The 41,444-nt window shown below is 66.8% G+C and carries 34 protein-coding genes (1 of these 34 running past the window's edge); 20 read left to right on the top strand and 14 right to left on the bottom strand.

Going from position 1 to position 41,444, the window contains the following annotated elements; translation table 11 throughout:
- Positions 1-231: 231 nt before the first annotated feature.
- From AC1DS6_RS24720 to AC1DS6_RS24710, 3 genes are all read right to left on the bottom strand, one after another.
- Positions 232-1,206: a Bug family tripartite tricarboxylate transporter substrate binding protein gene (locus AC1DS6_RS24720; RefSeq protein WP_441633382.1), complete on the bottom strand. Its 975-nt coding sequence runs from the start codon at positions 1,204-1,206 to the stop codon at positions 232-234.
- Positions 1,207-1,349: 143 nt separating this feature from the next.
- Positions 1,350-2,162: an SDR family oxidoreductase gene (locus AC1DS6_RS24715; RefSeq protein ID WP_477103354.1), complete on the bottom strand. Its 813-nt coding sequence runs from the start codon at positions 2,160-2,162 to the stop codon at positions 1,350-1,352.
- A gap of 91 nt (positions 2,163-2,253) precedes the next feature.
- Entirely contained in the window at positions 2,254-3,126 is an 873-nt protein-coding gene (locus tag AC1DS6_RS24710) for an IclR family transcriptional regulator (protein ID WP_477103353.1), read from the bottom strand.
- 438 nt (positions 3,127-3,564) lie between these two features.
- On the opposite strand from AC1DS6_RS24710, the gene AC1DS6_RS24705 reads away from it, so the two are divergent.
- The 5 genes from AC1DS6_RS24705 to AC1DS6_RS24685 all read left to right on the top strand — a co-directional run bounded on the left by AC1DS6_RS24705 (position 3,565) and on the right by AC1DS6_RS24685 (position 8,359).
- Positions 3,565-4,428: a branched-chain amino acid ABC transporter permease gene (locus AC1DS6_RS24705; RefSeq protein ID WP_035864592.1), complete on the top strand. Its 864-nt coding sequence runs from the start codon at positions 3,565-3,567 to the stop codon at positions 4,426-4,428.
- Positions 4,429-4,438: 10 nt separating this feature from the next.
- Positions 4,439-5,494, top strand: a complete 1,056-nt coding sequence (locus AC1DS6_RS24700; RefSeq protein WP_477103352.1) for a branched-chain amino acid ABC transporter permease — start codon at positions 4,439-4,441, stop codon at positions 5,492-5,494.
- On the top strand, positions 5,487-6,251 hold the full coding sequence (locus AC1DS6_RS24695; protein ID WP_477103351.1) for an ABC transporter ATP-binding protein: 765 nt from the start codon (positions 5,487-5,489) through the stop codon (positions 6,249-6,251). The genes AC1DS6_RS24700 and AC1DS6_RS24695 overlap by 8 nt, the downstream gene beginning before the upstream one ends.
- Positions 6,238-6,945 carry an ABC transporter ATP-binding protein gene (locus AC1DS6_RS24690; RefSeq protein ID WP_441637550.1) on the top strand — a complete coding sequence of 236 codons (708 nt, stop codon included), beginning with the start codon at positions 6,238-6,240 and terminating at the stop codon, positions 6,943-6,945. The genes AC1DS6_RS24695 and AC1DS6_RS24690 overlap by 14 nt, the downstream gene beginning before the upstream one ends.
- A gap of 241 nt (positions 6,946-7,186) precedes the next feature.
- A complete protein-coding gene (locus AC1DS6_RS24685) occupies positions 7,187-8,359 on the top strand; it encodes an ABC transporter substrate-binding protein (RefSeq protein WP_441637548.1) in 1,173 nt (390 codons plus the stop codon).
- A 106-nt stretch (positions 8,360-8,465) separates the two neighbouring features.
- On the opposite strand, the gene AC1DS6_RS24680 is transcribed toward AC1DS6_RS24685, so the two are convergent.
- Both AC1DS6_RS24680 and AC1DS6_RS24675 read right to left on the bottom strand, forming a co-directional pair.
- Positions 8,466-11,417: a DUF6600 domain-containing protein gene (locus AC1DS6_RS24680; RefSeq protein WP_477103350.1), complete on the bottom strand. Its 2,952-nt coding sequence runs from the start codon at positions 11,415-11,417 to the stop codon at positions 8,466-8,468.
- Positions 11,418-11,758: 341 nt separating this feature from the next.
- On the bottom strand, positions 11,759-13,081 hold the full coding sequence (locus AC1DS6_RS24675) for a putative bifunctional diguanylate cyclase/phosphodiesterase (protein ID WP_045236297.1): 1,323 nt from the start codon (positions 13,079-13,081) through the stop codon (positions 11,759-11,761).
- 293 nt (positions 13,082-13,374) lie between these two features.
- Between AC1DS6_RS24675 and AC1DS6_RS24670 the strand changes: the two genes are divergently transcribed.
- From AC1DS6_RS24670 to AC1DS6_RS24630, 9 genes are all read left to right on the top strand, one after another.
- Complete coding sequence (locus tag AC1DS6_RS24670; protein WP_477103349.1) at positions 13,375-15,006, top strand: methyl-accepting chemotaxis protein; 1,632 nt, start codon at positions 13,375-13,377, stop codon at positions 15,004-15,006.
- Between the two features lie 25 nt (positions 15,007-15,031).
- Complete coding sequence (locus tag AC1DS6_RS24665) at positions 15,032-15,520, top strand: chemotaxis protein CheW (RefSeq protein WP_441637395.1); 489 nt, start codon at positions 15,032-15,034, stop codon at positions 15,518-15,520.
- Positions 15,517-16,863 (top strand): CheR family methyltransferase, encoded by a 1,347-nt coding sequence (locus AC1DS6_RS24660; RefSeq protein ID WP_477103348.1) that lies wholly within the window; start codon positions 15,517-15,519, stop codon positions 16,861-16,863. Before AC1DS6_RS24665 ends, AC1DS6_RS24660 begins: the two co-directional genes overlap by 4 nt.
- Positions 16,856-17,590 carry a chemotaxis protein CheW gene (locus tag AC1DS6_RS24655; RefSeq protein WP_441637146.1) on the top strand — a complete coding sequence of 245 codons (735 nt, stop codon included), beginning with the start codon at positions 16,856-16,858 and terminating at the stop codon, positions 17,588-17,590. The genes AC1DS6_RS24660 and AC1DS6_RS24655 overlap by 8 nt, the downstream gene beginning before the upstream one ends.
- Positions 17,587-19,953: a response regulator gene (locus tag AC1DS6_RS24650; RefSeq protein WP_477103347.1), complete on the top strand. Its 2,367-nt coding sequence runs from the start codon at positions 17,587-17,589 to the stop codon at positions 19,951-19,953. Before AC1DS6_RS24655 ends, AC1DS6_RS24650 begins: the two co-directional genes overlap by 4 nt.
- Positions 19,950-20,969, top strand: a complete 1,020-nt coding sequence (gene cheB / locus AC1DS6_RS24645; RefSeq protein ID WP_441637142.1) for a chemotaxis response regulator protein-glutamate methylesterase — start codon at positions 19,950-19,952, stop codon at positions 20,967-20,969. The genes AC1DS6_RS24650 and cheB overlap by 4 nt, the downstream gene beginning before the upstream one ends.
- Before the next feature lie 120 nt (positions 20,970-21,089).
- Positions 21,090-22,100, top strand: coding sequence for a diguanylate cyclase (locus tag AC1DS6_RS24640; protein WP_441637140.1), 1,011 nt, complete (start codon positions 21,090-21,092; stop codon positions 22,098-22,100).
- 176 nt (positions 22,101-22,276) lie between these two features.
- Positions 22,277-22,984, top strand: coding sequence for a response regulator transcription factor (locus tag AC1DS6_RS24635; protein WP_477103346.1), 708 nt, complete (start codon positions 22,277-22,279; stop codon positions 22,982-22,984).
- Complete coding sequence (locus tag AC1DS6_RS24630; protein ID WP_477103345.1) at positions 22,981-24,906, top strand: sensor histidine kinase; 1,926 nt, start codon at positions 22,981-22,983, stop codon at positions 24,904-24,906. Before AC1DS6_RS24635 ends, AC1DS6_RS24630 begins: the two co-directional genes overlap by 4 nt.
- A gap of 14 nt (positions 24,907-24,920) precedes the next feature.
- Here AC1DS6_RS24630 and AC1DS6_RS24625 read toward each other — a convergent pair whose 3' ends face one another.
- From AC1DS6_RS24625 to AC1DS6_RS24615, 3 genes are all read right to left on the bottom strand, one after another.
- Entirely contained in the window at positions 24,921-25,217 is a 297-nt protein-coding gene (locus AC1DS6_RS24625) for a helix-turn-helix transcriptional regulator (protein WP_045236288.1), read from the bottom strand.
- 205 nt (positions 25,218-25,422) lie between these two features.
- A complete protein-coding gene (locus AC1DS6_RS24620) occupies positions 25,423-26,925 on the bottom strand; it encodes a tripartite tricarboxylate transporter permease (RefSeq protein WP_045236287.1) in 1,503 nt (500 codons plus the stop codon).
- A gap of 12 nt (positions 26,926-26,937) precedes the next feature.
- The gene (locus tag AC1DS6_RS24615; protein WP_045236286.1) at positions 26,938-27,399 is read right to left on the bottom strand and encodes a tripartite tricarboxylate transporter TctB family protein; all 462 of its coding nucleotides are present in this window, start codon (positions 27,397-27,399) and stop codon (positions 26,938-26,940) included.
- Between the two features lie 611 nt (positions 27,400-28,010).
- Between AC1DS6_RS24615 and AC1DS6_RS24610 the strand changes: the two genes are divergently transcribed.
- On the top strand, positions 28,011-28,514 hold the full coding sequence (locus AC1DS6_RS24610) for a MarR family winged helix-turn-helix transcriptional regulator (protein WP_441629463.1): 504 nt from the start codon (positions 28,011-28,013) through the stop codon (positions 28,512-28,514).
- Between the two features lie 37 nt (positions 28,515-28,551).
- On the opposite strand, the gene AC1DS6_RS24605 is transcribed toward AC1DS6_RS24610, so the two are convergent.
- Positions 28,552-30,084 (bottom strand): MATE family efflux transporter, encoded by a 1,533-nt coding sequence (locus AC1DS6_RS24605; RefSeq protein ID WP_441629458.1) that lies wholly within the window; start codon positions 30,082-30,084, stop codon positions 28,552-28,554.
- 320 nt (positions 30,085-30,404) lie between these two features.
- Here AC1DS6_RS24605 and AC1DS6_RS24600 point away from each other — a divergent pair, with 320 nt between their 5' ends.
- The 3 genes from AC1DS6_RS24600 to AC1DS6_RS24590 all read left to right on the top strand — a co-directional run bounded on the left by AC1DS6_RS24600 (position 30,405) and on the right by AC1DS6_RS24590 (position 34,646).
- A complete protein-coding gene (locus AC1DS6_RS24600) occupies positions 30,405-32,744 on the top strand; it encodes a hypothetical protein (protein ID WP_477103344.1) in 2,340 nt (779 codons plus the stop codon).
- On the top strand, positions 32,741-33,976 hold the full coding sequence (locus tag AC1DS6_RS24595) for a hypothetical protein (RefSeq protein ID WP_477103343.1): 1,236 nt from the start codon (positions 32,741-32,743) through the stop codon (positions 33,974-33,976). The genes AC1DS6_RS24600 and AC1DS6_RS24595 overlap by 4 nt, the downstream gene beginning before the upstream one ends.
- A gap of 136 nt (positions 33,977-34,112) precedes the next feature.
- Positions 34,113-34,646: a DUF1266 domain-containing protein gene (locus tag AC1DS6_RS24590; RefSeq protein WP_477103342.1), complete on the top strand. Its 534-nt coding sequence runs from the start codon at positions 34,113-34,115 to the stop codon at positions 34,644-34,646.
- Between the two features lie 68 nt (positions 34,647-34,714).
- Here AC1DS6_RS24590 and AC1DS6_RS24585 read toward each other — a convergent pair whose 3' ends face one another.
- From AC1DS6_RS24585 to AC1DS6_RS24575, 3 genes are read right to left on the bottom strand one after another with little or no spacing between them, the layout of a single operon-like run.
- A complete protein-coding gene (locus AC1DS6_RS24585) occupies positions 34,715-35,464 on the bottom strand; it encodes an enoyl-CoA hydratase/isomerase family protein (RefSeq protein WP_441629454.1) in 750 nt (249 codons plus the stop codon).
- A 10-nt stretch (positions 35,465-35,474) separates the two neighbouring features.
- Entirely contained in the window at positions 35,475-36,077 is a 603-nt protein-coding gene (locus tag AC1DS6_RS24580; protein ID WP_441629462.1) for a cysteine dioxygenase family protein, read from the bottom strand.
- Positions 36,077-37,267, bottom strand: coding sequence for a CaiB/BaiF CoA transferase family protein (locus AC1DS6_RS24575; RefSeq protein ID WP_477103341.1), 1,191 nt, complete (start codon positions 37,265-37,267; stop codon positions 36,077-36,079). The genes AC1DS6_RS24580 and AC1DS6_RS24575 overlap by 1 nt, the downstream gene beginning before the upstream one ends.
- A 145-nt stretch (positions 37,268-37,412) precedes the next feature.
- Here AC1DS6_RS24575 and AC1DS6_RS24570 point away from each other — a divergent pair, with 145 nt between their 5' ends.
- Positions 37,413-38,213 carry an IclR family transcriptional regulator gene (locus tag AC1DS6_RS24570; RefSeq protein ID WP_441629452.1) on the top strand — a complete coding sequence of 267 codons (801 nt, stop codon included), beginning with the start codon at positions 37,413-37,415 and terminating at the stop codon, positions 38,211-38,213.
- 266 nt (positions 38,214-38,479) lie between these two features.
- Positions 38,480-39,907, top strand: a complete 1,428-nt coding sequence (locus AC1DS6_RS24565) for an NAD-dependent succinate-semialdehyde dehydrogenase (RefSeq protein ID WP_441629451.1) — start codon at positions 38,480-38,482, stop codon at positions 39,905-39,907.
- Between the two features lie 91 nt (positions 39,908-39,998).
- Here AC1DS6_RS24565 and AC1DS6_RS24560 read toward each other — a convergent pair whose 3' ends face one another.
- The gene (locus AC1DS6_RS24560) at positions 39,999-41,216 is read right to left on the bottom strand and encodes a DUF2252 domain-containing protein (protein ID WP_441629450.1); all 1,218 of its coding nucleotides are present in this window, start codon (positions 41,214-41,216) and stop codon (positions 39,999-40,001) included.
- 88 nt (positions 41,217-41,304) lie between these two features.
- Positions 41,305-41,444, bottom strand: the 3' portion of a protein-coding gene (locus AC1DS6_RS24555) for a cytochrome C oxidase subunit IV family protein (protein WP_441629449.1). 253 nt of this gene lie beyond the right edge of the window; the window shows 140 of its 393 coding nt (coding positions 254-393); its start codon lies off the right edge, out of view; it ends in the stop codon at positions 41,305-41,307.

The following is a 41,444-nucleotide window of genomic DNA, read 5'->3' as shown; positions in this document are numbered from 1 at the left end:
GCAGGGGAGCAGCCGTTGAAGCCGGTAGGACATGCCAGCCGAAGCCACCACCCGCACGACGCAATCAACGCAGTTGAAGAGCCTGATGGCTCTGCTCCCGGCAGGGTCGGCTTTCTTCTCGTTAGTCTTCTTTGCCGAAGCAAAGAAGAGTGACCGGCGTCCCCCGCAGGGGGATGTCGTACGCTGTTGGGTCCAAAAACCAACGCCGAAAACACTCCCCCCAAGAAGAACTCAATCCGCCTTAGCCCCCGAATCCCTCACCACCTTCGCCCACTTAGCAATCTCCGCCCGCTGAAAACCAGCCAATTTCTCCGGAGTCCCAAGAATAGGATCCAACCCAAGCGTCTTCAACTTGGCCTGCACATCCGGCAACTGATAAATCCGATTCAACTCGGCATTCAGCTTGGCAACCACATCCTTAGGCGTATTCGCCGGCGCGAAAATCGCAAACCACGAATCCGCGTCAAACCCCTGCAACCCCTGCTCCGCCAGCGTAGGAATATCCGGTGCCGACGGCGAGCGCTTGGCACTGGTCACCCCTAACGCCCGCACCTTGCCTTCCTTGATCACCGGCAGCGCCGAAGGCAGGTTGTCGAACATCATGGAGATATGGCCGCCGAGCAGATCAGGAATCGCCATGGCACGGCCTTTATAGGGAACATGGGTGAGCTTCACCCCGGCCAGCGAGTTGAACATTTCGCCCGCCACGTGCGGCGAGGTGCCGACACCCGGCGTGCCGAAGGTGAGGCTGCCCGGCTTGGCCTTCGCCAGCGCGATCAGCTCGGCCACGTTCTTGGCCGGCACGGAGGGGTTGACCACCAGCACGTTCGGCGTCGACGCGACCAGGATCACCGGCGCGAAATCCTTGACCATGTCATATGGCATCTTGCTGTAGAGCGCACCGTTGATGGAGTGCGTGCCCACGGTGCCGAGCGCCAGCGTGTAGCCATCGGGCGCGGCATGCGCCACGGCTTCGGCGCCGATGTTGCCGCCGGCGCCGGGCTTGTTGTCCACCACCACCGGTTGCCCCCAGGATGGGGAAATCTTCTCCGAGAAGATGCGCGCCAGGATGTCGGGCGCGCCGCCGCTAGGGAAACCCACCACCATCCGGATCGGCTTGGAGGGATAGGTGTCGGCCTGGGCCGATGGCACGGCGAATGCGGCGCAGGTGGCCAGCACGGCCGCTGCGAAAGAGGTGATGCGCATGGTATGTCTCCCGATGACTTGATTTGTTTTTTTGGTACCAGAGATTGTCCCGCAAGCCGCCGCCGGACGGGCGCGACAACTCGTGCCTGTCCGGCGGCGGCGTTGGCTCAGCATGATGCTATGGCGCGGATTTCACGCCACACTCACACCACCGTGCCACCGAACTCCGCCATCACTTTATCGTGCAGGCGGCGCATTCCCTTTAGCCACCGATCGTAATCCTGTCCCTTGCGCTGGTAGTACTCGAGCACTTCCGGATGCGGCAAGATGAGGAAGCGTTCGTCCTTCACCCCTTCCAGCGTGACCTGCGCCACATGCTCGGGCGTGACCGAGCCCGCCTGCAGGAAGCCCTTGCGATCGCCGTCCTCGCCGAACAGCATGCGCGTCTGCACGCCCTGCGGGCAGATGCAGCTGACCTTGATGCCGCGATCGCCATAAGTGATCGACAGCCATTCGGCAAAGCCGATGGCAGCGTGCTTGGTCACGGCATACGGCGCCGAGCCGATCTGCGACAGCAGCCCGGCGGCCGATACGGTGTTGACGAAATAGCCATCGCCACGCGCCAGCATCTGCGGCAGCACCGCGCGCGCGGCGTGGATGTGGGCCATCACGTTGATCTCCCAGATGCGCTGCCACTCCTCGGCGCTGGCCTCGAGACCCTTGCGCAGGATGATGCCGGCGTTGGAGCAGAACACGTCGATCTGGCCGAAGCGCTGCGTGGCTTCGTCGGCCAGCGCCTGCACCGCGGCAGCATCGGCCACGTCGACCTGTTGCGCGAACACCTGGCAATCAGGGCTGGCCTTGGCCAGCTCGGCGGCCACCTCTTGCGCGCCCTTCGCATCCAGGTCGACCACGGCCACGCCACGCGCGCCGCCGGCGGCAAAGGCCAGTGCCAGCGCGCGTCCGATACCGGTCGCCGCGCCGGTCACCACCACGGTCTTGTTGCGAATCTCCATCTTTGTCTCCTTTGTTTGCTATGTCTGCATTGCCAGCTAGATGTGCGGCCCTTGGGCCGCGAGAATGCGATACGCGACGGTGGTGGCGACGCTATCCGCGCCCCTGCCACAAGCGAGCCTGCAGCGCATCCGCCAGTTCGCGGATGCGCGGGCCCAGGTTGCCGTCGAGGATTTCCGGCGTGAGCCGGGTAGCCGCGCCGCCGATATTGATGGCCAGCACTTCCGCGCCGTCTTCGAGCACCACCGGCGCCGCCGCGCCGCTCACGGTGCGGTCCCACTCGGCATGCGCCAGACAGAAACCACGCCTGGCGTAATCTCGCAGCGCGCGCTCAAGCTTGATGCGGATGGCTGGCCAGCGCGCTCCATAGTGGCGCTCCAGGTCAGCCATCACGGCGGCGCGCCGCGCCGGCTCAAGCCCGGCGAGCCAGGCCCGCCCGATGGCGGAAGTGGCGGTGGGCAAGCGCGAGCCCGGCGCCAGCCGCATGACCAGCGCGCCGCGCGGCTGGCATACCTCGAGGTAGACCATCTCGTGGCGGTCCGATGTCGCCAGCGCGACCGTGCAATCGGTGGCAAACGCAAGCGACTGCATCAGCGGCTGCGCGATCTCGCGGATGCCCGAGCCGGCCAGGTAGCGCTGCCCGAGCACCATCGCGCCCTGGCCGAGCCGGTACTTCTCCAGCGAGGCGGAATAGATCAGGTAGCCCAGGCTGGTGAGCGTGTAGGTCAGGCGCGAAACGGTGGGACGTGGAATGCCGGCGCGGCGTGCCAGTTCGGCATTGCCCAGGTAATCGTCGTGCGGGCCGAAGGCGCGCAGCAGGTCAAGCCCGCGCGCCAGCGCGGTGACGAAATTGCGGTCGTCTCGGTCGGTGTCCTGCGCCGCCGCACGGGGCTGCGCATCGACGGCGGCGACGGCAGCAAGCGGCGCGTCGGCGGGCAAATGCGGAATCGACGAGGTGCGTTTCATACGTGGCGAGGACGCTGGGCAACGGCTGGTGAAGAACGTGCCTGTGGCCGCCATGAAAGGCTGTGGACAGAGGCGCGCCGGCTATTTCGCTGTGCGGAAGACAATTCCGTATTTCTTGACTGTGCCTCAGGCCGTATGCAACAGTCAATGAAAACGAACGATCGTGCTGGAACGTGACTACAGCGACATGCGTGGCACGCTTCACGGTACACGACGACACCGGCACCCGGGGCCTGCCTGAGCAGGCCATTCCGCATCGCACAGGAGACAACGCATGCAGCACGCCTTTCAACAAGCCGCACCGCCTCGCGGCTGATTCCCGCCCCAGCTTGATCAAGCGGCCCCGGCTTTAGCGCGCGGCGCCGCCACTTCCACGCAGCCCGCGCCGCGGCTTGCGTGCCTTCGTTCGTGTTTGCAAAAGTCGCATGAGGTAAGCCCGTGACATTGTTTCTTCAACAAGTCCTGAACGGCCTGACGCTGGGCGGCGTGTACAGCCTGGTGGCGCTGGGCCTGACGCTGGTCTACGGCATCCTGCACGTGCCCAATTTCGCGCATGGCGCCTTCTACATGGCAGGCGCCTACGTCTCGTACTACATGATGACGTCGCTTGGCGTGAACTACTGGCTGGCGATGGGCGCTGCCGCCATCGCGGTGGCGGCGCTGTCGATGCTGGCCGACCGGCTGGTGTTCCATCCGCTGCGCAACGCGCCCGAGCTGCACGACATGATCGCCGCCATCGGCATCATGCTGTTCCTGGAGGCCGGCGCGCAGGCACTGTGGGGCGCGGACTTCCATCGCATGCCCACGCCCTACGGCCAGATGGTGGAGGTGCTGGGCCTGACCGCGCCGGCGCAACGGCTGCTGATCATCGCCGCGGCATTCGGGCTGATGGTGCTGCTGCACCTGTTCCTGACGCGTACCGTGACCGGCTCCACCATCGTGGCGATGGCGCAGAACCGCGAAGGCGCGGCGCTGGTCGGCATCGACGCCACCCGCGTCACGCTGCTGGTGTTCGCCATCTCCGGCGCGCTCGCCGCGATTGCCGCCACGCTGTACGCGCCAATCAACCTGGTCTATCCGAGCATGGGCAACCTGGTCATCACCAAGGCCTTCGTCATCATCATCCTCGGCGGCATGGGCAGCATTCCCGGCGCCATCGTCGGCGGGCTGATCATCGGCATGGCCGAGAGCTTCGGCGGCTTCTATGTCTCGACCGACTACAAGGACATCATCGCCTTCGTGCTGCTGGTGGCCATCCTGTCGATCCGGCCCCAAGGCCTGTTTGCAAGCAAGGCCGCATAAGGAGCGCACCATGAGCAAAGCATTGCAAGGCAAGACCGGCTGGGCGCTATTGCTGGCGCTGGCCATCGTGTTCCCGCTGGTTACGCCCAACAGTTACTACCTGACGGTGATGACGCTGGCCTTCATCTACGCCATCGCCACGCTGGGGCTGAACCTGATCACGGGCTATACCGGCCAGCTCAACCTGGCGCACGGCGGCTTCATGGCGATCGGCGCCTATACGCTGGGCATTCTCACCGTGGACCACCAGGTGCCGTTCTGGGGCGCGTTCGTGCTGTCCGGCGTGGTGTGCATGGCGGTGGGCTACCTGGTCGGCGTGGTGTCGCTGCGCCTGAAGGGGCATTACTTCTCGATCTTCACGCTGTGCATCGGCTACATCATCTACCTGCTGATCGAAAAATGGGAAAGCCTCACGCATGGCACCGTTGGCCTGATCGGCATCCCGGTGCCGGCGTCGGTGGGGCCGCTGGTATTCGACAACGTGCAGGCGCAGTACTACCTGGTGCTGTTCTTCCTGGTGGCGGGCACTTTCCTGATGCACCGCATCGTGACCTCGCTGCTGGGCCGCAGCTTCATGGCGGTGCGCAACAGCGACGCGCTGGCCGAGGCGCTCGGCATCAACCTGATGCGCACCAAGGTGCTTTCCTTCGTGCTGTCGGTGGGCTATGCCGGCTTTGCCGGCGCGCTGTACGCGGGCCAGGTGCGCTTTCTCGGACCCGATATCGCGCGCACCGACCTCACCTTCGACATGGTAATGGCGATGCTGGTGGGCGGCACCGGCACGCTGCTGGGGCCGCTGCTGGGCGCGGTGCTGGTACCGTGGGTCACGCAGACGCTGCAGTTCCTGCAGGACTACCGCATGCTGGTGTTCGGGCCGGTGCTGATCCTGCTGATCATCTTCGTGCCGGACGGCATCGTGGGCTCGTGGGCGAAACGCCAGGCGCGCCGCGCCGCCGCCGCGCGGCGCGGCGGCAAGAGCCGCGCGCAACCAGCCGGCGCGCCCGTCGTCGCCAACCCGAATGCCAACGCCGCAAATGCCGCCAACGCAGGGGCCGACCATGCTTGAGATTCGCAACCTGACCAGGAAATTCGGCGGACTGACCGCCGTGCACGATGTTTCGATCACCTTCGAGACCGGCCATATCAACGCCATCATCGGCCCCAACGGCGCCGGCAAGACCACCTTCTTCAACCTGATCGCCGGCACCCACGCGCCCAGCTCCGGGCAAATCCTGCTCAAGGGGCAGGACGTGGCGGGCCTGCGCGCCGACCAGATCGCCCGGCTCGGCGTGGCGCGCACCTTCCAGGCCACGCACCTGTTCGACCGCGCCACCGTGCTGGACAACCTGATCGTGGGCCACCGGCTGCGCACGCACTCGGGCCTTGCCGACGTGATCTTCAACACGCGCCGGCTGCGCGAGGAAGAACGCCTGTGCCGCGCCAAGGCCGAGGAGGCACTGGACTTCGTCGGCCTCACGCACCTCGCGCATGAAGTGGCCGCGGACATCACGCAGGAGGAACGCAAGCGCGTGGCCTTTGCGCTGGCGCTGGCCACCGATGCCGAACTGCTGCTGCTCGACGAGCCCGCCGGCGGCGTCAATCCGGAGGAGACCGTAGGCCTGGCCGAGCTGATCCGAAAGATGGTCCGCCACGGCAAGACGGTCTGCCTGATCGAACACAAGATGGACATGATCATGCGGCTGGCCGACAAGATCATGGTGCTCAATTACGGCGAGAAAATCGCCGAAGGCACGCCGGCGCAGATCCAGCGCGATCCGCAGGTCATCGAAGCCTACCTGGGAGCCGACCATGTTGCAGCTTGAACGCGTTTCGCTTTCCTACGGCAGTTTCCGCGCCCTGGACAACATCACGCTGAACGCCAGTGCCGGCGAGCTGGTGGTGCTGCTGGGCGCCAACGGCGCCGGCAAAAGCTCGATCTTCCTGGCGCTCAGCGGCATTCAGCGCACCCATGGCGGCAGCATGCGCTTCGACGGCCGCGAACTTGCCGGCATGAAGCCCTCGCAGATCGTGCAGGCCGGGCTGGTGCATTGCCCGGAAGGCCGCAAGCTGTTTCCCGCCATGAGCGTGCAGAAGAACCTGACACTGGGCGCCTACGTGCACCGGCGCGACCCGGCAGGCATCAAACGCTCGCTGGAAGAAGTGTTCGAGATGTTCCCCATCCTGCGGCAGAAAAAGGACGACCCGGCCGGCTCCCTCTCAGGCGGCCAGCAGCAGATGGTGGCGCTCGGCCGCGCGCTGATGGGCCGGCCGCGCACGCTGCTGCTCGATGAGCCCTCGCTCGGCCTTGCGCCGCTGGTGGTCAAGCAGATGTTCGAGGTGATCCAGCGCATCAACCGCGCCGGCACCACGGTGCTGCTGGCCGAACAGAACGCCTACGCCGCGCTGGGCATCGCCCACCGCGCCTACGTGATCGAAAGCGGCCGCATTGTGATGGAAGGCGACCGCGACACGCTGCTAAAGGATGAAGGAATCCGGAAGGCGTACATCGGCGGATAGCGCCTGCCGGCTTTCGTGGCCCAACCGGGCCACCCCCCAAGCGATGCGAAGCGAGCCCTCAAGGTGTACCAGGCCGTATGGGGCGCCTTCTTTGCCTACTTTCTTGGCAAGACAAGAAAGTAGGTCGCCCCCCGCAGGGGGGTGAAACCGCCTTTGACTTTAAGCCTTTGAAGTTGAATTTGAAGTCAAGCCGTTCCACGTTCCAGTCAGACCCAATACAAACACATCAGGAGACAGCCAAATGCAGACCAAAATGATCCGCCGCTTCTTCCCCCTCGCCGCCACCGCCGTGGCCACCCTGATGGCATCCGGCACCACCTTCGCCCAGGAAGTCGTCAAACTCGGCTACACCGGCCCACTGTCCGGCGGCGCCGCCCTGTACGGCAAGAACGTCCTGTCCGGCATCCAGATGGCAGTAGACGAAATCAACGCCTCGGGCCTGGAAGTCAAGGGCAAGAAGGTCAAGCTGGAAGTCGTCTCGCTGGACGACAAATACGCCCCCGCCGAAGCCGCCATCAACGCGCGCCGCCTGGTGCAGCAATACAAGACGCCCGCCGTGTTCGTGCCGCACTCCGGCGGCATCTTCGCCCTGCAAGCCTTCAACGAGCAGGAGAAATTCCTGGTGATGGCCTACTCCAGCGTGCCGCGCATCACCGACGCCGGCAACAAGCTGACCATCCGCATCCCGCCGGCATACACCGGCTATATCGACCCCTTCATCAAGGCGCAGATGAAGCGCTACGGCAAGAACGTGGCGCTGGCGCCGGCCGACCACGACTACGCCAAGGCCTGGGTGCAAGCCTTCGTGCCGGCATGGGAAGGCGCCGGCGGCAAGGTGGTGGCCAACAACCCGATGTCCTATACCAAGGCCACCGACTTCTACAGCGGCGTGTCGCGCGTGCTGGCCGACAAACCCGATGTGATGTTTGTCGGCGGCCCGTCCGAGCCGACCGCGCTGGTGGTCAAGCAGGCGCGCGAACTGGGCTTCAAGGGTGGCTTTATCGTGATGGACCAGGCCAAGCTCGACGAGATGGCCAAAGTCACCAACGGCCTGGCCATGCTGGAAGGATCGATCGGCGTGATGCCGCTGGCCAACGACGCCCGCCCGGCGGCGCAGACCTACAACAGCAAATACAAGAAACTGCACGACGGCCGCGACGCCACTACCGAGATGTCGCTCAACTACACCATGGTGTACGCGCTGGCGGGCGCCATGAAGCTGGCGGGCACCACCTCCGACGCAGCCGCGATCCGGGCCAGGATGCCGGAGGCGGTGAAGACGCTGGCCAAGGATGCCAACCCCAACGAGATCGAAAGCCTCGACGCCAAGGGCGGCACCGTCGCCGACACCGTGGTGGGCTGGGTGCAGGGCGGCAAGATTGCCCCGGTGCGCCTGTCGGAACTGGCGAAGTAAGCGCGCGAAGCAAAGGAGAGAACCGGCGCTCGGGCCAGGCGCCGGCAGCGAGCCCGCCGCGGCGTACCGTGGCGGGCTTGTCTTTTTGCGCTACCGGATGCGGGCCTCAGGCCCGGTACTGCGGCAGGTTGCCGGCTCCCCCTTGTGCATCAGGCTGCTGCATCGCCACTTGCCGCACTGGCTGCGGCTGCGCCGCCGCATGCTGCTGCTGACGCTGTAGCTCCTGCTGCCGCCGCTGCTGTTCCTGCTGCTGGCGCTGATGCTCCTGCTGCTGGCGCTGCATCTCCTGCTGCTGGCGCTGCTGGTCTTGCTGCTGCCGCTGCATGACTTGCTGTTGTTGCTGCTGTTGTTGCTGTTGTATTGCCTGCTGCTGGCGTTGTTGTTCCTGTTGCTGCCGCTGCTGCTCCTGCATCTGCCGCTCCTGCTGCTGGCGCTGCATGGCCTGCTGCTGCATTGCCTGCTGCTGGCGCTGCTGTTCCTGCACCTGCCGTTGCTGCTGCTGTTGCATCGCCTGCTGGGCACGCTGCTGGTCGGCCAATTGCCGTTCCTGCTGCTGGCGCTGCATTTCCTGCTGCTGCATCGCTTGCTGGGCGCGCTGCTGCTCGCCGACCTGCCGTTGCTGCTGCTGGCGCTGCATCTCCTGCTGCTGTTGCATTGCCTGCTGGGCGCGCTGCTGCTCACCGATCTGCCGTTGCTGCTGCTGGCGCTGCATCTCCTGCTGCTGTTGCATCGCCTGCTGGGCACGCTGCTGCTCACCCATCTGCCGCTCTTGCTGCTGGCGCTGCATCTCCTGCTGCTGTTGCATCGCCTGCTGCGCCCGCTGCTGGTCTCCCATCTGCCGTTCCTGCTGCTGGCGCTGCCTCTCCTGTTGCTGTTGCACCGCTTGCTGCCCTCGCTGCTGGTCCCCTATCTGCCGTTGCTGCTGCTGGCGCTGCATCTCCTGCTGCTGTTGCATCGCCTGCTGCGCCCGCTGCTGGTCTCCCATCTGCCGCTCTTGCTGCTGGCGCTGCATTTCCTGTTGCTGTTGCACCGCTTGCTGCCCTCGCTGCTGGTCCCCTATCTGCCGTTGCTGCTGCTGGCGCTGCATCTCCTGCTGCTGTTGCATCGCCTGCTGCGCCCGTTGCTGGTCTCCCATCTGCCGCTCTTGCTGCTGGCGGCCCAGCCCCTGCGGATCGGTCTGCAGGGTACGGCCATTCTGCTGCGCGGCGGCCCGTTGCTCGGCCTGGCGTTGCTGGAACTGCTGGGCCTGCTGGGCCTGCTGAGCCTGCTGAAGTTGCGAACCTGGCTGGCCCCCTTGCGGCGGCAAGCCGCGCGCCTGGTCCGGACGCGTGGTCCAGCCGCGCACGCGCGGATCGCCGCCCTGCACGGGTGGCTGGCCGCCATGCTCGGTCCCGATCAGGCCCTGCGGCGCGGGCGGGCGGGCGCCACCGTCGGCACGTTGTGGGCCGAAGGCCGGCATGCCAGGATTCCCGCCGCCGGGAGCGCCCGGCGTTCCGGGCATCTGGCCTGCCCCGTTGCGGCCATGGTAGCCAGGCGCAGCCTGGCTCAACCTGACGGGCGCGGAAGCCGCCGGGTTCCCGCCTGGCGCATTGCCGGCGCCACGCCATGCCGGCCCGGCGCCGGGCACGGTGCCGCCGGCGCGGGCAAAGCGCTGGGCCAGCTCATCGCTGGCCGGGCGGCCCGGCACGCGGGCCGCGATGGCCGGGCGCCCGAAGCTTTGCGCGGCTTCCGGCGGCGCCGGGCGCGCGGGGGCCGCGCCATGCAGGCTGCCCTTGACGGGCGCCAGCGGCGGCGTGCCGTTGGCCTCGCCCTGGGGCAGGTTGCGCCATGCCACGCCGCGCGCGCCGGGCGGCACGCGCTGGCCCTGTACAAAAGCGCGCGACGGCATGTCTGTAATCGCCCCCGGCACATTCCGGTTGATGAAGGCATTCCCGCCATGGCGATTGAACGCCTCGTTGTTGCCAGCGAAGCGGTTGATGCGGCTGAGATACGCCGGGCTGGCGCCATAGACCGGGCGATAAGCCTCGTGCGGTCCCAGCGGGTACCACGCTACGCCCGGGCCACGTCCGTGCCCGTGGCCCTCGCCGATAAAGCCCACCACCGCTGGGGCGTAGACCGGCCGTACCGACCGCGGGCCCGGCATCCAGCCCCAACGGTTGCCGATGCGGGCCCAGCGGCCGTAGTGGGACGGGGCGAAGCCCCAAGGCGCATCGTCGCACCAGCTCCACCCCCACGGTGCCACCCAGGCCCAGTAGCCCGTGCTGTAAGGTGCCCAGCCCGCCGCCACCACGCGGGGGAACCAGACCGCGCCATAGCCGGGGTCTTCCTGCCAGTCGCCATAGTCGTCCAGCGCGGCATAGCCAGTCATTTCAGGCGCGACGTAACGAGCCGACGGCGAACTGTCCTCGCGCGCATCGCGCGCCATGGTCCAGCGGTCGAAGCCGTCCAGGGGAGGATTGGTGGCGCTGCCAGCCTCGGCCAGGTCGGTGCCGGCAAAGCGGATCTGCTCGCCGCGCCGCATTTGCCGCGAGCGGTTGTCGCCGTACACCACGGCGGAGCCGTGGTGCATGGTGACCACCGTGTTGCTGCCGTCAGGCGCCACGTCGAGGCGGTAATCGCCGGGCTCGGCCGGCACGAAAGCCACGTTGGGCGTGTCGATCTCGACCGGCTGGTCGGGCGGCAGCGCGCGTACGCGCAATTGCAGCGTGCCCTGGGTCAGCTTGACCTGCGTGGCGCTGTCGTCGAGGTTGAGCACGGTCACGGCGGTGCCGCTGCCCAGCCGGATCGCCGTGGAACCGGCGTGCAATTCGGCCTGGCCGCCGTTATCGACCCAAAGGCGGTCGCCGGTGGTAATGGGCCGGTTCAGGCCTGCCTGCGCCCAGTCGTCGGAACCCGCCGGGGCAAAGCTCAGGTTGCCGGCGGCATCGGTGATGGTGGCGATGCGCGCGGAAGGATCGGCGGACTGCGCCAGCGCCGGCAGTTGCCAAGTGATGAAAACGAGACTGGCGGCCAGGAGCAGGGCGCGCGTGCGGGCGCCAGGCCTGCGGTCGGAAAACATGGGATACCTCTTGGTAAGAATGGGCGCGCGGGCCAACACCTGCCACCCTGCTATCACCATACTTCGCTTAACGCCAGGCTGCCGGACTAGCCGACTTGACTTTGTAAGCACATATTTCCCTGTCCTGGACAGGCGGGAGAGGCACAACTTGCCTGCGCGCCGCCCGCCACGGGCCCCGCCACGTCGGGCTGCCAGGGCTGGCGGGACGAAACGGGACGAAGCAGGACAAAGCCGGAAACAAATTTCCAGGCGGGAAGCGCGGCCGTGCAGGGCAGCCGGCACATGGTATCAACGGGGAAAAGGCGGAGCAGCGATGGTGGCGCGGGCCCGGCCCGCCCGGCTCAGCGAGCCGACTGCCGCAGGAATTCGGTAAATTTGTCGGGGGACATAGGCCGGCCGTACAGGTAGCCCTGCACCTCATGGCAACCGTTCGCGGCAAGGAAATCCCGCTGCTCGACGGTTTCCACGCCTTCGGCCACCACCCCGATGCCCAGGCTGCCGCCCACGTTCACCATGGCGCGCACGATGGCGGCGTCGACTGGGCTCTCGGTGACATTGCGGATAAACGACTGGTCGATCTTGATGCGGTCGACCGGAAATGACTTGAGGAAACTGAGCGAGGCGTAGCCGGTGCCGAAATCGTCGCAGGTCAGGGTCACGCCATCCCGGCGCAAGGTCTGCAACTGCCCGGAGAACTCGTCGCCCTGCTGCAGGGCGATGGTCTCGGTGATTTCCAGCTCGAGCCGCTCGGGCGCCAGGGCCAGCTCGCGCAGCACGTGGCGGACTTCGGTCAGCAGGCGGCTCTCGCTGAGTTGCGCCGCAAACAGGTTGATGGCGACGCGCGGCGCATCGGGAAACCCCAGCGACCACATGCGCGCCTGGGCGCAGGCGGTGTGCAGCAGCCAGACGCCAACGTCCGCCGCCACGCTGCTGGCCGCCAGCGCATCGATGAAGCTGGCCGGCGTCAGCAGGCCCTGGGTGGGATGGCGCCAGCGCATCAGCGCCTCGGCGCCCACCACGCGGCCATCGCGCAGGTCGATCTGCGGCTGGTACAGGAGTTCGAACTGGCGTTGCGCGTAGGCATCGCGCAAGGCTTGCACCAGCGACAGGCGGGTGGTCACGTCGGTGCGCATCTGCGGCTTGAAGAAGCGGATGGTGCGGCCGCCGTCGCGCTTGGCCCGGCCCAGCGCCAGGCTGGCCGATGCCAGCGCATCCGAGGCGTTGTCCCCGCCGGCCGGCATCACGCACGCGCCCAGGCTGGCCAGCACATGGTGGCGCCGGTTGCCGTATTCGTGGGGCTCCGACTGGAGCGAAAGGATGGCCGCGCTGACATGGCGCACCAGGGTGGGATCCGCGATGGAGGGGAGCAATACGGCGAACTCGTCGCCGCCGATCCGCCCCAGGATGGCGTCGCGCGGCGAGGCGTCGCGCAGGCGGCGTGCCACGCGGCGCAGGATTTCATCGCCCTCGGCATGGCCGTGCATATCGTTGAAAGCACGGAAATCGTCGATGCCGAGCAGCAATAGCGAACAGCGCGGGGTGGCCTCCGAGCGCAGGCGGCCTTCCAGCGTGTTCAAGAATGCCTGGCGCGACGCTACGCCGGTCAACGGATCGAGGTCCGCGTTCGACGGCGCGCCGGCCCTCGCCTCTGACCTGGCCACCATGCCTGCCCTGTTTGTGATTATCGACATCGGTCCGATCTGACTATTTGGCAAGTGTGACGAAAACCAGGAAAAAATCAAGCCGCGTCAAACCATAATATGGCGATATGTTGCGACCGGACAAATACCATTACCCTTGACGTTCCCTTCCGCGGGCGCCATTGAAATGGCAGAAGCCTTACAGTACCCTACCCCGCTATAACGCACCCCTGGTGCTCCGCCCAGCCTTCTAACCCGCGTCCGCGCGCCATTTTCACCGCGCCCGGCCGCCCGCTCCCCCTACTACAAGAAAAGCAATGGGAAAACGCATCGTGACCCTCTGGACCATCCGCACGCGCATCCTGGTAAGTTTCGCCTTTATCCTGGCGGTCATTTTACTCACGGCGGTGATCGCCTACGACCGCCAGTCGGCCATCGAAACCAATGCCACCGCGCTGCGCGACGATGCCCTGCCGGGACTCTACTACAGCACCGCCATGCGTGGTGCCTGGGGCGAAGCCTATGTCCTGGCCTGGCAGAGCATCACCGCGGCCAATGACACGGAGCGGCGCCAGTACGCCGAGAGCAACGTGGCATTGCGCAAGCGGCTGGACGCCCTGGAAGAGAAATACGCCGACTCGATCCGGCGCCCCGAAGACCGCCAGCGCTTCGAGAAGTACAAGGAGATCCGCCGCGGCTATGACGAAGCCAGTTCGGTGATCTTCGCGGCAGGCGGCGCCGAGGCCGGCGCCATGGAAAGCCGGCTGCGCGGCCCGATCCATGCCATCTGGGACGAAGGCCGGACTACCCTGCAAACACTGTTGGACGACAACAACAAGGTAGCCAGCGAAGGCGCCACCAGCATCAACCACGCGGTCGAGACCGCCAAGATCAGCATAGAGGTCTCGCTGATTGCCGCCTTGCTGGAGTCGCTGGTAGCCGGCTACCTGTTGTTCCGTTCCATCACCGTGCCGATGCGCTCGATCGTCGATCTGCTCACCAATATGCGGGGCGGCGACTTGCGCCAGCGCCTGTCGCTCAATCGCAAGGACGAATTCCTCGAGGTGGAGCAGGGCTTCAACCAGATGACCGGCGATCTTACCGGGCTGGTCGGACAGGCCCAGCGCTCGGCCATCCAGGTGACCACTTCCGTCAACGAGATCGCCGCCACCGCACGCCAGCAGCAGGCCACCGCCACGGAGACCGCCGCCACCACCACCGAGATCGGCGCCACCTCGCGGGAGATCTCCGCCACCTCGCGCGACCTGGTACGCACCATGACCGAGGTCTCCGGCGCCGCCGAGCAGACCGCCGGCCTGGCCGGCACGGGCCAGGTCAGCCTGTCGCGCATGGAGGCCACCATGCACCATGTCATGGAAGCCGCCGGCTCCGTCAACGCCAAGCTGGCCACCCTGAACGAGAAGGCGGGCAATATCAACCAGGTGGTCACCACCATCGCCAAGGTGGCGGACCAGACCAACCTGCTGCCGCTCAATGCCGCCATCGAAGCCGAGAAGGCCGGCGACTACGGCCGCGGCTTCTCCGTGGTCGCCACCGAAATCCGCCGCCTGGCCGACCAGACCGCGGTAGCCACCTACGATATCGAGCAGATGGTGCGCGAGATCCAGTCCGCCGTGGCTGCCGGTGTCATGGGCATGGACAAGTTCTCCGAAGAAGTGCGGCGCGGCATGTCCGAGGTGACGCAGGTCGGCGACCAGCTCTCCCAGATCATCGGCCAGGTGCAGTCGCTGGCACCGCGGGTGCAGATGGTCAACGAAGGCATGCAGGCCCAGGCCGGCGGCGCCGAGCAGATCAACCAGGCCCTGATGCAGTTGTCCGAAGCGGCCCAGCAGACCGTGGAATCGCTGCGCCAGTCCAGCCAGGCGATCGACGAGCTGACGCTGGTTGCCAACGACCTGCGTACCGGCGTGTCGCGCTTCAAGGTATGAGCGCGCCGGGCGCCGGCAACACGCCATGAAACTCTTCCTGCTCTTTCGCATCGGGCCGGACCACTACGCACTGGACGCGAACGAGATCGCCGAAGTGCTGCCGCTGACCACCCTCAAGCAGCTGCCCGAGGCGCCGCCCTGGGTCAGCGGGCTGCTGGCGCGCGGTGGCGAGGTGGTGCCGGTGATCGACGTCAACGCGCTGGCCACCGGCACGCCGGTCGCCAGGCGGACCAGCACGCGCACCGTACTGGTGCACTACCGCCGGCAAGCCGATGCGCCGGCGCGCCTGCTCGGGCTGCGTCTGGAGTACGCCACCGAGACGCTGCGCTGCGATCCCGCCGAATTTGTCGACAGCGGCGTGGACCCCGCTCCGGCGCGCTACCTGGGGCCCGTGCGCAACGGCAGCCAGGGGATGGTGCAGTGGATCAAGGTCGATGCCCTGCTGTCCGACCCGGTGCGCGCGCGCCTGTTTCCCGACTTGCCGGCAGCTGAGCCTGCCGCGCCAGGGCCATGACCACCGCCGCCCATATCGAGGCCTTGCTCAAGGAGCGCATCGGCCTGGACGCCGCCACCGTGGGGCCGGGCATGATCGAGCGCGCGGTGCGCGAGCGCCTGGCCGCGGCCGCGGCGCCGGATCACCACGCCTACTGGAACCTGCTGCACGTGCAGCCGGACGAACTGCAGGCGCTGATCGAAGCCGTGGTGGTGCCCGAGACCTGGTTCTTCCGCCATCGGGAGGCGCTGCTGGCGCTCGCCCGCTTTGCCGCCATGCGCGTATTCGGAAGCGCTGGCGAACACGAGGATGCCGGGCCGTTGCGCATTCTCAGCGTGCCCTGTTCGACCGGCGAAGAGCCGTATTCGATCGTCATGGCGCTGCTCGATGCCGGCGTGCCGGAGCAGCGCTTCCAGGTCGATGCCGTGGACATCAGCGCGCGCTCGCTGGAGCGCGCGCGCATCGGGCAATACGGCAGCAACTCCTTCCGGGGCGGCCCGCTGGATTTCCGCGACCGGCATTTCACCGCCAGCGCGGGCGGCTACACCCTCAAGGCCAGCGTGCGCGCCAAGGTGCGCCTGCTGCGCGGCAACCTGCTCGATCCGGTCCTGATGGCCAATGAGGCCCCCTATCACTTTGTGTTCTGCCGCAACCTGCTGATCTATTTCGACCAACCCACGCAGCGGCGTTCGCTCAAGGTGCTGGAACGGCTAAGCCGGCCGGACGCCATGATTTTCGTCGGCCCGGCCGAAGCCAGCCTGCTGACGCGGCACGGCTTTGTCTCGGCGGGCGTGCCGCTCGCCTTTGCCTTTACCCGGCGCAGCGCACATGCACAGGCCCCGGGCAACCTTGCCGTGCCGGATTACCTGGCCCAGCTGTCCGATCCGGTCCGGGCCGCCCCGCCGCCGTTGTCGTGGCCGGCGCGTACGGCCGTGCCCGCCAGGCCTCTGGCCCCGCGCGGGCAGGCACGGCCCACGGCGATACCGCCCCCCTCCGCCGCACCGGCGCCGGCCCCGGCCGCCGGCAAAGCGGCCGCCCCGGCCAATGCCGGCGCCGATGCGCTGGCCAGGATCTCCCGGCTTGCCGATCGCGGCGACCTCGCCGCCGCGGTGGCGGCCTGCCTGGCGCACCAGGAAGCGCAGGGCCCGTCGGCCGCCGCCTATTGCCTGCTGGGCGTGCTCCACGATGCCACCGGCCGGCCGGCCGACGCGCGCGAGGCCTATCGCCGCGCGCTTTACCTCGACCCGGCTCACCAGGAGGCGCTCTACCATATGGCTGCCATCCTGGAAGCGGAAGGCGACGGCGCGGCAGCGGCTCGCCTGCGACATCGCGCACAACGCAAGACCCCGACCCATCATGCCTGAGCCCGCATCGCTTCCCCCGGCCGAGCATGGCCTCCCGCCCGGCGTGACGACTGTCGCCGTGGATGACTGCTGGCGCCGCATCGGCGTGCTCGGAAACGGCAGTTGCCCGCTGCTGGCCACGCACATCCATTGCCGCAATTGCCCGACCTACTCGCGCGCGGCGCTCACGCTGCTCGACAACCTGCCTACCGGCGAAGTGAGCCTGCCCGCCGACAGCGCCGTCCAGGCCGAGACCGCTGCGCGCGGCCCCACCCTGTCCTGCCTGGTGTTCCGCATCGGCGACGAGTGGCTGGCGCTGCCGGCGGCCGCGCTGGCAATGGTCACCGCACCCTGCCCCGTGCATTCGCTGCCGCACCGCCACCACGCCGCGGTGCTGGGACTGGCCAGCGTGCGCGGCAACCTGCTGGCGTGCATCTCGCTGGCGAAACTGCTCGGCCAGGACCCGGCCGCCGGCGCCGCGTCCAACGCCGCCGCCGATGCCAAGGGTGGCGCCGGGCACGGCGCCCGGCTGCTGGTCCTGGGCCAGGGCCGCACCGCCATCGCGCTGCCGGTGGACGAAGTCACCGGCATCGAGCGGATCGCGGAGGCAGCCCTGCAGCCACTGCCAACGACCTTGTCGCGCGCCTCGGCGCATTACACCCGGGCCTTGCTCAAGAGCGGCGGGCGCAGCGTCGGCCTGCTCGACCCGGCCCTGCTGCAACAAGCCCTGAAGCGGAGCCTGGCATGAACCCCGACCAGTTGCGCGACGCCTCCCTGCTGGAGCTGTTCGCGCTGGAGGCGCAATCGCAGGCCGAGGTCCTCAATGCCGGCCTGCTGTCGCTGGAGCGCGACCCCACCGCGGCCGACCAGCTCGAGGCCTGCATGCGCGCGGCCCATTCGCTCAAGGGCGCCGCGCGCATCGTCGGCCTGGATGGCGGCGTGCGCGTGGCCCACGTGATGGAAGACTGCCTGGTGGCGGCCCAGCACGGCGAACTGCGGCTGCGGCCGGTGCATATCGACGCCCTGCTCCACGGTACCGACCTGCTGCTGCGGCTGGGCTGCCCGCCGGGCGGCGATCCCCTATGGGCCGACCAGGCCGGCAAGGCCGAGATCGATGCCCTGGTGCTGCGGATGGGCGCGCTGCTCGCCGGCGAGGAAGTCGACGCCGACGCCTGGGCGGCAGGTCATGCCGCGCAGCGCCTCGCGCCGGGGAGCGAGGCGCTGGCCGAACCACTAGCCGAGTCGCAAGCCGCAAGCACTACGCCCGTGAGCGCGGCGCGGCCCGAGGGCCCGGCGCCCGACGCGGTCGCGGGCACCAAGGCCGCAGGGCCAGCCACGCAGCCCTCCGGCCTGCCGGATGCCCAGGAGCGCATGCTGCGCGTCAGCGCCGATACGCTCGACCAGTTGCTCGCGCTGTCGGGCGCGGCGATGGTGGAAACGCACTGGCTCAAGCCCTTCGGCAACGCGCTGCAGCAGACCCGGCGGCTGCAGATGCGCGCGCTGCAGGCGCTCGATGCGCTGCAGGTGGCGCTCGCGGCCAGTCCGGCGGACGCCCTCGCCCGGGCCTCGCTGGCCGAAGCGCAGCGCTTGCTCGGCGAGGGCCACCAGCAGTTGTCGCAACGGATCACGGAACTGGAGCAGTACGACCACCGCACCGGCCGGCTCGCGCACCAGATCTACGACCGGGCGCTGGCCAGCCGCATGCGGCCCCTGGCCGACGGCCTTACCGGTTACTCGCGCATGGTGCGCGACCTGGGGCGCTCGCTGGGCAAGGCGGTTCACCTCGAACTGGTCGGCGAGAGCACCAAGGTCGACCGCGACATCCTGGAGCAGCTCGAGGCGCCGCTGGCCCACCTGCTGCGCAATGCGGTAGACCACGGCATCGAATCGCCGGAAGCGCGCCTGGCCGCCGGCAAGCCGGCCGAAGGCCGCATCACGCTGAACGCGCGCCACAACGCCGGCCGGCTGGCGATCGTGATCGCCGACGACGGCGCCGGCGTGGACCTCGATGCCCTGCGCCGCGCCATCGTCCGGCGCAACCTGGTGCCCGAGGACACCGTGGCCAGGCTGTCGCAGGCGGAACTGCTCGACTTCCTGCTGCTGCCCGGCTTCAGCATGCGCGAGACCGTCAGCGAAGTGTCGGGGCGCGGCGTCGGGCTCGATGCCGTGCAGGACATGCTCCGCCAGGTGCGCGGCAGCATCCGCCTGACGCAGCAGAGCGGACACGGCATGCAGTTCCACCTGGAGTTGCCGCTCACCTTGTCGGTGGTGCGCGCGTTGCTGGTCGAGGTATCCGGCGAGGCCTACGCCTTCCCGCTGGCTTACGTCATGCAGGCCATCCACCTGGAGCGCGGCGACATCGAGCAACTGGAGAACCGCCAGCACTTCCGCTTCGGCGGCCGCCAGGTGGGGCTGGTAAGCGCGGCCCAGGTCCTGCAGCAAGCGGAAGCCCGCCGCGACGAGGAGACGGTGCCGGTGGTGGTCCTGGGCGACCAGGAGCGCACCTACGGGGTGGCGGTGGACCGGCTGCTGGGCGAGCGCATCCTGGTGGTGCAACCCCTGGTGGCGACCTTGGGCAAGATCAAGGACATCGCCGCCGGCAGCCTCACCGAGGATGGCACGCCGGTGCTGATCTTCGATGTGGAGGACATGGTCCGCTCAGTGGAAAAGCTGCTGTCGGAAGGCAAGATCGACCGCATCCGCCGTGGCAGTACCGAGGCGGCGCCGGTCCGGCGCAAGCGCGTGCTGGTGGTGGACGATTCGCTTACGGTGCGCGAGCTTGAGCGTAAACTGCTCTCCAACCGCGGCTACGAAGTCGCGGTCGCGGTGGACGGCATGGATGCCTGGAACGTGCTGCGCGCCGAATCCTTTGACCTGGTCATTACCGACATCGATATGCCACGCATGGACGGCATCGAACTGGTCAGCCGCATCAAGCGCGACGCCCGCCTGCAGCAAGTGCCGGTGATGGTGGTGTCATACAAGGACCGGGAGCAGGATCGCCAGCGCGGCCTGGAGGCCGGAGCCGACTACTATCTGGCCAAGGGCAGCTTCCAGGACGCCGCGCTGCTCGATGCCGTCCAAGACCTGATTGGAGACGCACGCGCATGAAGATCGGCATCGTCAACGACTCCCGGCTGGCCGTGGCCGCCCTGCTGCGCGTCATCGCGCTCGACCCTTCGCTGGAGGTGGCATGGGTGGCCGAGGATGGCGAAAGCGCCGTGCGCATGGCCGCCGCGCGCACGCCCGACTTGATCCTGATGGACCTGCTGATGCCGGTCATGGACGGCGTCGAGGCAACCCGCCGCATCATGGCCGCCACGCCGTGCGCCATCGTGGTGGTGACCATGGACCTCGGCCGCAACGCCAGCCAGGTGTTCGACGCCATGGGCCACGGTGCGGTCGACGCGGTCGATACGCCCACGCTGGCCGAGCCGGATTCGAAGCTGGCCAGCGGCCCGCTGCTGCGCAAGATCCGCAATATCGGCCGGCTGCTCGATGGCCGCACCGGGCCCTCGCGCGCGGCCGCGCCGCTGATGCGCAAAGCCAGCACCGAGCGACTCGTGGCAGTGGGGGCATCGGCCGGCGGCCCTTCCGCGCTGGCCACTGTGCTGGGCAGCCTGCCGGCCGGATTCAACGCCGCCGTGGTCGCGGTCCAGCATGTGGACGAGGCCTTCGCGGCCGGCATGGCCGACTGGCTGGACGCGCAGTGCCACTTGCCGGTGCGGCTGGCCCGCGAGGGCGAGGGTCCGCAGCCGGGCACCGTGCTGCTCGCCGGCACCAACGACCACCTGCGCCTCATCGGCGCCACTCGCATGATCTACACGGAAGAGCCGCGCGACTACCTGTACCGGCCGTCGATCGATGTATTTTTTGAGTCCGTGGCCCAGCACTGGCGCGGCGACGCGGTGGGCGTGCTGCTCACCGGCATGGGCCGCGACGGTGCGCTGGGGCTCAAGGCCATGCGCGAGCGCGGCTGCCTGACCATTGCCCAGGACCAGGCCACCAGCGCCGTCTATGGAATGCCCAAGGCCGCCGCCGCGCTTGGGGCCGCGAGTGAAATCCTGCCTTTGCCGCAGATCGCCGCCCGCATCGTACGGGCGTGCAACACCAATAACAATCAGTAACCACGGGCTGGACAGAGGTGCCGGACATGCAGCGAAACAATCCAGGCGGTACAGGCAGTAGCACAGCCGCGCCACGATCAGCTTTTCAGCGCCTCCCAGCCAGAGAGCACGAGGAACATAATGTCTAAAGAAACAGCCCCTAGCACCAGGCAGCACCAGGATGAATACAAGGCCATGGTGCTGCTGGTGGACGACCAGGCCATGGTGGGCGAAGCGGTAAGGCGCGAACTCGAACCCGAGCGGGACATCGATTTCCACTATTGCGCCAAGCCCGACGAAGCCGTCGCCGTGGCGGAGCGCACCCGCCCCACGGTGATCCTGCAGGATCTGGTAATGCCCGGCATCGACGGCCTGACGCTGGTGCAGCAATACCGCGCCAACCCGGCGACGCGCGACATTCCCATCATCGTGCTGTCCACCAAGGAAGAGCCGATCATGAAAGGCGCGGCCTTTGCCGCCGGCGCCAACGATTACCTCGTCAAGCTGCCCGACACCATCGAACTGGTGGCGCGCATCCGCTATCACTCGCGCTCCTACCTCAACCTGCAACAACGCGACGAAGCCTACCGCGCGCTGCGCCAGAGCCAGCAGCAACTGCTCGAGACCAACCTGGAACTGCAGCGGCTGACCAACTCGGACGGCCTGACCGGGCTGTCCAACCGGCGCTATTTCGACGAGTACCTCGGGGCGGAATGGAAACGCGCCAACCGCGAGCAAAGCCAGCTGGCGCTGCTGATGATCGACGTGGATTCGTTCAAGGCCTACAACGACACCTACGGTCACGTGGCTGGCGACGAAGTGCTGCGCCGCGTGGCGGGCGTGATCCGCGAGAACTGCGCGCGCCCTGCCGACCTGCCGGCGCGTTTTGGCGGCGAGGAGTTCGCCATGATCCTGCCCTCCACCTCGCCCGGCGGCGCGCGGCTGCTTGCCGAGAAGGTCAGGCGCGCAATCGAATCCCTGCAGGTACCGCACAGCGGCTCCCCGGTAGGTGCGTATGTGACGGTCAGCATCGGCGGCACGGCGATGGTGCCCGGTGCCGATATGCCATTCAGCCGCATCGTCGAAATCGCCGACGCGGGTCTCTACCAGGCCAAGCGCAATGGCCGCAACCAGGTCGTGATGACATCCTGACCGGGCGGGGCGGCACGCATCGCCGCCCCTGCCGCCCGCCGCTTTTCGCCCTCCGCGCCGGTTTGACCACGACCGGCGCCAGCGCTACGATAGCCCGCCAGGCGCCATCCCATGAATATGGAGTAGCGCGCCCTGCCCGCTCCGCGGCATAGTCGAGACCAGCCTCCGCCCACACCATGCGCTCACAGAACCAGTCTCCGGCCCCGGAAGCCGATATCCGTGTCCTGCTAGTGGAAGACGACCCCGCCACCAGCGCGCGCCTGCAAAGTGCCCTCGGCAGCTTGCCCGGCATCCAGGTAGTGGCGGCCTGCGCGCAGCGCGCCAGCGCCTGCGAATGGCTGGACACGCAGGAGCCCGACGTGCTGCTCTGCGATCTCGGGCTGCCGGACGGCTCCGGCATCGATGTCATCCGCCATGCGCGCCGGCTGCACCCGCGCTGCGACTGCATGGTGATCACCATGTTCGGCGACGAGGCCAATGTGCTGGCCAGCATCGCAGCGGGGGCCACCGGCTACCTGCTCAAGGACGAATCGGACGACAACCTGCGCGCCTCTGTGCTGGAGCTGCGCGCGGGCGGCTCGCCAATGAGCCCGGTCATCGCGCGCAAGGTCATCACCCGGCTGCGCAGCGCCAGCGCGCCGGGCCTGCCGGCGCCGGACGCGCCAGGCGCCCAGGGGGCGGAGGTGACGCTTTCGGCCCGCGAAACCGAGGTGCTCGACCTGATCTCCCGCGGCTACACCTATGCGGAAACCTCCGGTCACCTGTCGATCAGCGTGCATACGGTACAGGCGCATATCAAGAACATCTACGGCAAGCTTGCTGTCAACTCCCGCACGGAAGCCGTCTTCGAAGCCCACAAACTCGGCTTGCTGAAAACCTTGTGAGACCGCTGCCCGGAGCGCATCCGGCCGGCATCCTGCTCGCCGCCAAATGGATCGTCTCGTTCGCCCTGCTGCTGGCCGCCTGCGCGGCGGGCGTGGGAGGCGCAAGCCATGCGCAAACCGAACAGCCCGCGCAGGTGCAGGCACTGGAACAGGCGGAAGCGATTGTCCGCCTGACCGGCGGCGGTCCTGGCGCTGTAACGGGGCCGGTCCCGCTGCAGTTGAAGCTGCCGCACTACTGGGACCGCGAATTCCCCGGCAGGGACGGCACGGCCACCTACCGGCTCGCCTTTCAGTACGTTCCCACCGGCCACGACACGCCCGCGTTCTACCTGGCACGAGCCGCCAACAGCTTCGAGATGCGCCTGAACGGCAAGCTGCTGGCAGCCTCCGGCGACTTGTCGGCACCCGCCATCCACGCGGGGCAGCGTCCCCTCTACGTGCCGGTGCCCGAGGTCATGCTGCGGGCCGACAACGAACTGGTCGTCACCATCGCCGCGCTGTCCAATGGACGCGGCGGCCTGTCCAGGATCGAGTTCGGCCCCGGCAACGTGGTGCGTTCCCACTACGATGGCGCCTTGTGGTTCCGCGTGATCGGTCCGCTGGTGATCGCCGCCGTCAGCCTGCTGCTGGCCGCCATCTCGCTGCTGATCTGGTGGCGCCAGCGCGATCCCCTGTTCGGCTTGTACGCGCTCGCGGAGATCGCCTGGGCCATCAGCCTCGCCGAGTTCTTCCTCGCCGATACGCCGTTGCCGCGCGGCGTCTGGCAGGTCATCGTGCTTTCCAGCCGGGCGATCTTCATGGTAGCGACGGCCAAGTTCGCCTTTATCATCATCGACGTGCGCGCGCGCTGGCCGGGGTGGGCGGTCAACGCCTACCTGTGGATCAAGTTTCCGCTGATCGTGCTGATGGCCAGCGTGCTGAGCTTGCCTTACCTGAAAGTGGCGGACTGGGGCATCAATGTGGCGATCGCCTGCTGCGTGGCGGGCGCGCTGGTATGGTCGGCGCTCCGGCGTCCCAATCACGAACGGGTGGTGCTCGCCGTCGCGCTGGGCCTTGCCACCGCGCTCACCGCCGCCGACTTCGTGCGCATCTGGCTCACCGGCGACTTCTACTGGGATACGGCACTCACCAAATATGTCTCGCTGCTGTTCAGCCTGACCATGGCATGGCTGCTGGTCGACCGGTACACGCGCACCACCCGCATGCTGGCCGATCTCAACCGTGACCTTGACCACAAGGTTGCGCAAAAGGAGCAGGAGCTTCACAGGCTCTACGCCCACTCGCGCGAGGTAGAGCGCGAGCAGGCCACGCTTAGGGAACGCGGGCGCATCATGCGTGACATGCACGACGGACTGGGCAGCACGCTGGTCGGTGCGCTCAGCGTGCTGCGCTCCGGGCAGGGCTCGCCCGCGGTGTTGCAGGAGCACCTTCAGCATGCATTGGATGCGCTGAAATTCTCGGTGGATGCCATGCAGGACACTGGCGGCGATCTCGCCGCCGTGCTTGGCAACCTGCGCTATCGGTTGCGCGCGAGGCTGGAAGCGGCCAGGTTGCGAGTGGACTGGCAGGTGGAGCGATTGCCGGCTGCGGCCGGCCTGACGCCGCAGATAGTGCGGGAACTACAGTACCTGTTGCTGGAAGCCTTTAGCAATGTCATGCAGCATGCAGACAGCGGCGTGGTGCAGGTGGTGGCGCGCAGCGTCGGGGGAGAGGCCCGCGGTGGCGGGGCCATCCTGATCGAGATACGGGATGACGGGTGTGGATTCGATGTCGCGGCTGCCGTGCAGGGGCATGGCCTGGCCAATATGCGCAGCCGCGCGGCTGCCATCGGCGGCGAGCTGTCGATTGACTCTTCCGGGCGGGGTACTGTGGTTTGTCTCTTGCTGTTCCCGGCCAGGTGGAAGGCGGGGGAGACTGGCTGAGGGTTGGGCGCACCTCAACTCCCCTGCCCGATATCACTCTGCAGCACGTCCAGGTGCGAGAGATAGTTATCCAGTTCCTCGCGCCCGCTATCCGTAATGCAATAGACCCGGCCACTGCCTTCCACCAACTCCGCCGTGATGGCCCGTGCGATGAGCAAGCTACGCAGGATGGGCCTGAGCGAACGAATATTCTTCTCGACCCCATGCTCGCGCAAACGGTCGACCAGTGTCATTACTGTCGACGGACTCGACTGGACAAGTTTCAGGATGTACAGCTTCGAAACGAAGCCATCTAGTGCTGGAGTTCTCATGCGGCGCCTGTGACGCACCAGACAGCGGTGCGATAGAGCAGATCATCATGCGCAGCCCTGGCACTGCGAGCGCAGCCGGGCGTGTTCAGTGCGAGCGGCCCGGCTTGCGCCGGGAGCGCTATCCAAAAAAATCGGGGTGCCCGAGGCACCCCAAATCTTGCGTTGCGTGCGCCGGCACGACGCCGGCGCGGGTGGGGCTCTATGACTACTCTTCCTGGAACGCCTCTTCGCGCTTCGCCTTGATCGACGGCAGTGCGACAACAGCGACCAGTGCGGCAGCGGCGATCAGCAGGCCCATCGACAGCGGACGGGTCACGAACACGGTGAACTCGCCACGCGACAGCAGCAGGGAGCGGCGGAAGTTCTCTTCCATCATCGGTCCCAGCACGAAGCCCAGCAGCAACGGAGCCGGCTCGCACTTGAGCTTCAGGAACAGGTAGCCGAGGATGCCGAAGCCTGCCGCCATGAACACGTCGAAGGTCTGGTTGTTGACCGAGTACACACCGATACCGCAGAACACCAGGATGGCCGGATACAGGAAGCGGTAAGGCACGGTCAGCAGCTTCACCCAAATTCCGATCATCGGCAGGTTCAGGATGATCAGCATCAGGTTGCCGATCCACATCGAGGCGATCAGGCCCCAGAACAGCGCGGGGTTGCTGGTCATGACCTGCGGGCCCGGCTGGATGTTGTGGATGGTCATCGCGCCCACCATCAGCGCCATCACCGCGTTGGGCGGAATGCCCAGCGTCAGCAGCGGGATGAAGGAGGTCTGCGCGGCGGCGTTATTGGCCGATTCCGGACCTGCCACGCCTTCGATGGCGCCCTTGCCGAATTCATGCGCGTACTTCGAGGTCTTCTTTTCCAGCGAGTAGGCCGCGAACGAAGCCAGTGCAGCACCGCCGCCCGGCAGGATGCCCAGCGCCGAACCCAGCATCGTGCCGCGCAGAACCGCGGGCGCCATGCGCTTGAAGTCTTCCTTGGTCGGCCACAGGTTGGTCACGCGGTCGGTGAAGGTCTCGCGGTCTTCCTTCTGCTCCAGGTTGGCGACGATTTCAGCGAAGCCGAACATACCCATGGCGAGCGCGACGAAGTCGATACCGTCAGTCAGTTCCGGAATGTCGAAGGAGAAACGCGCGGCACCCGAGTTCACGTCGGTACCGATCAGACCCAGCAGCAGGCCCAGCACGATCATCGCAACCGCCTTGGGCAGCGAACCCGAAGCCAGCACCACGGCACCGATCAGGCCCAGCACCATCAGCGAGAAGTACTCGGCGGGACCGAACTTGAACGCCAGTTCCGACAGCGGCGTAGCGAACGCAGCCAGGATCAGGGTTGCCACGCAGCCGGCGAAGAACGAGCCCAGGCCCGAGGTTGCCAGCGCTACCCCTGCCCGTCCCCGCCGTGCCATCTGGTAGCCATCGATGGTGGTCACCACCGACGACGATTCACCCGGCAGGTTGACCAGGATGGCGGTGGTGGAGCCACCGTACTGCGCGCCGTAGTAAATACCGGCCAGCATGATCAGCGCGGCCACCGGCGGCAGTGTGTAGGTCACCGGCAGCAGCATGGCGATGGTGGCCAGAGGCCCCAGGCCCGGCAGCACGCCGATCAGGGTACCCAGCACGCAGCCCAGGAAGGCGTATGCCAGGTTTTGCAGCGACAGCGCCGTGGAGAATCCCAAGGCAAGATGGTCAATCAATTCCATATGGCCGACTCCTTAACCAGTAATGAAAGCAGGCCACACCGGCATCTGCAGGTTGATGCCGTACACGAAGGCGCCCATGCTGATCAGCACCAGCACGATGGCGTTCAGGATCGCGCCCTTCCAGCTGAACTCATGGCTGGCCATCGACGACACCAGCACCAGCACGAACACCGACAGCACCATGCCGAGCGGCTTGAGCAGCAGGCCGAACAGCACCACCGAACCCAGGATCCACAACAGGGTCTTAAGGTCCCAGCGGGCGAGCTGATCCTTCTCCCCCTTGCTCGATAGCGAACCGATCAGAACAAAGGCACCGAGTATGGCGAGTACCAGACCGAGCAGAAACGGAAAATATCCGGGGCCCATCTTGGCGGCTGATCCCATGGAATAGCCGCGAGCGACGAAGGAAAAGCCCAGTCCGACCAGAATGAACATCAGGCCGGAGGCAAAGTCCTTTTGGCTGCGTATGCGCAAAACGATTCTCCTCAAAGTACATAGAAGCAGTGCCCTCCACACACAGGCTCTTGCATGCGAAGGCGGTTCGATCGGCAGGGAAGATGCTGTCCCTGCAGGTTGGCTCGAACATTAGAGAGGCGATCTTTCAGCTTGCTTTCATTTGTCTTGGTTTAGGGGTATTCACCGATACGCACTGAAATTCCCTGAAAAAATATGCATCACAACGTGATGTATTAACGAAAGACGCATGAAAGGGAACTGAAGGGAAAGCGAAGGGAAACTGAAGGCGAACTGAAAGGGAAGGAAGCCCGGAGGGCACCAGGAACCGCGAGATCGGATAGGCGCCTGGCACGAACACGCGAGCGCCGGCTGCCGGCAGAGGGCACCGAGCGCGAGGCATTCAACGTGGAACACGCGGCAAGAAAACACGGACGGCATGCATCCGCTTTGACCACGGCAAGCACGGTGCCATAAACAACTTTCGATTGCCTTTCATGCCGCCGCGCGTGGCAGCCGCAGCATCCGGGGCGGACTCTGCGATAATGTCAGAGCACGAACATGACAAAACGTATTGATCCATGAGCCATCCCCCCTCGCGCCGCCCGCCTAGCCCGCCCCCCCTCCCCGCCATGACTGCCGCGGCGCACGGCGTGCCCCGTCCCGGCGAGGGCAAACGCGGCGAAAGCGGCTACCTCGGCTATCTGCTGCGCCAGGCCGGCGCCGCCAACCGGCTGCGCATGGAGCGCGCACTGGGGGACCTCGGCGTCACCTCTCCGCAATTCGTGGTGCTGACCATGCTGGGCGCTTATCCCGGCTTGTCCAATGCCGATCTCGCCAGGCTCGCCTTGCTGACACCGCAGACCGTCAGCGTGATCGTGGCCAACCTGGAAAAGGCCGGATCGATCCGGCGCCAGCCCCATCCGGTGCACGGCCGGATCCAGAACATTGTGCTGACGCCGGCCGGCGCCGCGCTGCTGGCCACGTGCCGCGAGCGCGCCCTGCAGAATGAAGCGCAGTTGCGCGCCGGCCTCACGGAGCAGGAGGAGCAGGTGGTGCGGCGCTGGCTGGCCGGGCTGGCAAGGGGAAATGAAAGTGAAAGCGGCCCCGCTGAACACGGGGCCGTCCTGGAGTGATGCAATGCGGCGTGCCGGACGCCGCCAACCGGTGCGTTCAGTCAGCGCCCTGCTTCGACACCTCGCGCGGTTCGCCTGCCATCGCCGCCTCGCCGGTGCTGCCGGCGCCAGCGGTGGACAGGGCCTCCTCGCACGGCGTGCCCATGCTGGTGTCGGGTGCCTGGGGCGCGAACTCCGGCTCCGGCGCCGGGCTGGGTGCCGCCGGCAGGATATGGCTCGCGCGCCAGTTGCCGAAACGGTAGTACGCGACCGCCAGCGTCACCGAGACGATCGAGCCCAGCGGAAAGCTCCACCAGATCGCATCGGCGCCGATGGTGCGCTCGAGTACCCAGGCAAACGGCAAGCGCACCACCCACATCGACAGGAAGAGAATCACCAGCGGTGCCATCACCGCGCCAGTGGCGCGCACGGTGCCGAACAGCACGATGGTGAAGCCGAACAGGATGAACGACCAAAGCACGATGGCGTTGATATGTTGCGCAATGCCGATTGCGGTGCCGTCATCGGGCAGGAAGAGGCCGAGCGAATGGCGGTTGAACAGGTAGATCAGGCCAACCAGCGCGCCCGTCATCAACAGGTTGAACAACAGCCCTACCCGCGTGATGCGGGTCACGCGATCCCACAAGCCGGCGCCTACGTTCTGCGCCACCATCGACGACACGCTCGCGCCCACGGCCAGCGCCGGCATCTGCACATAGGTCCATAGCTGCGAGGCCACGCCATACGCTGCAGTGGTCTGCGAGCCGTAGCGATTGACCAGCGACATCATCACGATCGCGGACGACGAGATCACCACCATCTGCAAACCCATCGGCAGGCCCTTGGCCACCAGCGCGCGCAAGATGCCGGTATCGGGCCGCAGGTAGGCCAGCTGATGCCGGCGCAGCGCGAGGAAGTGGCGGCGGCGGTAGAGCACCGCCAGCATCGCGGCCAGGCTCACCAGTTGCGCGATCAGCGTGGACAGCGCCGATCCCGCGATGCCGAGTTCGGGAAACGGGCCGATGCCGAAGATCAGCAGCGGATTGAGCAGCACGTCCAGCCCTACCGACAACACCATGAAATAGAACGGCGTGCGCGAATCTCCCGCGCCGCGCAGCGTCATCATCACGAAGTTGTAGAAGTACATGAAGGGCAGCGCCAGGAAGATGATGCGCAGGTAGCTGATGGCCAGCGCCCTGGCATCGGCCGGCGTATCCATGGCGGCAAGGATGTCTGGCGTGAAGGCATAGCCGAGCACCGCGGCAATTACCGACAGCAGGACAAAGAAGGTGGTGCTGGTGCCCACCACGCGGCGCGCTTCGCCCAGGTCGCGCGCGCCCACGGCTTGCCCGATCATGATGGTGTTGGCCATGCTGATGCCAAACACCACGCCCAGCAGGAAGAACAGGATGATGTTGGCATTGGAGGTGGCGGTCAGCGCCGCCTCGCCGAGAAAATGCCCGACCCACACCGAATTGATCGAGGCATTGAGCGACTGCAGGATATTGCTGCCCAGCACCGGTAGCGAGAACAGCAGCAAAGTGCGACCGATCGGGCCCGTGGTCAGCTGGGCTTTGGATTTTGTTGGCATGTTCGAGTTTGTCTCGTGTTCTTATTGCGCCCGACACGCATTCGTGTCATCAGGTGACAGGAGCAATATCAATCGGAATGCCCCGTGCGCGCCACTATCTCATACCTTCCTGACAGCCTTTGTCGGCAGGTGTCGTCAGACAGAAAGCCAATTGTAAACAGTCGCCGTCACAGCCGTCACGCAATGCGTGACGTGGCCCAGGCGCCTCGTTCATTCGAGAGGAGCAGGCGCCTCCAGCCCCATTGGATCTCCGGGTAGAATCCGGCATTGGCCGCACATTAGGCATTTTTGTTGTTTCTCCCAGAAAATCAAAAAAATTCATGGATATCAATGGCAATGCACTGACAGGTGCTCAGCTGGAACAATTCCTGGACCGTCTCGAAGCTGATCTCGAAGAAGGAAATTCAACGGAAGCGGCTGATTTGCTGGCGAGATTGCGCGCCAGGCCTTTGCGGGCGGATTCACTGGAATCCATTGACCGGCTGCACACGCTGTGGATGCGGGCGGGCGATTCCGCGGCTGCACAGGCCGTGGTCAACGACGACGGCGCCGCCGTACTGGCACTCGCGCAGCGCGAGGCCCGGGCCGGGCTGCGCATGCACCTGGCGCTCTATCGCCTCCAGATTGCCAACTACCTCGACGAGGAAGGGCCCACCCGGCAAGCCCTCGGAGAGATGCGTGCCATCGTTGCCGAGATGCCGGACCTTGATGCGAACCGGTACCGGCAGCTTCGGGTATTCGATAGCCTGGAGCGGCGCAGCCTGGACATCGCGCTGGAAACGGTTGAACTACGCAATGCACTGGACGGCGCCATCGCGCAGCGGGCTGCTTTCCGCGCGTGGGACCATGCCGACTACCAGCGGCGGCGTGCGTGGGCGCTGTCGCGTCATGGCAGCGACGACGAGGCGCGCGCAGCGGCCGGTGCGGCAATCCTGGCGCTGCAGACGGCGGCTGCGGATCAGGACGTCGACGAAGACGACTGGCTGCGCCTGGGCGGCGCCCTGATCGCGATCGCGCCCGAACGCCTGGCTGCCTTCCAGCAGGCGGTAACGGCGCTGACGGCGGACCGCGCCTTGCCGCAGCGCCGTGAGCTGGAAGTCCGGCTGGCCCGGCTCGCCGCGCGCGCCTTGCACGCGCAAGGCGATTTGCCGGGCGCGCTGGACGCTTGCTCCGCCGCGCGCCATGGCCTGTCCTCGGACGGCAGCGATGACTTCATCGAATACGAACTGCCGTGGCTGATCGAAGCCCGGCGCGTTGAAGAGGCCGGCCGCCGGGCCTTCTTTCACATTTACCAGCTGGAAGCCGAGATGTGGGACGGCGCCGCGCGGCTGGTTCACGCGCGTCTGGCCGACGCGGACGACGACTCCGTCTGGTGGCCATTGTGCGCCATGCGGGCCTGCAATACCGCCGAGACGCTGGAGCGTTTCATCTCTGTGGCGCAAGAGGACGGACAGGATCTGCCGACGCTCTCCCCGGTTCATGAGGCGCTCTTTGGCGCCGTTGGGGAAGTAAATGGTGCGCAGGCCATGCAGGTAGTGTTCGCAGCCGCGCGCGCGCTGGCCGAGCAGCGTTCGCCTCGCCATCCGTGGATCACGCGACTGGCGGCCGTGCACGATGCCGGCGCAGGCCGCATCGATGCCACCACGCAAGCGGCGCTGTTGTATGCGGCGGCGCAGGAAGGCGGCATGGACGACAACCGTACCGCATACGCCCTGTTCCATGCGCGAGTGCAATCGCTCGGGCTGCCCCAGACGCTGAAGTTGCCGCATCCTTCCCTGCCGAGCGGGCTGTGGGGCTACAACTTCGGGGTCACGATCGGGAGCTACCTGGAGGAACACCTGGACAGCGTTCCCGCGGAACTGCGCAACGAGACGTACCGCGATTTCATCAAGTTGCAGACTGCCGCCTACGAGCAAGGGCAGGCGTGCATGGAGCGCTATTTCGCGAGCGGCGGCGGGCATCCGTACGACGCCTGCGCGCACCTCTACTCCATGATGTGCAATAACCTGGCCATCATCTATCGCTACGACGAGCGGCGCTATGAGGATGCCGTCGACCTGCATATGCGGGGCATCGCGGCCAGCCCGTTTGCCGAACACTATGCCGGCCTGCTGAGTGTGCGGATCGCGATGAAGGATGCCGAAGGGATCGTGAGCGCGGCCGAGCAGCTCTGGCACTACGCCGCCGAGCATGGCTACAGCCGGCATGACCCCAACGACTATCTGGGCGAGGTGTCCCAGGCTCTGTACAAACTCGATCGCGACCGCGAGATTCCGATCTGGCTGGAGCGCCTGGTGAAATGGCAGCGGGAAGAAGGCCTGGACGATGACAACTTGTCCACCGATGCGTTGGGCGTGCGCCTGCAGATGGCATTCAACCTGGCGCATAGCTGCCCGGAAGAAGCGTCGGTATTGTGGAGCCGCATCGCGCGCCAGGTGGAAGCCTGTCCGGTGTCCTGGATGGTATGCCTGGGGGCCGACACGCTCCACGGGCTGCATCGCCGGGCCGAGGCCGCCGCGCTCTACGAGCGCGCCCTCGCACTCAATCCGCGCAGCAACGAATACGAATGCGATGATGCCAGCGCGATTGAGGAAAAGCTGGCGCTCTATCGGACCGAAGCCAAAGCCCCTGCCAAAAGCTGGTGGCAAGTCTGGAAATGAGTGCGGCAAGGCGGACCTCCGGCTACGCGCCGCGCAACGCGCTCAATGCCGGCGCGCTGAAGTCGGGGATCGCCGCGCGCAGCCAGGCGCGAGGCGACGAAGCGACCGTGCGCGCCTGGCTGCTTAACCACTTCTATCGCCATCTCGTCGCCAACTTCGAGCCGGGGACAAACATCGGTTCGCTTGCCGATGCGCGGCAGATACTGAAATCCGAGGCCGTACCGGAATGGATTGTTGCCCGCTTTGCCGCCTCCGCCAAGGCGGGCAGCAGCGAAGCGGCAACGCCGCTAGCACCCGTGGTCTGGGTCGATCCTGCCGATACGCGCCTGCTGGCACTGGAAGCGCGGCTAGTCGAATTCCTGACGTCGCGCCAAGGCACCGCCCTGGAAGGCAAGCTGGACCGCATCAACTGCCCGCAAGCGCTGGCGCTGTGGGACAAGGAACATGCCGAGATGGCAACGCGCATCGAGCGTGGCTGGCGCCAGAGCCAGCCCGAGGCGCTGCGCACCCTGCTGGCGACGCCGAATGGCGTGTTCGTGGAGTTCCTGCCGGACAGTGCGCTGCTGCGCTCGGAAATGGCGTTTGAAAGCTATGTCATGCGGCACTGCCTCGGGCAGTTTGCCGACCGGCGCGCGCTGGCCGGGGGCTACGGCGAGCGGTATGCCGGCGCGGTGGCGCAAAAGCAGCTGCGCCTGGTGAGCTTCCGTGATGCCGGCGGACATCCGCATATCACGATCAGCGTGAGTATCCAGGCCAATGGCGCGCTCCGCGTGGACCAGGTCAAGGGAAAGCAGAACCGGCCGCCGATCGAACGCTACATCGAAGACGTGCTGGCCTGCCTGAACGCGCTGGGCACCGACGAGGAAACACCGGCCGATTGCATCGCAATCGGCGTGGTACGCACGCCAGCCGGCTGGGAGCGCATCGAAGACGTGACCGACGCCGCAACGCAGACCCGACTGGTCGGCAGGTATCCGCAACTCTTCGTCAGGCTCAGCTCGCCAACGCCGATGGTGGAATGGCTGGTCGCCGCGCGCGAGCCGGGCCTGCTGTCGGCGCGTTCGCCGCGTGCGCCATCGGTCGGTTATGCCACCAGGCCTATGCCGGCACGAAACGCAGAAACGGGAAATCCGCATGGCGGCGGGGAAGCTGTCGCCACCGAAGGGGTGCCGTGGCCGGAACTATCGCTATCGCGGGCAGCGGAAATACTGGCCTTGCAATCCAGATCGTAACGGAGCGCCGAACCTGATGATCTTCTACATCCTTCTCGGGGGACTCGTACTTTGGTGGGCTTACCGCCGTCTGCGCCCCGCGCGCTCCGCTGTGTTCACGCAGCGCAAGCAATGGGCCCTGACACTGGCGCAGCCGATGGTCGACGCCACGGGCATGACCGGTTTTTTCGACCCCGCCACGGACCGCCTGACGGAGAATGCGCGCGCATTCTTTCGTGCGCAATTGCTGCACCAGATGGAGTTCCGGGCCAATGCGACCGACGACGAAGCGCGCCAGCACCTCGCCCAGGTACTCGAATCGCGTTGGTTTCGCGCCGATCTGCATGCGCTCCTGCCGACAGACTATCCTCGTGCCGCGCTGGCGTTTGCCTGTGTCCGGATGGCGTTTTTTGCGCGCATTGTCATGTTGATGGGCTGGGCGGAGCCCATGGCCGCCTGGCGCGTGCTGTTGCTTAATGCGCAGCGTGCGCAGGACTGCTTTGCAAGCTGGGAGGAATTCGGTATTGCCTTTATCGCCGGCCGCCGGCAATGGGTTGCGGCGTTCCGGGCCGACCCGATGGGCAAAGCCTTCGATGAAGCAAGCTTGCGCCAGCTCCTCGCCCCGCCCAAGGGAGTCTGGGCAACGCTGGCATGGCCGGACCTGCCGGCATTCAGCCCACAGCCGCTCTGAGCCGCGCGAGCGCCGATCACCGCCACCAAATGCGGATTGCGCAGTGCCGCCAGGTTGGCGGCACTGCGTCAGCGCCTGGATGCCTCCCGATAAGCCGCGATGCGCGCCTTTAGCCCCGGACGGGCGGCGGAACGCACAAGTTCGGCTAGCTGCGCGGCGCGCGCCGCATCGGCAGCGCCGGGCCCGCCCAGCGTGGCGGCGTGGATGGCCGCCTGCGTCGGTGCATCGAGCCGGCGCGCACGCGCGGCCAGTGCCGTAAGCGCGGCCGCGCGTGCCTCCGGTTCCACCACGGTGCCGGCCAGGCCGGCGGCCAGCGCTTCTTCTGTCCGGACGGCTCGCCCGCTGCCGATCCATTCCCGCGCCGTGGCCACGCCAACCAGCTCCGCCAGCCGCGCGCTGCCCAGCACCAGGCCAAAGGCCGCCCCCGGGAAGGCGAAGCTGCTGCCCTGCGCGACCCAGCGCTGCTCGCAGGCTGCAAGCAGGTCGGCACCCGCGCCCATGACCCGCCCCTGCACCAGCGCTACGGTGGTGAAGGGCGCGCCATGCAGGCTTTGCAGCAGCAGTTCGACGCGCACGAAACGCGCCAGCAGCGAATCGTCGCTCTCGCTATCCAGGTCGCCCAGGTCGAAACCGGTGCAGAAATGCGTGCCCGCGCCCTCAATGGACAGCAGGCGTGTGCCGTCGTGGTGGCACACCTGCACCGCCGCCGCGAGCTCCTCCACCAGCGCGGCCGACAGTGCATTGCCGCGCCCGGGCCGGTTCAGCGTCAGCCGGGTGACGTCGCCCTGTTTGTCGGCCAGCAGGATGCCTTGTGTCACCGCGGCCCCCTCACGTCGCCGCCTGGGCCCACAAGTTGGGCACCAGCGCGTTGGAGTAGCCGGAGATGAACAGCTTGGTCTCGCCGCTCGCCGCGTCGTAGACATGGCGCCGGATGCGGCCGATATTGCCGCCATACAGATGGATGCTGACCGAGACCTGGTCGTCGTGCGCATTGCGCACGCGGTGCACGTCGCCCAGCGTGGGCGATACGGCGGCCACCTGGCCGGCGGACAACAGGACCTCGCCGCCATCGGCCACCAGTTTGCCCGCCTCGGCACGGTAGTGCTGGTCGAGCTCGGCGCCGCGCAGCACGCCGATCAGGCCCCACACGGTGTGATCGTGCACCGGCGTCTGCTGGCCCGGCCCCCAAACGAAGCTCACCAGCGAGAAGCGGTCAAGCGGATCGCCGTAGAGCAGGTGCTGCTGGTAATAGACGGGATGCGGCCGCGCCATCGCATCGGGCAGCCAGTCGTCGTGCGCCACCAGTTCGCGCAGCGGACCGGTGGCGCCGGCCAGCAGCGCGGCCTCGTTACCGGTACCGGGTCCGGTTTGTTCCACCAGCCGGCTGATGGTGGCGACGAACTCACGCAGCCGTTCGATCTTGTCATTCATCATGCTTCCCTGGAAGTGTCATGGTCCGCGCCGCCCACCGGGTAGCGCGCGCGAATGGCGTCGTTGTGCTCTCCCAGCGCCGGCGGATCGCGGCGGATCGGCAGCCCCTGTCCATCGAAGCGCAGCGGCGAGGCGAAGGTACGCGTCTGGTGGCCGCCCGGCAACGTCAGCGGCTGCACCCACTCCATATGCGCGACCTGGGGATCGTCCAGCGCGGCGGCGTAGTCGTTGATGCGCGCATGCGGCACGCCGGCGGCATTGAACGCCGCGATCCAGTGCGCCACGCCGGCTCCCGCGAAACACTCTTCCAGCAGCGCCTTGAGCGCAACCTGGTTGACGGCACGGTCGCGCGTGGTGGCAAAGCGGGCATCGGCCGCCAGCGCCGGCAACTCCACGACCTTCACCACCGCCAGCCAGAGCTTCTGGTTGCCCGCGGCAATGGCGAAGTAGCCATCGGCGGCGCGGAAGGCCTGGTACGGTGCATTGCGCGGATGGGCCGAGCCGAGCTTGACCGGGCTCTTGCCCGTGCCGAAGTATTCGCTGGTCTGCAGCGCGGCGATGCCAAGCGTGCAGCCGTACATCGGCACGTCGATATGCGAACCCGCACCGCCGGCGCGCACCCGCGCCAGCGCGCTGGCGATGGCGAAGGCGGCGTAGAGCCCCGAAGCGAAATCGGCCAGCGGTACGCCGCACTTGACCGGCGCGCCATCGGGCTCGCCGGTCACGCTCATTACCCCGGCCGCCGCCTGGATGGTCAGGTCGAAACCGCCCTCGCCGGCGCGCGGGCCGCTCTGGCCATAGGCCGACACCGAGCAGTACAGCAACTGCGGCTTGTGCTCGCAAAAGCTCGCATAGCCCAGGCCAAGCCGGTCCATCACGCCGGGACGGTTGTTCTCGATCACCACATCGGCGTCCAGGATCAGTTGCCGCGCCAGGGCGACGTCGGCCGGATCCTTCAGGTTGAGCGCCACCGACTGCTTGTTGCGGTTGAGCGAGGCAAAGTTCTCGGAAAACCCGTTCGACAGCGGCGGCCACTGGCGCAAGGTGTCGCCGTCCGGCGGCTCCACCTTGACCACCTCGGCGCCCATGTCGGCCAGCAGCATGCCGCAGAACGGCCCGGCCGCCACGGTACAGAACTCCACCACCCTGACCCCGTGCAGGGGCAGGTCCTTCTCGCTGACATCGTGCATCTGGATACCCGGAAAACGTTGACGGCCCGGCTGACTCCCGCCTTTGGACCGCGATGCGGATCATTATATTCACGTTCCAAAATAGGCTACAATCGTTCCACATTTGAGAACCAATGCCGGGTGCGCCACACACGGCAAGTCCGACATGAACAACACCTTGATCAAAGGCCTGGGTGTCATCGAGCTGCTGGCCCACAGCGAGCGCCCTCTCGGCCTGACGGAGATCGCCGCCCACCTGGGCCTGGCCAAGAGCAATGTGCACCGCTTGCTGCAAGCGCTCACCGATCTCAACTATGTGATCCGGGACACCTCCGGCACCGGCTACAGCGCCTCCATCAAGCTCTGGGAACTGGGCTCGGCGGTGCTCTCGCGGCTGGACCTGCGCCGCCATGCCGAAGCCTGGATGGACAAGCTGATGCACACCAGCGGCGAAAGCGTCCACCTGTCCGTGCTGGATCGCGGCGAAGTGGTCTATGTGCACAAGATCGACAGCCCCAACCCGGTGCGCGCCTATACCCAGATCGGCGGCCGCGCGCTGGCGCATTGCGTGGCCACCGGCAAGGCCATGCTGGCATTCCAGCCGGACGCCGCGCTGCAGCGCATGTCGGCCGCGCTGGCGCCGTCCACGCCCAACAGCATCGTGGAGCCGGAGCGCTTCCTGCAGGAAATGGAAAAAGTCCGCAAGCAGGGCTATGCGGTCAATCGCGGCGAGTGGCGCGAGACGGTGTATGGCATCGCCGCTCCGATCAGCGACCGCAACGGGCATGTGATTGCCGCGGTCGGGCTGTCCGGACCCGCCGAGCGCTTCAAGCCGCAGAAAATCAAGGGCTTCGCCGACCTGGTGCTGAATGCCGCCACGGAGATCTCCGACAGCCTCGGCGGCGGTGCCCGGCACAATGCGCTGGCCCTCGCCACGCGCAGCATGGTGGCGGTGCGGCACACCTGAGCGGAAGGGAGCGCAAATGGCGATTCCAGCGAATCGGGAACAACTGCTGGAGGCGATTCAGAACTCGTATGCCAGCCACTTGATGGAACTTTGCAATCGGTAAAGAGAAACCTGCAAGGCACAGGACAGCCGGCGCCCGCCGGTGCACAAAATGAGCCGTCAGGTTAAGCTTGTGGTTTCGCCGCTGTGCCCGGCCCGGGCACGGCACCCTCACAGCGGCAGCACCGGCTGCACTTGTCGCACGCAACCTTCATCAGGAGAAAGGCATGTACCAGGATCTCGCCCTCTACATCGACGGGGAATTCGTCAAGGGAGGGGACCGACGCGAGCAAGACGTCATCAACCCTTCCACCCAGGAACTGCTGGGCAAGCTGCCGCACGCCAGCCGCGCGGACCTCGACCGCGCCCTGGCCGCGGCGCAGCGCGCCTTCGAAAGCTGGAAGAAGACCTCGCCACTGGAGCGCTCCAGGATCCTGCGCCGCGTTGCGGAACTGACCCGCGAGCGCGCCAAGGAGATCGGCCGCAACATCACGCTGGACCAGGGCAAGCCGCTGGCTGAAGCCATCGGCGAAGTCATGATCTGCGCCGAGCACGCCGAATGGCACGCCGAGGAATGCCGCCGCATCTACGGCCGCGTGATCCCGCCGCGCCAGCCCAATGTGCGCCAGATCGTGGTGCGCGAGCCGATCGGCGTCTGCGCGGCCTTCACCCCGTGGAACTTCCCCTTCAACCAGGCGATCCGCAAGATGGTTTCGGCCATCGGCGCCGGCTGTACGCTGATCCTCAAGGGCCCGGAAGATTCGCCCAGCGCGGTGGTCGCGCTGGCCCAGTTGTTCCACGATGCAGGCCTGCCCCCGGGCGTGCTGAACATCGTCTGGGGTGTGCCGGGCGAAATATCCACCTACCTGATCGAATCGCCGATTGTGCGCAAGATCTCGTTCACCGGTTCCGTGCCGGTGGGTAAGCAACTTGCCGCACTGGCCGGCGCTCACATGAAGCGCGTGACCATGGAGTTGGGCGGCCACTCGCCAGTGCTGGTGTTCGACGACGCCGACATCGAGCCGGCAGCGGAAATGCTGGCGCGCTTCAAGCTGCGCAACGCCGGCCAGGTGTGCGTGTCGCCCACGCGCTTCTACGTGCAGGAAAAAGCCTACGACAAGTTCCTGGCGCGCTTTACCGAGGTGATCGGTTCGATCAAGGTCGGCGACGGCCTGGAAGACGGTACCCAGATGGGCCCGCTGGCACACGAGCGCCGCATCGCCTCGATGGAACAGTTCCTGGATGACGCCAGCCATCGCGGCGGCAAGGTCGTGGCCGGCGGCAAGCGCATCGGCGACAAGGGCTTCTTCTTCGCCCCCACCGTGGTCACCGACCTGCCCGACGACGCCAAGCTGATGGTCGACGAGCCCTTCGGCCCGGTGGCGCCGGTGACGCGCTTCAAGGATGCGGAGGAAGTGCTGCGCCGCGCCAACAGCCTGCCCTTCGGCCTGGCCTCCTACGTGTTCACCAACTCGCTGAAGACCGCGACGCTGGTGTCCAACGGCCTGGAAGCCGGCATGGTCAATATCAACCACTTCGGCATGGCGCTGGCCGAGACGCCGTTCGGCGGCATCAAGGATTCCGGCATCGGCAGCGAAGGCGGCCAGGAAACCTTCGATGGCTACCTGGTGACCAAGTTCATCACGCAGGTCTGATGCGCAATGCCGCGGCCTCACCGCCGCGGCGGAAGCGCCGGACGAGGGCACGCATGCATCGTCCGGCGCCCTCCCCCGTCACACGGTGCCTTCAACGCGGCGCGGCTGGCTTCGCCCCCAGGCCACGGGCGAGTTCGTAATCCTCGACAAAATCCTTCCACTGCGCCTGCGCCAGCTCGCAACCGTGCCGCGCCAGCCGCAGCACCGGCGCGCGCCAGCGCGTACCGCCGGCAAACTCCTGCAACTGCTCGATGCGATCGGCGGCATTGTGCCCGCATCCGCGCAGGTGCGCCCAGGCCGCGGCGCGCGCCATGGTGAACAGCACTTCGCGCAGGTCCTCGCGATTGGTGTGGGAGCCAAGGTTGACCCGGTCGGCGGTGGGCTGCAGGCTCTTGACGATATAGGAAGCCTTGCCCATCTTCACCGCCGAGAGCAGCGCCGGGGAGGCCGCCTGCATCGCATGCTGGATGTGCACGACGCGTGACGCTTCGCTGTTCCAGGCGGGCTGCGTGCGATACGGCAGCCCCTGCCAGGCGCTGGGCGCGGCGCGCTTGATGTCGACCAGCCGCTGAGCCAGCGGATCGCTCTCCGCGTGAGCCAGCACAACGTAACGTTCAAGTCCAAGGCTGCCAACGCCGGCGATCCTGCGGGCGGCATCGTCGGCCACCAGCCTCCCATGTTGCGACTGCCGCCCGAACTCGCTCAGGATCGCTGCGGTACGCTTGCGCGCGCCCTTGAGGGGTTCCAGCGCATGCTTGCCGTCGACCAGCAGGCGCCGCTTGCCGGCGCGCCGCACCGTGCGCGCGGCCAGGACCTCGCCGCGGCGGCGGCGTTTGACCCGGCGCAGCAGCGTCGCCACCATGCCGGTGGCCGTGGCGCGCTCCACCCAGCGCGGCTTGCCGCTGGCCAGCACCGCCGCGTAGGTATCGAGCATGCTCTGCGCGCCGGCACGCGCGTCGGCAGCGGACAGCCCCAGTTGCGGTGCGGCAACCATCAGGCTCGACAGCAGGCGCACCAGGTCCACCGTGAGCGGCGCGACCAGCGCATCGTCGAAGTCGTTGAGATCGAAATAAACCAGGCCGTTGTCGCCCTTGAAACTGCCGAGATTCTCCAGGTGGAGATCGCCGCAGACATAGGTGGTCGGCGCCTCGATCAGCGCGGCCTCGTTGCCCACCGCGGCCGCATAGAGATGGTTGGTGCCACGCAGGAAAGCAAACGGATCCGCCGCGATGGCGGCGAGCTTGCGGGTCAGCCGCTCGGGATCGCGGCCATGGTTATAGGTCAGGATGGCTTCCGTGGCTGGGTGCATGGCTTCCTCGTGGTGGCGGGCAACCGCTCAAGTGTACCCGGCACGCCGCCTCGGGCAAAACCGGCCCGTGCCCCCGGCGAGCATGCGTTCAGCGGAAAAAGGCACCGCGCAAGAGGAATGTGTAATCGGCTTCCATCGCCATCAGGCCCACCAGCACCAGCAGGCAGAGCGGCGGCAGCAGGATGGCGCAGATCAGCGCCAGCCGCTCCCACGCCATATGCATGAAGA

The organism is Cupriavidus sp. 05L310, from assembly GCF_056398185.1.
This window is presented reverse-complemented; position numbering and strand designations above follow the sequence as displayed.

Excerpts from the sequence above, each read along its gene's own strand:
- AC1DS6_RS24565 (WP_441629451.1), top strand. The coding sequence starts at position 38,480 with ATGTACCAGGATCTCGCCCTCTACATCGACGGGGAATTCGTCAAGGGA.
- AC1DS6_RS24695 (WP_477103351.1), top strand. The coding sequence starts at position 5,487 with ATGCTTGAGATTCGCAACCTGACCAGGAAATTCGGCGGACTGACCGCC.
- AC1DS6_RS24670 (WP_477103349.1), top strand. The coding sequence starts at position 13,375 with ATGGGAAAACGCATCGTGACCCTCTGGACCATCCGCACGCGCATCCTG.
- cheB (WP_441637142.1), top strand. The coding sequence starts at position 19,950 with ATGAAGATCGGCATCGTCAACGACTCCCGGCTGGCCGTGGCCGCCCTG.
- AC1DS6_RS24560 (WP_441629450.1), bottom strand. The coding sequence starts at position 41,216 with ATGCACCCAGCCACGGAAGCCATCCTGACCTATAACCATGGCCGCGAT.
- AC1DS6_RS24610 (WP_441629463.1), top strand. The coding sequence starts at position 28,011 with ATGACTGCCGCGGCGCACGGCGTGCCCCGTCCCGGCGAGGGCAAACGC.
- AC1DS6_RS24685 (WP_441637548.1), top strand. The coding sequence starts at position 7,187 with ATGCAGACCAAAATGATCCGCCGCTTCTTCCCCCTCGCCGCCACCGCC.
- AC1DS6_RS24605 (WP_441629458.1), bottom strand. The coding sequence starts at position 30,084 with ATGCCAACAAAATCCAAAGCCCAGCTGACCACGGGCCCGATCGGTCGC.
- AC1DS6_RS24660 (WP_477103348.1), top strand. The coding sequence starts at position 15,517 with ATGACCACCGCCGCCCATATCGAGGCCTTGCTCAAGGAGCGCATCGGC.
- AC1DS6_RS24640 (WP_441637140.1), top strand. The coding sequence starts at position 21,090 with ATGTCTAAAGAAACAGCCCCTAGCACCAGGCAGCACCAGGATGAATAC.
- AC1DS6_RS24590 (WP_477103342.1), top strand. The coding sequence starts at position 34,113 with ATGGTCGACGCCACGGGCATGACCGGTTTTTTCGACCCCGCCACGGAC.
- AC1DS6_RS24580 (WP_441629462.1), bottom strand. The coding sequence starts at position 36,077 with ATGAATGACAAGATCGAACGGCTGCGTGAGTTCGTCGCCACCATCAGC.
- AC1DS6_RS24650 (WP_477103347.1), top strand. The coding sequence starts at position 17,587 with ATGAACCCCGACCAGTTGCGCGACGCCTCCCTGCTGGAGCTGTTCGCG.
- AC1DS6_RS24595 (WP_477103343.1), top strand. The coding sequence starts at position 32,741 with ATGAGTGCGGCAAGGCGGACCTCCGGCTACGCGCCGCGCAACGCGCTC.
- AC1DS6_RS24655 (WP_441637146.1), top strand. The coding sequence starts at position 16,856 with ATGCCTGAGCCCGCATCGCTTCCCCCGGCCGAGCATGGCCTCCCGCCC.
- AC1DS6_RS24675 (WP_045236297.1), bottom strand. The coding sequence starts at position 13,081 with ATGGTGGCCAGGTCAGAGGCGAGGGCCGGCGCGCCGTCGAACGCGGAC.
- AC1DS6_RS24665 (WP_441637395.1), top strand. The coding sequence starts at position 15,032 with ATGAAACTCTTCCTGCTCTTTCGCATCGGGCCGGACCACTACGCACTG.
- AC1DS6_RS24570 (WP_441629452.1), top strand. The coding sequence starts at position 37,413 with ATGAACAACACCTTGATCAAAGGCCTGGGTGTCATCGAGCTGCTGGCC.
- AC1DS6_RS24635 (WP_477103346.1), top strand. The coding sequence starts at position 22,277 with ATGCGCTCACAGAACCAGTCTCCGGCCCCGGAAGCCGATATCCGTGTC.
- AC1DS6_RS24680 (WP_477103350.1), bottom strand. The coding sequence starts at position 11,417 with ATGTTTTCCGACCGCAGGCCTGGCGCCCGCACGCGCGCCCTGCTCCTG.
- AC1DS6_RS24600 (WP_477103344.1), top strand. The coding sequence starts at position 30,405 with ATGGATATCAATGGCAATGCACTGACAGGTGCTCAGCTGGAACAATTC.
- AC1DS6_RS24720 (WP_441633382.1), bottom strand. The coding sequence starts at position 1,206 with ATGCGCATCACCTCTTTCGCAGCGGCCGTGCTGGCCACCTGCGCCGCA.
- AC1DS6_RS24690 (WP_441637550.1), top strand. The coding sequence starts at position 6,238 with ATGTTGCAGCTTGAACGCGTTTCGCTTTCCTACGGCAGTTTCCGCGCC.
- AC1DS6_RS24700 (WP_477103352.1), top strand. The coding sequence starts at position 4,439 with ATGAGCAAAGCATTGCAAGGCAAGACCGGCTGGGCGCTATTGCTGGCG.
- AC1DS6_RS24710 (WP_477103353.1), bottom strand. The coding sequence starts at position 3,126 with ATGAAACGCACCTCGTCGATTCCGCATTTGCCCGCCGACGCGCCGCTT.
- AC1DS6_RS24625 (WP_045236288.1), bottom strand. The coding sequence starts at position 25,217 with ATGAGAACTCCAGCACTAGATGGCTTCGTTTCGAAGCTGTACATCCTG.
- AC1DS6_RS24575 (WP_477103341.1), bottom strand. The coding sequence starts at position 37,267 with ATGCACGATGTCAGCGAGAAGGACCTGCCCCTGCACGGGGTCAGGGTG.
- AC1DS6_RS24620 (WP_045236287.1), bottom strand. The coding sequence starts at position 26,925 with ATGGAATTGATTGACCATCTTGCCTTGGGATTCTCCACGGCGCTGTCG.
- AC1DS6_RS24715 (WP_477103354.1), bottom strand. The coding sequence starts at position 2,162 with ATGGAGATTCGCAACAAGACCGTGGTGGTGACCGGCGCGGCGACCGGT.